The sequence below is a fragment of the Pseudomonas sp. UW4 genome (assembly GCF_000316175.1).
Taxonomy (GTDB): domain Bacteria; phylum Pseudomonadota; class Gammaproteobacteria; order Pseudomonadales; family Pseudomonadaceae; genus Aquipseudomonas; species Aquipseudomonas laurylsulfatiphila.
Genome location: NC_019670.1, coordinates 5741675 through 5798384, shown reverse-complemented (window position 1 = coordinate 5798384; position 56710 = coordinate 5741675). Strand labels below are relative to the sequence as shown.

General features: G+C 60.4%; 51 protein-coding genes (2 of these 51 cut by a window edge). 21 read left to right on the top strand and 30 right to left on the bottom strand.

Annotated features, from left to right (window positions below):
- Both PPUTUW4_RS25780 and PPUTUW4_RS25775 read left to right on the top strand, forming a co-directional pair.
- Positions 1-101, top strand: partial view of a hotdog domain-containing protein gene (locus PPUTUW4_RS25780; RefSeq protein ID WP_008050263.1) — the 3' portion only. 304 nt of this gene lie to the left of the window's left edge; 101 of the gene's 405 nt are visible here — the last part of the coding sequence; its start codon lies beyond the left edge, outside the window; it ends in the stop codon at positions 99-101.
- A gap of 175 nt (positions 102-276) precedes the next feature.
- Positions 277-1173 (top strand): formate/nitrite transporter family protein, encoded by an 897-nt coding sequence (locus tag PPUTUW4_RS25775; RefSeq protein WP_015097176.1) that lies wholly within the window; start codon positions 277-279, stop codon positions 1171-1173.
- Positions 1174-1176: 3 nt separating this feature from the next.
- Here the strand turns inward: PPUTUW4_RS25775 and PPUTUW4_RS25770 are convergent, their stop codons facing one another.
- A complete protein-coding gene (locus PPUTUW4_RS25770) occupies positions 1177-2346 on the bottom strand; it encodes an MFS transporter (RefSeq protein WP_015097175.1) in 1170 nt (389 codons plus the stop codon).
- Between the two features lie 319 nt (positions 2347-2665).
- Here PPUTUW4_RS25770 and PPUTUW4_RS25765 point away from each other — a divergent pair, with 319 nt between their 5' ends.
- Together PPUTUW4_RS25765 and PPUTUW4_RS25760 are read left to right on the top strand one after the other, a co-directional pair.
- Positions 2666-3499 carry an EamA family transporter gene (locus tag PPUTUW4_RS25765; protein ID WP_015097174.1) on the top strand — a complete coding sequence of 278 codons (834 nt, stop codon included), beginning with the start codon at positions 2666-2668 and terminating at the stop codon, positions 3497-3499.
- Between the two features lie 49 nt (positions 3500-3548).
- Positions 3549-3932, top strand: coding sequence for an MAPEG family protein (locus PPUTUW4_RS25760; protein WP_015097173.1), 384 nt, complete (start codon positions 3549-3551; stop codon positions 3930-3932).
- A gap of 142 nt (positions 3933-4074) precedes the next feature.
- Here the strand turns inward: PPUTUW4_RS25760 and PPUTUW4_RS25755 are convergent, their stop codons facing one another.
- On the bottom strand, positions 4075-5259 hold the full coding sequence (locus PPUTUW4_RS25755; protein WP_015097172.1) for an MltA domain-containing protein: 1185 nt from the start codon (positions 5257-5259) through the stop codon (positions 4075-4077).
- Positions 5260-5387: 128 nt separating this feature from the next.
- On the opposite strand from PPUTUW4_RS25755, the gene PPUTUW4_RS25750 reads away from it, so the two are divergent.
- A complete protein-coding gene (locus PPUTUW4_RS25750) occupies positions 5388-5837 on the top strand; it encodes a cytochrome c (RefSeq protein ID WP_015097171.1) in 450 nt (149 codons plus the stop codon).
- 129 nt (positions 5838-5966) lie between these two features.
- Here the strand turns inward: PPUTUW4_RS25750 and PPUTUW4_RS25745 are convergent, their stop codons facing one another.
- The 4 genes from PPUTUW4_RS25745 to PPUTUW4_RS25730 all read right to left on the bottom strand — a co-directional run bounded on the left by PPUTUW4_RS25745 (position 5967) and on the right by PPUTUW4_RS25730 (position 10612).
- Positions 5967-6362: a DUF1090 domain-containing protein gene (locus PPUTUW4_RS25745; protein WP_015097170.1), complete on the bottom strand. Its 396-nt coding sequence runs from the start codon at positions 6360-6362 to the stop codon at positions 5967-5969.
- 96 nt (positions 6363-6458) lie between these two features.
- Positions 6459-8138 (bottom strand): NAD-dependent DNA ligase LigB, encoded by a 1680-nt coding sequence (gene ligB / locus PPUTUW4_RS25740; protein ID WP_015097169.1) that lies wholly within the window; start codon positions 8136-8138, stop codon positions 6459-6461.
- Positions 8139-8407: 269 nt separating this feature from the next.
- Complete coding sequence (metK, locus tag PPUTUW4_RS25735) at positions 8408-9598, bottom strand: methionine adenosyltransferase (RefSeq protein WP_008050251.1); 1191 nt, start codon at positions 9596-9598, stop codon at positions 8408-8410.
- An 18-nt stretch (positions 9599-9616) separates the two neighbouring features.
- Entirely contained in the window at positions 9617-10612 is a 996-nt protein-coding gene (locus PPUTUW4_RS25730; RefSeq protein WP_015097168.1) for a metalloregulator ArsR/SmtB family transcription factor, read from the bottom strand.
- A 262-nt stretch (positions 10613-10874) separates the two neighbouring features.
- Here PPUTUW4_RS25730 and tkt point away from each other — a divergent pair, with 262 nt between their 5' ends.
- The 6 genes from tkt to fba all read left to right on the top strand — a co-directional run bounded on the left by tkt (position 10875) and on the right by fba (position 17236).
- The gene (tkt, locus tag PPUTUW4_RS25725) at positions 10875-12872 is read left to right on the top strand and encodes a transketolase (protein WP_015097167.1); all 1998 of its coding nucleotides are present in this window, start codon (positions 10875-10877) and stop codon (positions 12870-12872) included.
- A 151-nt stretch (positions 12873-13023) separates the two neighbouring features.
- Complete coding sequence (epd, locus tag PPUTUW4_RS25720) at positions 13024-14076, top strand: erythrose-4-phosphate dehydrogenase (protein ID WP_015097166.1); 1053 nt, start codon at positions 13024-13026, stop codon at positions 14074-14076.
- Between the two features lie 12 nt (positions 14077-14088).
- Positions 14089-15252, top strand: coding sequence for a phosphoglycerate kinase (locus PPUTUW4_RS25715; RefSeq protein ID WP_007975464.1), 1164 nt, complete (start codon positions 14089-14091; stop codon positions 15250-15252).
- Positions 15253-15287: 35 nt separating this feature from the next.
- Positions 15288-15509 carry a hypothetical protein gene (locus PPUTUW4_RS25710; protein ID WP_015097165.1) on the top strand — a complete coding sequence of 74 codons (222 nt, stop codon included), beginning with the start codon at positions 15288-15290 and terminating at the stop codon, positions 15507-15509.
- Positions 15510-15565: 56 nt separating this feature from the next.
- Entirely contained in the window at positions 15566-15907 is a 342-nt protein-coding gene (locus tag PPUTUW4_RS25705; RefSeq protein WP_015097164.1) for an MliC family protein, read from the top strand.
- Between the two features lie 264 nt (positions 15908-16171).
- Positions 16172-17236 carry a class II fructose-bisphosphate aldolase gene (gene fba, locus PPUTUW4_RS25700; protein ID WP_007981624.1) on the top strand — a complete coding sequence of 355 codons (1065 nt, stop codon included), beginning with the start codon at positions 16172-16174 and terminating at the stop codon, positions 17234-17236.
- Positions 17237-17429: 193 nt separating this feature from the next.
- Here the strand turns inward: fba and PPUTUW4_RS25695 are convergent, their stop codons facing one another.
- Entirely contained in the window at positions 17430-18098 is a 669-nt protein-coding gene (locus tag PPUTUW4_RS25695) for a polysaccharide lyase family 7 protein (RefSeq protein WP_015097163.1), read from the bottom strand.
- A gap of 322 nt (positions 18099-18420) precedes the next feature.
- On the opposite strand from PPUTUW4_RS25695, the gene PPUTUW4_RS25690 reads away from it, so the two are divergent.
- Genes PPUTUW4_RS25690 through PPUTUW4_RS25680 form a run of 3 tightly spaced genes read left to right on the top strand, consistent with a single transcriptional unit; the run spans position 18421 to position 21412 of the window.
- A complete protein-coding gene (locus tag PPUTUW4_RS25690; RefSeq protein ID WP_015097162.1) occupies positions 18421-20544 on the top strand; it encodes an EAL domain-containing protein in 2124 nt (707 codons plus the stop codon).
- A 45-nt stretch (positions 20545-20589) separates the two neighbouring features.
- Positions 20590-21105 (top strand): M48 family metallopeptidase, encoded by a 516-nt coding sequence (locus tag PPUTUW4_RS25685; protein WP_015097161.1) that lies wholly within the window; start codon positions 20590-20592, stop codon positions 21103-21105.
- A 10-nt stretch (positions 21106-21115) separates the two neighbouring features.
- Positions 21116-21412, top strand: a complete 297-nt coding sequence (locus PPUTUW4_RS25680) for a winged helix-turn-helix domain-containing protein (RefSeq protein ID WP_007894945.1) — start codon at positions 21116-21118, stop codon at positions 21410-21412.
- 97 nt (positions 21413-21509) lie between these two features.
- Here PPUTUW4_RS25680 and PPUTUW4_RS25675 read toward each other — a convergent pair whose 3' ends face one another.
- A complete protein-coding gene (locus PPUTUW4_RS25675; protein WP_015097160.1) occupies positions 21510-21962 on the bottom strand; it encodes a GNAT family N-acetyltransferase in 453 nt (150 codons plus the stop codon).
- 258 nt (positions 21963-22220) lie between these two features.
- Between PPUTUW4_RS25675 and PPUTUW4_RS25670 the strand changes: the two genes are divergently transcribed.
- Complete coding sequence (locus PPUTUW4_RS25670) at positions 22221-22958, top strand: transporter substrate-binding domain-containing protein (protein ID WP_015097159.1); 738 nt, start codon at positions 22221-22223, stop codon at positions 22956-22958.
- A gap of 138 nt (positions 22959-23096) precedes the next feature.
- On the opposite strand, the gene yccS is transcribed toward PPUTUW4_RS25670, so the two are convergent.
- The 9 genes from yccS to betI all read right to left on the bottom strand — a co-directional run bounded on the left by yccS (position 23097) and on the right by betI (position 36870).
- Positions 23097-25280 (bottom strand): YccS family putative transporter, encoded by a 2184-nt coding sequence (gene yccS / locus PPUTUW4_RS25665; RefSeq protein ID WP_007975474.1) that lies wholly within the window; start codon positions 25278-25280, stop codon positions 23097-23099.
- 221 nt (positions 25281-25501) lie between these two features.
- On the bottom strand, positions 25502-26680 hold the full coding sequence (locus PPUTUW4_RS25660; RefSeq protein WP_015097158.1) for an NAD(P)/FAD-dependent oxidoreductase: 1179 nt from the start codon (positions 26678-26680) through the stop codon (positions 25502-25504).
- Between the two features lie 152 nt (positions 26681-26832).
- Positions 26833-28218, bottom strand: coding sequence for an ATP-dependent RNA helicase DbpA (gene dbpA / locus PPUTUW4_RS25655; protein WP_007975477.1), 1386 nt, complete (start codon positions 28216-28218; stop codon positions 26833-26835).
- Positions 28219-28275: 57 nt separating this feature from the next.
- Positions 28276-29703 (bottom strand): multidrug transporter subunit MdtD, encoded by a 1428-nt coding sequence (gene mdtD / locus PPUTUW4_RS25650; protein WP_015097157.1) that lies wholly within the window; start codon positions 29701-29703, stop codon positions 28276-28278.
- A 111-nt stretch (positions 29704-29814) separates the two neighbouring features.
- Entirely contained in the window at positions 29815-31152 is a 1338-nt protein-coding gene (locus PPUTUW4_RS25645; protein WP_015097156.1) for a TldD/PmbA family protein, read from the bottom strand.
- Positions 31152-32594, bottom strand: coding sequence for a TldD/PmbA family protein (locus PPUTUW4_RS25640; protein ID WP_015097155.1), 1443 nt, complete (start codon positions 32592-32594; stop codon positions 31152-31154). Before PPUTUW4_RS25640 ends, PPUTUW4_RS25645 begins: the two co-directional genes overlap by 1 nt.
- A gap of 268 nt (positions 32595-32862) precedes the next feature.
- Complete coding sequence (betA, locus tag PPUTUW4_RS25635) at positions 32863-34563, bottom strand: choline dehydrogenase (protein ID WP_015097154.1); 1701 nt, start codon at positions 34561-34563, stop codon at positions 32863-32865.
- Between the two features lie 180 nt (positions 34564-34743).
- Positions 34744-36216, bottom strand: coding sequence for a betaine-aldehyde dehydrogenase (betB, locus tag PPUTUW4_RS25630; protein ID WP_015097153.1), 1473 nt, complete (start codon positions 36214-36216; stop codon positions 34744-34746).
- 60 nt (positions 36217-36276) lie between these two features.
- On the bottom strand, positions 36277-36870 hold the full coding sequence (gene betI, locus PPUTUW4_RS25625) for a transcriptional regulator BetI (protein ID WP_007975486.1): 594 nt from the start codon (positions 36868-36870) through the stop codon (positions 36277-36279).
- Positions 36871-37251: 381 nt separating this feature from the next.
- Between betI and PPUTUW4_RS25620 the strand changes: the two genes are divergently transcribed.
- On the top strand, positions 37252-39192 hold the full coding sequence (locus tag PPUTUW4_RS25620) for a BCCT family transporter (RefSeq protein WP_227698144.1): 1941 nt from the start codon (positions 37252-37254) through the stop codon (positions 39190-39192).
- Positions 39193-39447: 255 nt separating this feature from the next.
- On the opposite strand, the gene choV is transcribed toward PPUTUW4_RS25620, so the two are convergent.
- From choV to PPUTUW4_RS25605, 3 genes are all read right to left on the bottom strand, one after another.
- Positions 39448-40626, bottom strand: a complete 1179-nt coding sequence (gene choV, locus PPUTUW4_RS25615) for a choline ABC transporter ATP-binding protein (RefSeq protein ID WP_015097151.1) — start codon at positions 40624-40626, stop codon at positions 39448-39450.
- Complete coding sequence (gene choW, locus PPUTUW4_RS25610) at positions 40623-41468, bottom strand: choline ABC transporter permease subunit (RefSeq protein ID WP_041474967.1); 846 nt, start codon at positions 41466-41468, stop codon at positions 40623-40625. The genes choV and choW overlap by 4 nt, the downstream gene beginning before the upstream one ends.
- A 77-nt stretch (positions 41469-41545) precedes the next feature.
- Positions 41546-42493, bottom strand: coding sequence for a choline ABC transporter substrate-binding protein (locus tag PPUTUW4_RS25605; RefSeq protein WP_015097149.1), 948 nt, complete (start codon positions 42491-42493; stop codon positions 41546-41548).
- 435 nt (positions 42494-42928) lie between these two features.
- Here PPUTUW4_RS25605 and PPUTUW4_RS25600 point away from each other — a divergent pair, with 435 nt between their 5' ends.
- The 3 genes from PPUTUW4_RS25600 (at position 42929) to PPUTUW4_RS25590 (ending at position 47108) form a co-directional block, all read left to right on the top strand.
- Positions 42929-44305, top strand: coding sequence for an L-serine ammonia-lyase (locus PPUTUW4_RS25600; protein WP_007995657.1), 1377 nt, complete (start codon positions 42929-42931; stop codon positions 44303-44305).
- 148 nt (positions 44306-44453) lie between these two features.
- A complete protein-coding gene (locus tag PPUTUW4_RS25595) occupies positions 44454-45509 on the top strand; it encodes a hypothetical protein (protein WP_144443143.1) in 1056 nt (351 codons plus the stop codon).
- 495 nt (positions 45510-46004) lie between these two features.
- On the top strand, positions 46005-47108 hold the full coding sequence (locus tag PPUTUW4_RS25590) for a GlxA family transcriptional regulator (protein ID WP_007975492.1): 1104 nt from the start codon (positions 46005-46007) through the stop codon (positions 47106-47108).
- A gap of 112 nt (positions 47109-47220) precedes the next feature.
- Here PPUTUW4_RS25590 and PPUTUW4_RS25585 read toward each other — a convergent pair whose 3' ends face one another.
- From PPUTUW4_RS25585 to choX, 6 genes are all read right to left on the bottom strand, one after another.
- Complete coding sequence (locus tag PPUTUW4_RS25585) at positions 47221-47487, bottom strand: hypothetical protein (protein WP_007995656.1); 267 nt, start codon at positions 47485-47487, stop codon at positions 47221-47223.
- 385 nt (positions 47488-47872) lie between these two features.
- The gene (locus PPUTUW4_RS25580) at positions 47873-49036 is read right to left on the bottom strand and encodes a gamma-butyrobetaine dioxygenase (protein ID WP_015097147.1); all 1164 of its coding nucleotides are present in this window, start codon (positions 49034-49036) and stop codon (positions 47873-47875) included.
- A 13-nt stretch (positions 49037-49049) separates the two neighbouring features.
- Positions 49050-49526 (bottom strand): thioesterase family protein, encoded by a 477-nt coding sequence (locus PPUTUW4_RS25575; RefSeq protein ID WP_015097146.1) that lies wholly within the window; start codon positions 49524-49526, stop codon positions 49050-49052.
- A 164-nt stretch (positions 49527-49690) separates the two neighbouring features.
- The gene (locus tag PPUTUW4_RS25570) at positions 49691-50656 is read right to left on the bottom strand and encodes an L-carnitine dehydrogenase (protein ID WP_015097145.1); all 966 of its coding nucleotides are present in this window, start codon (positions 50654-50656) and stop codon (positions 49691-49693) included.
- A gap of 142 nt (positions 50657-50798) precedes the next feature.
- Positions 50799-51686, bottom strand: a complete 888-nt coding sequence (locus tag PPUTUW4_RS25565) for a 3-keto-5-aminohexanoate cleavage protein (protein ID WP_007985953.1) — start codon at positions 51684-51686, stop codon at positions 50799-50801.
- Between the two features lie 95 nt (positions 51687-51781).
- Positions 51782-52726 (bottom strand): choline ABC transporter substrate-binding protein, encoded by a 945-nt coding sequence (choX, locus tag PPUTUW4_RS25560; RefSeq protein ID WP_015097144.1) that lies wholly within the window; start codon positions 52724-52726, stop codon positions 51782-51784.
- Between the two features lie 225 nt (positions 52727-52951).
- Here choX and PPUTUW4_RS25555 point away from each other — a divergent pair, with 225 nt between their 5' ends.
- Positions 52952-53896 (top strand): GlxA family transcriptional regulator, encoded by a 945-nt coding sequence (locus tag PPUTUW4_RS25555; protein WP_015097143.1) that lies wholly within the window; start codon positions 52952-52954, stop codon positions 53894-53896.
- A gap of 131 nt (positions 53897-54027) precedes the next feature.
- Here PPUTUW4_RS25555 and PPUTUW4_RS25550 read toward each other — a convergent pair whose 3' ends face one another.
- The 4 genes from PPUTUW4_RS25550 to PPUTUW4_RS25535 all read right to left on the bottom strand — a co-directional run bounded on the left by PPUTUW4_RS25550 (position 54028) and on the right by PPUTUW4_RS25535 (position 55653).
- On the bottom strand, positions 54028-54444 hold the full coding sequence (locus PPUTUW4_RS25550; protein ID WP_015097142.1) for a DUF3010 family protein: 417 nt from the start codon (positions 54442-54444) through the stop codon (positions 54028-54030).
- A gap of 32 nt (positions 54445-54476) precedes the next feature.
- Positions 54477-54800 (bottom strand): helix-turn-helix transcriptional regulator, encoded by a 324-nt coding sequence (locus PPUTUW4_RS25545; RefSeq protein WP_015097141.1) that lies wholly within the window; start codon positions 54798-54800, stop codon positions 54477-54479.
- Positions 54784-55038, bottom strand: a complete 255-nt coding sequence (locus PPUTUW4_RS25540; protein WP_015097140.1) for a type II toxin-antitoxin system RelE/ParE family toxin — start codon at positions 55036-55038, stop codon at positions 54784-54786. Before PPUTUW4_RS25540 ends, PPUTUW4_RS25545 begins: the two co-directional genes overlap by 17 nt.
- Before the next feature lie 213 nt (positions 55039-55251).
- A complete protein-coding gene (locus tag PPUTUW4_RS25535; protein WP_015097139.1) occupies positions 55252-55653 on the bottom strand; it encodes a lysozyme inhibitor LprI family protein in 402 nt (133 codons plus the stop codon).
- Positions 55654-55877: 224 nt separating this feature from the next.
- Between PPUTUW4_RS25535 and PPUTUW4_RS25530 the strand changes: the two genes are divergently transcribed.
- Positions 55878-56710: the 5' portion of a dipeptidase gene (locus tag PPUTUW4_RS25530; protein WP_015097138.1), read on the top strand. The gene runs 145 nt beyond the window's last position; the window shows 833 of its 978 coding nt (coding positions 1-833); the start codon lies at positions 55878-55880; its stop codon lies beyond the right edge, outside the window.

Genomic DNA, 56710 nt, shown 5'->3' with positions numbered 1-56710 from the left:
TCTTCGTCAACCTCGGTGAAGACGGCTTGCCGGCGCCCCACGGCCGAACCGAGATCAAGTACGTCAAAGACCAGTTCCAGGACGATGACGCCGGTCAGTGAGATCGGTGGTGTCCCCATCGCGAGCAGGCTCGCTCCCACATGGGCGGCGCTTTACCTGTGGGAGCGAGCCTGCTCGCGAAAGCGGTCTTGCATGCACCGAAGATTTGTCTGAGTACTGAACAGCCGTGAACCCCGCGTGTCGTAGCTAAATAGCCCGCCACTGGTTGCGCACATCATGAACTCGGCACAAGACGGCAAGACCCCGAACCTTTCGGCGCAAGAAGAGCACGAAGTCGAAAAGAGCCAACCGCCCCGCGCCGCAGTGTTGCACGAGATCATCCGCACCCAGGGCGATCAGGAGCTCGAGCGCAGCATTGCCGCTTTGTGGTGGTCGGCGCTGGCGGCGGGGTTGACCATGGGCCTGTCGCTGATGGGCATGGGCCTGCTCAATTCGCGCCTGCCGGACGGCGAGGGATTCAAGGTGATCGCCAGTTTCGGTTATTGCGCCGGTTTTCTCGCGGTGATCCTCGCTCGTCAGCAACTGTTCACCGAAAACACCCTGACCGCCGTGCTGCCGGTGATGACCAAGCCGACCCTGGCCAACTTCGGCCGTCTGTTGCGGCTGTGGACGGTGGTGCTGATCGGTAACCTCTGCGGCACCTTGCTGGTGGCGTACGTGATGCTGGAGCTGCCGATTTTCGACAGCAAGACCGACGTCGCCTTCCTCGATATCGGTCGCAAGGTCATGGAAAACCACGCCAGCCAGATGTTCGCCAAGGGCATCGTTTCCGGCTGGATGATCGCGACCATGGTCTGGATGATTCCGTCCATGGAGAGCGCCAAGATGTGGATCATCATCCTCATCACCTACCTCATGGCGCTGGGAGACTTCACCCACATCGTCGTCGGCTCGCTGGAGGTTTCGTATCTGGTGTTTGCCGGCGAGTTGCCGTGGAAGGACTTCTGGCTGGTGTTCGCCGGGCCGACGCTGGTGGGGAACATCATAGGTGGCAGCTTTATTTTCGCGCTGATCAGTCATGCGCAGATTCGCAGCGAAAGCGGGCCGCCGAAAGCATCAGCGGATCAGAGCGAAGCTGCTGATCCGCAGAAGATCAAAAAACCATCAAGGTGATGCTCAGCCCGCTACATTCAGCGCAGCCGCACCGCGACGCTGGCGATAGATGAAGAACAGTGCGGTCAGCACGGTCAAGCCACTGACCAGTGCGCCGGTCCACGGCAAGTCCGCCAGGTCCGCGCCGCTGGCCACTACCAGGCCGCCAATCCATGCGCCGGCGGCGTTGCCGAGGTTGAAGGCACTCTGGTTCAGCGTTGAGCCGAGGTTCGGTGCTTCATGGGCCTGATCGATGATCAGCAGTTGCAGGATCGGGCACAGCGCGAAGGCGAATGTCCCCCACAGCACCAGTGTGATTGCCGCCGGGATCACCGATTGGCTGGTTTGTGTGAATGCCGCCAGCACCACCAGCACCGCCAATGCCATGCCTACCAGCGATGGCAGCAAGCGGCTGTCCGCCAGACGACCGCCGAGCATGCTGCCGGCGGTCAAGCCAACGCCGAACAGCAGCAACATGATGGTGACGCCGTGGGGGCTGACGCCAGTGATGTCCTGCAGGATCGGCGCGATGTAAGTGAACACACTGAACAGGCTGGTCGAGGCCAGTACGCTCATGCCCAGGGCCAGCAGCACGTTGGCCTTGCCCAGCACCTTGAACTCGCTGGCCAGGTTGGCTTTATCCATCGCGATGTTTTTCGGCAGCCAGACCCATTGCGCAATCGCGGCCAGCACACCGATCACCGACACCGCCCAGAACGTCGAGCGCCAACCCGCGTATTGCCCGAGCGCGGTACCCAATGGCACGCCGAGCACGTTGGCCAGGGTCAGGCCGGTGAACATCATGGCAATCGCCTGGGCCCGTTTGTTGGGGGCAACCAGTCCTGCAGCCACCACCGAACCGATGCCGAAAAATGCGCCGTGGCAGAGTGCCGTGATCACCCGCGCGGCCATCAGCGTGGCGTAATTCGGTGCCAGCGCGCAGAGCATATTGCCGAGGATGAACATCAGCGTCATGCCCAGCAGGGTGGCTTTGCGCGGCATGTTGGCGGTGCCGACGGCGAGGATCGGTGCACCGAACACCACGCCCAGGGCGTAACCGGTGATCAGCAATCCGGCATCGGGAATGCTGACGCCGAGATCGCGGGCGACGTCGGGCAATAGGCCCATGATGACAAATTCGGTGGTGCCGATGCCGAAGGCGGCAACAGCGAGGGCAAGCAAAGCGAGTGGCATGCGCAAGGTCTCTGTCGGTAGTCTTGACGCTGTGATCAGGCATACGCAGGCCGACGACCGTTCTCGACGAGAGCGGGCGGGGCAGAATTTTTATTGGAATTGGTCTATGCGCAACTGAGTGCGGCGTGGTCGTTTGCAGTATAAACAGCTGCTGACATATGGCGAATCAATTCTCTACCCGGATTCTCTGTAGGAGCGAGCTTGCTCGCGATGGACGTCAAGGCGACGCGTTTATCCAGACAGCACGCGTTATCGTTAACGTCCATCGCGAGCAAGCTCGCTCCTACAGGGATCGTGTAGACAACAAAAGGAGTGGGCCGTGCTTGCGACGGCGTTGGTGTTGGTGGCGGCGCTGTTGCACGCGGCGTGGAATACCCTGATCAAGTTCAGTGCGGAGCGGCTGTTGGTGGTGGCCTGCATGGACAGCGTGGCGTTGCTATTCGTCGCGCTGATGGTGCCGTTCCTGAGCGTGCCGCCGCTGGAGATCTGGCCATGGATCCTGGCATCAGCGGCGTTCGAGTTGCTCTACCGCTACTTGCTGATCCAGGCCTATCGGGTCGGCGACCTCGGGCTGGTTTATCCGCTGATGCGCGGCCTGTCACCGTTGGTGGTGCTGGCGCTGACGCTGATTTTTGCCGGGGAGGTGCTGACCCATCAGCAGATTTTCGGAATCCTGCTGATCCCGGTCGGCATGCTGTGCCTGCTCTGGCAGGGTGGTGGCGGTGCGCGTTTGCCGTGGTCGATGCTGCCGGTGGTGGCGTTGATCGGCCTGTGCATCGGTTGCTACACCTACATCGATGGTCAGGCCTTGCGGCGCTGGTCCCATCCACTGGATTACCTGGTCTGGGTCACCTTGCTCAGTGCCTGGCCGTTTCCATTGTTGGCATTGGTGCGCAAGCGCCCCGCGTTCATGCTGTTCTGGCGCGAACAGTGGCGCCTGGGCCTGGCGGTCGGGTTTTGCGTGTTGTTCAGCTACGCTCTGGTGCTGTGGGCGATGCAATTGGGCTCGATTGCAGAGGCGGCGGCGCTGCGCGAGATCAGCGTCATTCTGGTGGTGCTGTTTGGCATGCGTTACCTCAAAGAACCTTTTGGCGGGCCACGCCTCTTAGCCTGTGGGCTGGTGCTGATCGGCATACTGGTGATGAAGTTTTGATCGCCGTTGATGGATTCGATTTTCTACAACTTGAAGAAGGGACTGCGTAATGACGGTTGCTCTGTGGTGCATTTTGATTGCGATCTTCCTGCCGTATCTGTGCACGGGTGTCGCGAAGGTCAGTGGCGGGTTCCGACTCAAAGACAATCATGATCCACGAGGGTTTCTCGATTCCCTGGAGGGTTTGGGCAAGCGGGCAAATGCGGCGCAGCTGAACAGTTTTGAGGTGACGCCGGCGTTTGCAGCCGCGGTGATCGTGGCGCACCTGGCGGGCAACGCCGAATTGGTGACCATCAATGTGTTGTCGGTGTTGTTCATCACCAGCCGTCTGCTTTTCATCATTTTCTATCTGGCGGACCTGGCGATGCTGCGGTCGTTGATGTGGTTCGTGGGGATGGGGCTGATCGTGAGTTTCTTTGTGGTGTCGGTCTAAGTTTCGGGCGCTAATCAAGGCCTCTTCGCGAGCAAGCCCGCTCCCACATTTGATCCTCAGTAGACACAGATTCTGTGTACGACAGTGATCCGGTGTGGGAGCGGGCTTGCTCGCGAAAGCTATCTGTCAGGCGATGCGAGACTCAAGGATTGGTTTTAACCGCATCGGCCACCTGCGGCACTTGCGGCAACGCCGCACCTTTGGGCCAGAGCATCCAGATCTGCCCCTGCTGCTTCATGTCCCCGGCCAGTTGCCCGGCTGCATCGCCGGTGCCCCAGAACAGATCCGCCCGGACTTCACCGGCAATCGCGCCGCCTGTGTCCTGCGCTGCTACGGGGCGAACCAGGGCTGTGCCGTCCGGCCTGGTGGTGGACAGCCACAGCAGGCTGCCCAGTGGAATCACCTTGCGATCCACGGCTGCGCTGTAGCCGGCGGTCAAGGGTACGTTCAACGAGCCGCGCGGCCCTTCGTTACTGTCCGGGTTACGGGTGAAGAACACATAGCTGGGGTTGCTGCCGAGCAATTCGGGAATCCGCGACGGATTGGCCTTGGCCCAGGTGCTGATGGCGCCCATGGTCACGTCTTCTTTTTTCAACTCGCCCTGTTCCACCAGCCAGCGGCCGATCGGTCGATACGGATGGCCGTTCTGGTCGGCATAGGCGATGCGCAACTGGCGGCCGTTATCGAGCTGGATGCGACCCGAACCCTGGATTTGCAGGAACTGCAGGTTCATCGGATCGGTCAGCCAGGCCACGACCGGTGCCTTGACTCCTTTGCTCTCGATGGTGGCCGCATCGTCGTACGGCTTGAGCACGCGACCTTCAAGTCGACCGCGCAGGCGTTTGCCCTTGAGTTCCGGGTAAATACTGTCGAGGGCGACAATGATCATGTCTTCTGGGACGCCATAGACCGGGACATTGGCCGTGCCGGTCTGGGTCAGGCTGCCCGGATAGACCGGCTCGTAGTAGCCGGTGATCAAGCCGTTGGGGTTGTCATTGGCGGCGCGCAGGCCATACACATCGAGATTCTGTTTGAGAAAGCCGCGAATGTCGCTGGCGGTTTGCGGCACGTTGGCCGCCGCCGCGCAGGTGCCACCCCAGACCGGGTCGGCCTTGAGTCGGGTGCAGGCGCTGCGCCAGGAGCCGAAACCGGCGACCAGGTCGGTGTCGGACACCGCCGGCAGCGCTTCCCATGTAGCGCTGGAGTAAGTGGCCAGGGCATGGGTTTTCGGTTGTTGCTTGTCGCCACCGGTGCAGCCTGCGAGCAGGGCCATCATTGGCAGGGTCCAGGCCAGGCTGTGACGCCATGCCTTGTAACGGCTGTTCATGGAGTGATTCCTTTGCCGGTTGCCTGATCGCTCCATGCGCTCAAGCAACCCTTATTGATAATAGGGCTATTGGTCTTTGCCGATGACGCGAGGATACTGGCCGCCGTTTCCCGTGACCTGAAGCCACCATGACTCTTAAAAGACTTTCTGTTGTATTGCTGGCCTGCCTGACATTGTCCGCTTGTGGCGGTGTTGATCCCAACTCGCCGCTCGGTCAGCGCAAGGCCATTTTCAAGCAGATGCTCAAGACCGGCGAAGACCTGGGCGGCATGTTGCGCGGGCGTATCCCGTTCGATGGCCCGAAATTCGCCGAGGGCGCGGTGAAGCTCGATGGGTTGTCCCGTGAGCCGTGGCAGCATTTTCCGCAGGCGCGCGAGGAGGATCACACCAGCGCCAAGAGCGATGTCTGGGAGCAGCAGGCACGCTTTCAGGGCATGGCCCGCGATCTTGAATCCGCCACCGGTGAATTGGTGATCGCCAGTCAGATTCAACCCTACAAGGCCAGCAACCTGGGGCCGGCGGTGCAGAAAGTCGAAGATGCTTGCAGTGCGTGTCATAAGGCGTTTCGGGATCATTGAGTGGCGTTGTTCGGTCTGACGTCTTCGCGAGCAGGCTCGCTCCCACAGGTGGTCTCATAACCCTGTGGGAGCGAGCCTGCTCGCGAAGACTGCTTTGGCAACACCGAAATCTTTGTTCCTTATCTGTACTTACTTATCCAGCTCATCCAAAGCGTCCTGCAATTCCTTGCGGGCATCGGCGAGTTTGTCTTTGCGCGTGTTGATCTTGTCGGGGTCGCCTTTGCTCATGGCCTTGTCGAGGTCTGCCTGACGCTTGCTGACTTCGTGCCTGGCGTCGAGCACCTTGTTTTCCCGCTCCTTCTTCAGCGAGGCGTCGGTGCAGTTGGCTTCGACTTCGCTCAGGGCCTTTTCCAGGCCGGCCTGCTGGTCGGCGTTGCCGTGGACCTTGGCCAATTCGATCTGGTTGACGATACCTTGCTTCTTGGCGGCGCAACCGGACAGCCCCGGGGCTTCCTCGTCCGCCATCAACGGGGTTGCCAGCATGCCGCACAGGGCCAGGAGGGCGAGCGGTGAAAGAAATTTCATAAAAGCTCCATGTAAGAAGGCCAGCGGGCCGGTGTGGCAATGGCTTGTTGGAGCCCAGCGGTCCCCAGGGGTTCCCGGTGGGCACAGGGCCGGCAGCTAAAAGCCGTCAATCCCCGTTTCACGTAACGTTTCACTCAAGGCCAGGACCTGCGGATTGCGGAAAAAAGCGTTTAGTTGCGCCGCGCGTCCCGGCCCGATACCGGCCTCGGCCTGCCATTGCTCGATGTCTCGCTGCGCCAGCGTCTGCCATGAATCGCCGAGAGGCACCGGACCTGTCGGCGGCAATCCCAGGGCTTTCAGCCAGTGCGCGAACGGGCGTTGCCGGGCCCGGTTGAAGCTGTCTGCAAGGCGAGTCGCACCGCGTTCGCCGAAACCGTCAATGGTAGCAAGCTCTTGGGCATCAAGGGTCAACCAATCCAGCAGACCGTTCAGGCGACCTGTTGCAAGAAGTTTTTCCCAAGTGCCCGGACCGACATAGGGCAGCGCCAGACCCTGTTTGCCGCTGAGCCAGGTCAGGCGTGCGAGAAACTGGCCCTCACAACCCGGAGTTGGCTGCCAGCAACTCAATGAATGAAAGTCCGCTGCCTTCGGCACATTCAATTCGGCGCGCTCGCTGCTGCGCAACACGACGCTATCGAGCCTGGGAATGGTCAGCCCGGCCAGGCTGATGGCGACCTGATCACCCGGACGTATGTCCAGCGCCCGCCAGCGTTGCAACGAGCCGACGCTGACGCGGTTGATCTGCCGGTCATCGAGCATCACCGGGGTCAGTTCAAGTACCGGAGTGATCCGCCCGGTCCGGCCGATTTTGAAATGAACCTGGCGGACTTCGGCCAGTGCCTGGGCGAAGGGATATTTCCAGGCGATGGCCCAGTAGGGTGGCCGGGCTTGCCAGCGTTCGGCGGCCGGGCGCTGGTTCTGGCGCAGGACGATGCCGTCGCTGGCAAAGGGCAGGGAGGTGCGATACCAGTGTTCGCGCCAGCGTTCGGCATCGCTGACGGAGGCGATTGGCTGGCTGTAGGCTGTGGTATCCGGGAAGCCCAGCTCCGTCAGTGCTTCTGCCCGGGCGGGAGTGCTTGTCGGCCCTTGGGGCCAGTCCCAGACAAACAGGTCGATGCCGGCGGCCTGTTCAGTGCTCAAGACCTTGCGCGCCATCAGTCCCGCCACCGTGGCGCGGGCGTTGAGGCTGCCGGCGCGGGCCTGCACATGATCGGTCAGGCGCCAATACAGTTCGCCTTGCACGAGTAAATCCCGAGGCCGGGATAGCTGCTGCGGGATGGCCGGAATCTGTAGTGCCGGAGCCGTCCAGTCCTGACCGCTCTCGCCGTCGCCGCGGCTGATGGCCTGGGTCAACTGACCATTACGGTAAACCAGGGTCACCGCCACCCCGTCGATTTTAGGCTGGGCCCAGACGTCCACCCGGTCACGCAGCCATTTTTCGACGGCGGGCCGATCATGCAGTTTGCCCAGGCCTGTGTGGGCGATGGGGTGGGGCAGCGCGCCGCGCGCAGTGCGCAAGGGGTCTGCGGGCGGGTTCAGGTTGAAGCAGTGGCGCCATTGGGTGAGTCGCGCGCGGGACTGGTCGTAGAGTTCATCGGCGACCAGTGAATGTCCCTGGCGGTGATAGCTGTCGTCCCATGAGTCGATCTGCTGTTGCAGTGTGCCGACTTCCTTCAGAGCGCGTTCGGATGGCCAGTCCGGGCACTCGGTGGCGCTGGCATTCAGGCAGGCAAGGGTCAGCAGGGCGGCGAAAAACAGGCGCGGGTCGGGAAGCATCTTGAGCGTCCTTGCTCGGTGAGGTGCGTGAAGGCTAGGTCAGTATCTGTTGGTGCGGCGAGGGGGTGTTTTGCCGGGTATTTCCGGTGTCTGTGTTGGCCTCTTCGCGAGCAGGCTCGCTCCCACTGTGGACGGTGGTGTTCTGACTAACTCATAACCCTGTGGGAGCGAGCCTGCTCGCGAAGGCGGTCACGCGGTCTCAAGCGCAAGCCAATAAAAAGCCCCGCAAGGCGTGAACCGTGCGGGGCTTGGGGTGTTGCGGGGAAGTCTTACAGGCCGGCAGCAGAACGCAGGGCGTCGGCGCGGTCGGTTTTTTCCCAAGTGAACGTGGTGAAGGTGTCGTCACCAACGGTCTTGGTTGCCGGGGTGCGACCGAAGTGGCCGTACGCAGCGGTTTCCTGGTACATCGGGTGCAGCAGGTCGAGCATGGTGGTGATCGCGTATGGACGCAGGTCGAACACTTCGCGAACCAGTTTGACGATCTTGTCGTCGCTGATCTTGCCGGTGCCGAAGGTGTTCAACGAGATCGAAGTCGGTTGGGCAACACCGATCGCGTAGGAAACCTGGATCTCGCAACGCTCGGCCAGGCCGGCGGCAACGATGTTCTTGGCCACGTAACGACCGGCGTAGGCCGCCGAACGGTCAACCTTCGATGGATCTTTACCGGAGAACGCGCCACCGCCGTGACGGGCCATGCCGCCGTAGCTGTCGACGATGATCTTGCGTCCGGTCAGGCCGCAGTCACCCACCGGGCCACCAATGATGAACTGGCCGGTCGGGTTGATGTGGAACTGGGTGTCCTTGCTCAGCAGTTCGGCAGGCAGCACGTGCTTGACGATCAACTCCATCACGCCTTCGCGCAGGTCGTTGTACGACACTTCCGGGTTGTGCTGGGTCGACAGGACGACCGCGTCGATACCGACAACCTTGCCGTTTTCGTAGCGGCAGGTCACTTGCGACTTGGCATCCGGACGCAGCCAAGGCAGCAGGCCGGATTTGCGGGCTTCGGCCTGGCGCTGCACCAGCTGGTGCGAGAAGGTGATAGGCGCAGGCATCAGCACGTCGGTTTCGTTGCTGGCGTAGCCGAACATCAGGCCCTGGTCGCCGGCACCCTGATCTTCAGGCTTGGCACGGTCGACACCCTGGTTGATGTCAGGGGACTGCTTGCCGATGATGTTCATCACGCCACAGGTGGCGCCGTCGAAGCCGACGTCGGAGCTGGTGTAGCCGATGTTGGTGATCACGTCACGAACGATCTGCTCCAGGTCAACCCAGGCCGAAGTGGTGACTTCGCCGGCGATGATGGCCACGCCCGTTTTCACCAGAGTCTCGCACGCCACACGGGCGAACTTGTCTTCAGCAATGATGGCGTCCAGCACCGCATCAGAAATCTGGTCGGCGATTTTGTCCGGATGCCCTTCAGACACGGACTCGGAGGTGAAAAGGGAGTATTCGCTCATCTCGATGTTTTCCTGAAATTACCGATGGTGAGTGTCGCCAGCCGGTCGCTGAAAGTGGCGGACCTGGATCTGGAAACCATTACGTAAGCCTACATAGAGGCTTTCCCCGGGAACGAGTCCCGCAGCGGTGGCCCAACGGGCCAGATCGTCCTGTTCAAACCCCAGCCAGAGATCACCGCAGGCCTCCTTGGCCCAACTCTGGTTGTGGCTGCATAACTCTGTCACTAACAGGCTACCGCCTGGTTGCAGCAAATTGGCCATGTGCCTGAGCGCATCGGCCGGCGCGGCAAAATGGTGCAGCACCATGTTCAGTACCACGCAATCGGCCTTGAGGCTGACGCCGTTCAATGCATCGGCCAGTTGCAGGCTAACGTTAGTCAGCTTGTCGCGTTCGCAGACCTGGCGTGCCAGTTCGAGCATCGCGGTGCTGTTGTCCAGCGCCGTGACCTGCGAGAAGCGGCGCGCCAGTTCCGGCAGGAATGCGCCATCGCCGGGGCCGACTTCAATGGCCGTGGCGTCTTTGTCCAGGCTCAACTTGTCGAGCAGGGCCACCACGCTTTCGCGGTACTGCGGCAGGCCGGCGATCAAGTCTTGCTGGGCGCGAAACTTCTCCGCTACCCGTGAGAAAAAGTCCTGGCTGGCGGCTGCCCGTTGCCCGTGGACCTGGGCGATGCGCGCCTGCACATCGGCTGGCAGCGTCAGGTTGTCCACTTCTTCGAGCAGGGCAGCGTGCAATTTGCCGCCCAGCAGTTCGGTATGGGGCAGGGCGCGACGGTAAAAAATCGCATTGCCTTCGCGGCGCGTTGCCACCAGGCCGGCCTGGGCCAGGACCTTGAGGTGGTGGCTCATGCCTGACTGGCCGATGCCGAAGATCTGCGCCAGTTCCAGCACGCCAAACGAATCGTTGGCCAGTGCGCGCAAAACATTCAACCGCAGGGGATCGCCGCCAGCCTTGCACAAGGCCGCCAGCTCATCGCAATCGTCATGTTGAATGGAGGGCACGCGTAAATTCATAAGGCCGGCAGTCTAGTCACGGGTCGAAGGCATCGCAAGAGCAATATCAAAAAGTTTTGATATTGCTCGATAGATGGCACTTCTTGACGTTAGCTTCAGTCAACAAACCGATGGCGGAAAGGTTTCATCAGGCGAATACGTCGTTATCCATTGGAAAAACGCCTTCAGATGACTATCTGTCATTGCCCCGAGGCGTCCGGGTGAGGGAAAATGCTCGCCTTTTTTCCGTTTCGTTTTATTCAAGTCCCCCAGGAGAACAGCGATGCCTAGCCGTCGTGAGCGTGCCAACGCCATTCGTGCCCTCAGCATGGATGCCGTGCAAAAAGCCAACAGCGGCCATCCCGGTGCCCCAATGGGTATGGCGGATATCGCCGAGGTACTTTGGCGCGACTACCTCAAGCACAACCCGAGCAATCCATCGTTCGCCGACCGTGACCGCTTCGTGCTGTCCAACGGCCACGGCTCGATGCTGATCTACTCGCTGCTGCACCTGACCGGCTACGACCTGTCGATCGATGACCTCAAGCAGTTCCGTCAACTGCACAGCCGCACCCCGGGCCACCCGGAACTTGGCTACACCCCGGGCGTTGAAACCACCACCGGTCCACTGGGCCAGGGCCTGGCCAACGCCGTGGGTTTTGCCCTGGCTGAAAAAGTCATGGCGGCGCAGTTCAACCGTCCTGGCCACAACATCATCGACCACCACACCTATGTGTTCCTGGGTGATGGCTGCATGATGGAAGGCATTTCCCACGAAGTCGCTTCCCTGGCCGGTACCCTGGGCCTGGGCAAGCTGATCGCCTTCTACGACGACAACGGTATCTCCATCGACGGCGAAGTCGAAGGCTGGTTCACCGATGACACGCCGAAGCGTTTCGAATCCTACAACTGGCAAGTGATCCGCAACGTTGACGGTCACGATCCGGAAGAGATCAAGACCGCGATCGACACTGCGCGCAAAAGCACGCAGCCAACCCTGATCTGCTGCAAGACCACCATCGGCTTCGGTTCGCCGAACAAGCAAGGCAAGGAAGACTGCCACGGCGCCCCGCTGGGTGACGCGGAAATCGCCCTGACCCGTGCGGCGCTGAAGTGGAACCACGGCCCGTTCGAAATCCCGGCCGACATCTACGCCGAGTGGGACGCCAAGGAAGCAGGTAAGGCTGTCGAAGCCGAGTGGGACCAGCGTTTCGCTGCTTACTCCGCTGCCTTCCCGACTGAAGCCAACGAACTGATTCGTCGCCTGAGCGGTGAACTGCCAGCTGACTTCAGCGAAAAAGCCGCGGCCTACATCGCCGAAGTGGCTGCCAAGGGCGAAACCATCGCCAGCCGTAAAGCCAGCCAGAATGCACTGAACGCATTTGGCCCGCTGCTGCCCGAGTTCCTCGGCGGTTCGGCTGACCTGGCCGGTTCCAACCTGACCCTGTGGAAAGGTTGCAAAGGCGTTACCGCCGAAGACGCCAGCGGCAACTACATGTACTACGGCGTGCGCGAGTTCGGCATGACCGCGATCATGAACGGCGTTGCCCTGCACGGCGGCCTGGTGCCTTACGGCGCGACCTTCCTGATGTTCATGGAGTACGCCCGCAACGCAGTGCGCATGTCGGCCCTGATGAAGCAGCGCGTGATCCACGTCTACACCCACGACTCCATCGGTCTGGGCGAAGACGGCCCGACTCACCAGCCAATCGAGCAACTGGCCAGCCTGCGCTGCACCCCGAACCTCGACACCTGGCGTCCAGCCGACGCCGTTGAATCGGCGGTGTGCTGGAAGTATGCGCTGGAGCGCAAGGACGGCCCTTCGGCCCTGATCTTCTCGCGTCAGAACCTGCAGCACCAAACCCGCAATGCGATTCAGATCGAAGAGATCGCGCGTGGCGGTTACGTGTTGAAGGACTGCGCGGGCGAGCCTGAGCTGATCCTGATCGCTACCGGTTCGGAAGTCGGCCTGGCTGTTCAGGCCTTCGACAAACTGACCGAGCAGGGCCGTAAGGTTCGCGTGGTTTCCATGCCGTGCACCAGCGTGTTCGATGCCCAGGACGCCGGCTACAAGCAATCGGTCCTGCCGTTGCAGGTCAGCGCACGTATCGCCATCGAGGCCGCTCACGCGGACTACTGGTACAAGTACGTGGGCCTGGAAGGCCGTGTGATCGGCATGACCACCTACGGCGAGTCGGCGCCTGCGTCGGCCCTGTTCGAAGAGTTCGGCTTCACCCTGGAAAACATCCTGGGTCAGGCTGAAGAGCTGCTGGAAGACTAAATCCGGAAATCGGGTTGTCTGAACTGACGCTATCGCGAGCAAGCTCGCTCCCACATGGACGGTGTATACCCTGTGGGAGCGAGCTTGCTCGCGATGACAATGGAACATTCAACGCTGCACTAACGGATTCACCACGGTAATCGAGAACCCCATGCCTCAACCGCGTCCCTACAAAGTTGCACTCAACGGCTACGGCCGGATTGGTCGTTGCGTCTTGCGTGCGTTGTTCGAGCGAGGCTCGACGGCTGGGTTCGAGATTGTCGCGATCAACGATCTGGCGGACATGGCCAGCATCGAATACCTGACACGCTTCGACTCCACCCATGGCCGGTTCCCCGGCGAAGTGAAAGTCGACGGCGATTGTCTGCATATTAATGGCGACTGCGTGAAGGTCCTGCGCAGTGCCACCCCCGAAGGCATCGATTGGGCATCTTTGGGCATTGATCTGGTGCTGGAGTGCTCCGGCGCTTACCACACTCGCGAGGACGGCCAGCGTTTCCTCGACGCCGGCGCCCCGCGTGTGCTGTTTTCCCAGCCGATGGCCAGCGAGACGGATGTCGACGCGACCATCGTCTACGGCGTGAACCAGGATTGCCTGACCGGCGATGAACTGCTCGTGTCCAACGCGTCCTGCACCACCAACTGTGGCGTGCCGCTGTTGCGCCTGCTGAATCAGGCCATTGGCCTGGATTACGTGTCGATCACCACCATTCACTCGGCGATGAACGATCAGCCGGTCATCGATGCCTATCACCACGAAGACCTGCGCCGCACCCGTTCGGCGTTCCAGTCGGTGATTCCGGTGTCCACCGGTCTGGCGCGCGGTATCGAACGCCTGTTGCCGGAACTTGCCGGACGAATTCAGGCCAAAGCCGTGCGGGTGCCGACGGTCAACGTGTCCTGCCTCGACATCACGATGCAGACTGCCACCGCGACCGACGCCACCGAGGTCAACCGGATCCTGCGCGAAGCCGCCACCAGCGGCCCGCTCAAAGGCCTGCTGGCTTACACCGAGTTACCCCACGCAAGCTGTGATTTCAACCATGACCCACATTCGGCGATCGTCGATGCCAGTCAGACCCGCGTTTCCGGCCCACGGCTGGTGAACATCCTGGCCTGGTTCGACAACGAATGGGGTTTTGCCAACCGAATGCTGGACGTTGCAGAACACTATCTGCAAACAGCAACTTCAAAAAAACCGTAGGAAGTGCGACCCATGACCGTGTTGAAGATGTCCGACCTCGATCTGCAAGGTAAGCGCGTATTGATCCGCGAAGACCTCAACGTCCCAGTCAAGGACGGTGTTGTCACCAGCGATGCGCGTATCCTGGCCTCGCTGCCGACCATCAAGCTGGCCCTGGAAAAAGGCGCGGCCGTGATGGTCTGCTCGCACCTTGGCCGTCCGACCGAAGGCGAGTTCTCGGCCGAGAACAGCCTCAAGCCGGTTGCCGACTACCTGAGCCGTGCCCTGGGCCGTGAAGTGCCGCTGGTGGCCGATTACCTGGGCGGTGTTGACGTCAAGGCCGGCGACATCGTGCTGTTCGAAAACGTGCGCTTCAACAAAGGCGAGAAAAAGAACGCCGACGAACTGGCCCAGCAATATGCCGCCCTGTGCGACGTGTTCGTTATGGACGCCTTCGGCACCGCTCACCGTGCCGAGGGTTCGACCCACGGCGTGGCCAAGTTCGCCAAAGTCGCCGCTGCCGGCCCGCTGCTGGCCGCTGAACTGGACGCACTGGGCAAGGCCCTGGGCGCCCCGGCCCAGCCGATGGCGGCCATCGTCGCCGGTTCCAAGGTGTCGACCAAGCTCGACGTACTGAACAGCCTGAGCCAGATCTGCGATCAGTTGATCGTCGGCGGCGGCATTGCCAACACCTTCCTGGCCGCTGCCGGTCACCCGGTCGGCAAGTCGCTGTACGAGCCGGACCTGCTCGACACTGCTCGCGCCATCGCCGCCAAAGTCAGCGTGCCGCTGCCAGTGGACGTGGTGGTTGCCAAGGAATTCGCTGAAAGCGCCGCTGCAACCGTCAAGCTGATCGCTGACGTCGCTGCCGACGACATGATCCTGGACATCGGCCCGCAGACCGCCGCGAACTTCGCCGAACTGCTGAAATCGTCAAAGACCATCCTGTGGAATGGTCCGGTCGGCGTGTTCGAGTTCGACCAGTTCGGCAATGGCACCAAAGTGCTGGCCCAGGCCATCGCAGACAGCGCGGCGTTCTCCATTGCCGGCGGTGGCGACACCCTGGCAGCCATCGACAAATATGGCGTGGCCGAGCAGATCTCCTACATTTCTACCGGTGGTGGCGCGTTCCTCGAGTTCGTCGAAGGCAAGGTGCTGCCAGCCGTTGAAGTCCTGGAAAGCCGGGCCAAGGCCTGAGGGTCGCCCGTTTGACCAGGCAAGGGAGTGTTGACATGGTCAAGACGTTAGCGCTGTTGATCGTCGCAGGTTCGCTGGTGGCGTGCGGGAGTAACCCGAAGGCCACTGCGGAACCGGCGCCGTCCGAGTTGGACAAGGGCTGCTACCAGGCTGACTGGCAGGCCGAAACCAACCCGGTGCTCAACAAGCGTTCCGGGCCCGAAGGCCTGGACAAATACGAGACCCGGACGCCCGCCAAGGAACATGGCTGCCCTTGACGGGTCTGACTCATTACTCAGGGCTGGCAGCGTGCGCCGCCAGTCGAGGGACACGGATGAAAGGTTTTATCGCCGTTACGGCGCTGGCGCTGTTGGCCGGTTGTGCTCAGATGGATCAGTTGAACCCGTTCCAGTCGTCCGCGCCTGTGGATAACTGGACCACCTGGACCTGCGACAGCCAGGCCAAAGTGCTGTGGCGCTACACCGACGACAGCCGCAACGAAGTCGATGTGCGCCTTGGCGGTGCCGATCAGGTCTACCGCTTGAAGCAGGAACCGGGTGCATCGGGCTCGCTGTACAGCAATGACATGCTGGCGTTTCACATAAAAGGTGAGGAAGGCCTGGTTTACTGGGTCGCCACCAATGATTTGATCGGCCGTGGCTGTAAGGCTGATTAACACGATTGATTTGACGTACAGAGATCCAAATGTGGGAGCGGGCTTGCTCGCGAAAGCGGTGGATCAGCTTGCATAGATGTTGAATGTTGAGCCGCATTCGCGAGCAAGCCCGCTCCCACAAGGGTTCTATGCAGTTCTTGAGATTTTGGCATCACCCGAATTCGCAGCCCGGGCTCAACCCCCGATCTGCAATAACTTGAATAGCCGCCGCCGCTACGGCAGGCTGGCACGATTAACGACCCTCAACCGGGAGAGACACACACAATGGCACTTATCAGTATGCGCCAGATGCTGGACCACGCAGCCGAGTTCGGCTACGGCGTTCCAGCCTTCAACGTCAACAACCTTGAGCAGATGCGCGCCATCATGGAAGCCGCTGACAAGACTGACTCCCCGGTGATCGTCCAGGCTTCGGCCGGTGCTCGCAAATACGCCGGTGCACCGTTCCTGCGTCACCTGATCCTGGCGGCAATCGAAGAATTCCCGCACATCCCGGTGTGCATGCACCAGGACCACGGCACCAGCCCTGACGTCTGCCAGCGCTCCATCCAGCTGGGCTTCAGCTCGGTGATGATGGACGGTTCCCTGGGCGAAGACGGCAAGACCCCGACCGACTACGACTACAACGTGCGCGTCACCCAGCAGACCGTGGCCATGGCCCACGCCTGCGGTGTTTCGGTAGAAGGCGAACTGGGCTGCCTGGGTTCGCTGGAAACCGGCATGGCCGGTGAAGAAGACGGCATCGGCGCCGAAGGCGTTCTGGATCACAGCCAGATGCTGACCGACCCGGAAGAAGCCGCTGACTTCGTAAAACGCACTCAGGTTGATGCCTTGGCCATTGCCATCGGCACCAGCCACGGCGCTTACAAGTTCACCAAGCCGCCTACCGGCGACGTGCTGGCGATCGACCGCATCAAGGAAATCCACAAGCGCATTCCGAACACTCACCTGGTGATGCACGGTTCGTCTTCGGTTCCGCAAGAGTGGCTGGCGATCATCAACCAGTACGGCGGCGACATCAAGGAAACCTACGGCGTACCGGTTGAAGAAATCGTCGAAGGCATCAAGCACGGCGTGCGCAAGGTCAACATCGACACCGACCTGCGCCTGGCATCCACTGGCGCCATGCGTCGCCTGATGGCCACCAACCCGAGCGAGTTCGACCCACGTAAATTCTTCGGCGCCACCGTCACCGCCATGCGCGACGTGTGCATCGCTCGCTACGAAGCCTTCGGCACTGCCGGCAACGCTTCGAAGATCAAGGCGATCTCCCTGGAAGGCATGTATCAGCGTTACCTGAAAGGTGAGTTGAACGCCAAGGTCAACTAAGACCGGGCGTTAAGCTGCACAAACGAAGAACCCGCCGCGAGGCGGGTTTTTTGTGGGCGATGATCCATGGTCGACGCGGTCAGTGTGGGAGCGGGCTTGCTCGCGAAAGCGTTGTGTCATTCAACATCAATGTCGCCTGATGTTACGCCTTCGCGAGCAAGCCCGCTCCCACAGGGTCAACGGTGCCCCGACATCATTGATTGTGATCGATATCCAGCTTGCTGAAGGTCACTTTCCCGCCTTCGGTGGTGTACCCGGTGTTGTCCTGCACATAGACCCCGGCCTTGAAGTACAGCGGCTTGTTGCGCCAGGTTGTGCTGATTTGCGTATCCCACTGATAACCTGCCGCGCTGATGCCCAAGGCCCCGCCGGGGCTGAGGTGGATGAGGTAGTTGAACTCCTGGTCGAGTTTCACCCCCGTCGCAACAATGATCACCCGGCCTGTATCGTCATCGGGATGCATCCGGACCTTGGCGACGATATTGCCGGTGGCCGTACTGGTTTTGTATTGGTACTCGACCTTCACCAGAGGTTTCTGGCTTTGATAGGCATGGATCTGGCCGATGACGATTTTCCCGGAGCTCGGCACCTGGTTCACTGCCAGCGTGGCATACAACAAATTGTCGGCCTGCGGGTAATACCAGTTTTTCAACGTGCCGTTGCTGTAGGTTTCACGTAATTCGGTGCGCGGATAAATCGCGTTTTCGGTACGGGAGCCGGTCACGGGCGTCCAGAAAAACAATGTGCCGGTGTCGGAATGGAAGTATTGATCCTTGAAGCCATCCACCAGTTTGGCGGTTTCGACGGTGTACGGCGGGCTGCCAACGGGAACGCTGAGGTTCCAGGTTGCGAGATCGATCATGTCGGTTCTTCCACTGGGTTCATGCTGCACGGGCGTGCCAGAAGCTCTAGACCGCACCTTTGAGGCGGCCTTTATAATCGTAGCGGGGTATTTTGTTAACGCTCGTCTGACGGGTGGTTGACGTCAACATCCTGTCGAAATGCCATCTTTCCCGGATTTATGGGGCTGAGCCATCGACCGTTAGTCGGCAAAAAGTCACAATGGTGAATGCTGGCTCACTGATACCTTCTGCTTTTGCAGAACCGGGTCTAGAGTCAAGGCACAGTATTTGTCCGGTTTTCACGAGAAACCGGCCTGACGCCCCCGCAATTAGAGAAGCAGCATGGAATGCGCGCAACCCACGCCAGTAGAAGGCGGCTCAACCCTTTTAGTCGTAGACGATTACCCTGAAAACCTGATCAGCATGCGCGCGTTGTTACAGCGCCAGGGCTGGCGGGTCATTACTGCCACCTCGGGATTCGACGCCCTCGGCTTGTTACTTGAACACGATATCGACCTGGTGTTGCTGGACGTGCAGATGCCGGGCATGGACGGTTATGAAGTGGCGCGCCTGATGCGCGGTAGCCAGCGGACCCGCCTCACGCCGATCATTTTCCTGACCGCCAATGAACAGTCCCAGGACGCGGTCATCAAGGGCTATGCCAGCGGTGCGGTGGATTACCTGTTCAAGCCGTTCGACCCGCAGATTTTCACGCCCAAGGTCCAGGCGTTGCTCGAACACCAGCGCAACCGCCGGGCCTTGCAGCGCTTGAGTCATGATCTGGAGTCCGCCCGGGCCTTTAATGCATCGGTGCTGGATAACGCGGCCGAAGGCATTCTGGTGTTGGGTGAGGACGGCCTGATCCGTTTTGCCAATCCGGCGATGTCGCGGCTGCTCAATGCCCCGGTGCAGGAACTGCAAGGCAAGGAGTTTCTCGACTATCTGCAAAAGCCCCATGTCCCGGTCTGGGCCGACTCCGAGTTTTTCACGGGCTACAAACGTGGCGAAACCTTGCGCCTGCACGATGCTCTGCTGCGTACGACGCGTGGCCAGCAGGTGCCGGTGGCCTTGTCTTGTGCGCCATTGCCTGTCGAGCAACATGCAATGGTCGTGACCGTACTGGACATGTCGGTGGTGCGCCATCTGCATCAGCAACTGGAGTTTCAGGCGGTCACCGATCCGCTGAGCGGATTGCTCAACCGCCGCGGTTTCTACCAGACCGTAGAGAACCTGCTGTTGCGCGGTGAGCGTTCCGACAGTTCCTGGGTCTTGATGTATCTGGACCTCGACGGCTTCAAGCGCGTCAATGATTCGCTCGGGCACGATGCCGGCGATCGGGTGCTGCGCTGGGTCTCCGAACAATTGAAGGCTTGCTTGCGGCCCTTCGACATTCTGGCGCGGATGGGTGGCGATGAATTCACCGCGCTGCTGGATCTGGAGTTTCCCGAGCAAGCGGCGAAGATTGCCGAAAAGCTCATCGAGCGCGTGTCGATCTGTCAGCAGGTCGACGGCCTCGATATCGCCCTGGGTGCCAGTATCGGCATTGCTACGTTCCCCGAATGTGGTGCCAATCTCGACGGGATGCTGCGGGCGGCCGACATCGCCATGTACGAAGCCAAGCGTGCCGGTCGTCAGCAATATCGCTTCTACGATCACGAAATGAACGGCCGGGCGCGCTCGCGGCTGATGCTCGAAGAAAGTGTGCGCACGGCCATCGAGAACCGGGATTTCAACCTGGTGTATCAGCCTCAGGTTGCGATTGCGGACGGGCGGATTCGTGGCTTCGAGGCCTTGCTGCGCTGGCAGCATCCGAGCGTAGGCGACGTGCCGCCGGGGCTGTTTTTGCCATTGCTGGAAGAGGCGCGGCTGATCAGTCGTCTGGGCAGCTGGATCTACCACCGCAGCGCGGGGCAGCGCAAAGCCTGGGAAACCCTGTTCACCGATGATCTGGTGCTCGGCGTCAGCTTGAGCAGCACGCAGTTCGGCATGCCCAACCTGGTCACCGAACTGCGCCAGGTGCTGGAGCGCCATGGCTTGCAGCCGCGTCATCTGGAGGTCGAGATCACGGAAGAGGCCTTGATGCATCACCCCGAGGAAACCCGCAAGCAGTTACGCCTGTTGCACAATCTGGGCGTACGAGTGGCATTGGATGACTTCGGGGTCGGCCCGTGCTCCCTGTCGCACCTGCGCGACCTGGAGCTGGACACCCTCAAGCTCGACCGCCATTTGATAGCCCGCTTGCCGGACTCGGTACGGGATGCGGCGCTGGTGCGCAGTGTGATCGACCTGTGCAAACAGTTCGGGGTGCTGGTGATTGCCGAAGGGGTGGAGACCGTCGCGCAGTATGAATGGCTGCGGGCCAACGGCTGCGAATATGTGCAAGGCTTTCTGGTGGCCCGACCGATGATGGCCGAGGATGCCGGGGTCTTTGTCCAGCCGTTTGACTGGAGCGCGCTGCCCCGCTGAATTCGCTACACTGGCGACCTTTCAGTGACCTGTATTGCCGCCCCGATGACCGTGTTGAAATATCTCCAGGCCTATCCCGCCACCTTGCAGGATCAAGTGCGCCAGCTGATCGCCGACGGTCGGCTGGGCGATTACCTGAGCCAGCGTTACCCGCAAAAGCACGGTGTACAGAGCGACAAGGCGCTGTACACCTATGCCCTGGACCTCAAGCAGGAATACCTGCGTAATGCTCCGGCCATCGACAAGGTGCTGTTCGACAACCGCCTGGACCTCACTCACCGTGCCCTTGGCCTGCACACCACGATCTCCCGGGTGCAAGGCGGCAAGCTCAAGGCCAAGAAGGAAATCCGCATCGCTTCGCTGTTCAAGGAAGCGCCTTGCGAGTTCCTGAAAATGATCGTGGTGCATGAGCTGGCGCACTTCAAGGAATCGGAGCACAACAAGGCTTTCTACAAATTGTGCGAGCACATGCTGCCGGGGTATCACCAGGTGGAGTTCGATGTGCGGGTGTACCTGACGTGGCGGGATCTGCAGGCGCTGCCTCAGGCTGCGATCTTTTAAGGAGCAATGGATGGACGTGAGCAAGACCAAGAGCAGCTTCTATCGCCGTTTGTATGTGGCGTACCTGATCGACAGCGGACTGGCCAGCAGCGTCCCGGCGCTCACCGAAGTGACCGGCATGCCCCGGCGCACGGCGCAGGACACCATCGCGGCGTTGGCGGATCTGGATATCGTCTGTGAATTCGAGCAGGAAGAGGGCGCGCGCAACCATGCGGGGCGCTATCGGATTCGCGAGTGGGGTGCGATTGATCGAGGGTGGATCGAGCGTAATCTGCGGCAGATCAAGGCGGTGTTGGAGTATCCCTGAAATCTTTCAGTGGTTTGACTGACGCCTTCGCGAGCAAGCCCGCTCCCACACTGGAATGCGGTCCCCTGTGGGAGCGGGCTTGCTCGCGAAGAGGCCCTTACGGACGACGCATGCCAATGTGTGGAATGCCATCTTCCACATATTCCTCACCCGCCACGACAAAGCCATAGCGCCCGTAATACCCCTGCAAATGCGCCTGGGCCGAGAGGTAGACCGGCAGGCCTGGCCAGTACTTCTCGATCTGTTTCAGCGCCTGATCCATCAGTTCATGCCCCAGGCCCACGCCGCGTGCCTGCGGGGCAATGATCACCCGCCCGATCACCACGTCGCCGCCCTGCGATTGCGGGTCAAGCAACCGCAGGTAGGCCACCAGTTGGTTACCGTCCCAGGCCATCACGTGGCAGGTGTCGCCCTCCAGGTCCTGGCCATCGATATCCTGGTAAACGCATTTCTGCTCGACGACGAACACTTCTGCGCGCAGCTGCAAAATGGCGTACAGCTGCTCCTTGCCCAGGTCGCTGTGATGTTTGCAGATCCAATCGACTGTCATGTTTTGATTCCCTGAAAACGTCGTTCCGATACTAAGCGCACTCACGCCAGAAGTCTTTATGGCAGGAGAATCTGTGACAAAGGCCAAAATGCCATCATTCATTTCTCGCGTGGATGTCTTCTTTGTGTAATCTGGATCGAAGCGCTGTGCTGTGGCTTCGCTGAGCTAATGTTGAGTGCCCGGGTATTGCCGGATCAGGGGCCTTGGGTTTTTGGCTGAAAACACGTCGGGCAATCGCCCGCTAAGGATTTTTCTAGCATGCCGCGATTGCATCGAGCTTTTGCCTTGATTGGATTGCTGTTGCTGGTTCAGGGGGCAGCGGCAGAAAAACTGCGGTTGGTCGCTGATGCCTGGCCACCCTTTACCGATGCCACGCTCATCAATGGTGGTCTGGCGACGGACATTGTCAGTACCGCGCTCGCCAGGGCCGGCTATGCCAGTGAGTTTGAACAAGTGCCCTGGGCGCGGGCCTTGATGGGGTTGGGTGAGGGTCGATATGACGTGCTGGTCAACGCCTGGTACACCGAGGAGCGGACAAGACTCGGCCAGTTTTCCGGCGAATACCTGCTCAACCGCGTACGTTTTCTCAAGCGTAAAGACGCGCCCATCGAATTCAATAACCTGCAGCAATTGCACACTTATCCGATTGCCATCGTGCGCGGTTACGCCTATTCGCCCGGGTTCGACAACGATGACTCGTTGCAGAAAGTCCCCGTGCACAGCTTCGCCATGGCCGTGCGTATGGTCGCTGCCGACCGGGTCAAACTGACGCTGGAAGATGAGTACGTCGCCCGCTATTACCTGGCCCGCGAGTCACCCAAGGTACGAAACGCCGTGGAATTCCTGCCCAAGGCCCTGAGCGAGAACAGCCTGCATATTCTGGTCAGCCTGAAGAACCCGCAGCATGAGCAGATCGTTGCCGGGTTCGACCGGGAGATTGCGGCGATGAAGGCGGATGGCAGTTATGAAAAGTTGATGAAGCAGCATGGGATGTGAGTAGGCGGGCCAGAGTCTGTGGTGTTTTTGCTGGCCTCTTCGCGAGCAAGCCCGCTCCCACACTGGATTTACGTCGCTCACAGAACCCCTGTGGGAGCGGGCTTGCCCGCGAAGGGGCCGGTACAGCCAGCCTGAATCTCAATCCTCACTGGTGTCCTTGATGAGATGCGCCGCCAGTGTCCGCAACGGCCCGAGTTGCCGGCAGATCAATGCCAACTGCGTCTGCACCAGCCGCTGGCCTTCGTCGATTTCATCCGGCATCTGTTCCAGCTCATTGGCCAGTGCTTCTTCTTCATCGCTCTGGATCGCAATCGAAGCCTTGCTCGCCAGCCCCTGGGCGATCTCGTCGATGCTGGCAGCCAGTTTCACCCCGGCCCCCTCGATCAACTGTTCACGCACGTCTGCCGGCAGTTGGGTTTCCCGGTGCGCTCCCAGGCCTGACAGGTAACTGAGCAGCGTGTGCGACAGCACCAGGAAGCGGAAGCCCACGTCCGCTTCTTTTCGGAAATGCCCCGGCTCCATCAGCATATTGGCCAGCGTGGTCGACAGCGCCGCGTCGGCGTTGTGCGCGTTGCGGCGGGCCAGGCGGTAGGCCAGGTCGTCGCTTTTGCCCGCTGCGTACTGCTGCATGATCTGGCGCAGGTAAATGCTGTTGCAGGCCAGGGTGTTGGCCAGCACTTTGTTCAGGCGCCGGCCCTGCCAGTCCGGCAGGAACAGGAACACCGCCAGCCCGGCGATCAGGCTGCCGAGCAAGGTATCGAACAACCGTGGCAGGAACAATCCGTAACCGTCACCCACCTGGTTGAAGCAGAACAGCACCATCAGGGTGATTGCCGCCGTCGCCAGGGTGTAGCGAGTGGTGCGGTTGGTAAAGAACACCACCCCGGCGGCAATGGCGAAGCACGATTGGATCAGCGGGTTCGGGAACAGGTCGAACAGCGCCCAGGCCAACGTCAGGCCGATGGCGGTGCCAATGATCCGTTGACCGAGTTTGCGGCGGGTGGCGCCGTAGTTCGGTTGGCAGACGAACAGCGTCGTGAGGATGATCCAGTAGCCCTGGGACGGGTGGATCAAATGCACCATGGCGTAGCCGATACTCAACGCCAGGGGCAATCGCAGGGCATGACGGAACAGCAACGAGGTCGGCGTCAGCTGCGTGCGCAGGCGAACCCACACGTCCTTGAGGTTGCGGGGCGAACGGTCGAGCAAGCTGCTGTCGGTGGCGTCGGCCAGGGCGTCGGGGTTGCTGGCATCGCTGAGCAAGCGGTCGAGGGTACCTAGGTTCGCTGCCAGTGCGCGCAGCGAACGCAGCAGGCCGCGCCAGGCCGGGTTGCTCTGGATGCGCAGGTGTTCGAGAGAGGCATCCAGATCGCTGAGAGCCTCGGTGAAACTGGCGTCATAGGTGAACGGTTGACGCATCTGGATCGATTCGGCCAGGGCACGGCAGGCTTTGCCTTGCTGACGCAACAGGCGTTGGCAGCGGAACATGACGTCACTGTGGAAAAACGCTTCTGCGAGTGCGTTATACGGATAGTGTGAAGAGCTGGCGCGTTCGTGGATGTCCTGGGCGAGGAAGTACAGTTTCAGGTAGCGGCTGACCTTCGACCCCGGGCGCCCGTTGCCGACCCGGTGCAGGATGATTTCCTTGGCGGCATTCAGTGCCGCCACTACCCGGCCGTTCTGCTGGGCCAGTTCCAGCCGCCGGGCTTCCACGTCCATCTGCCGGATCGGCTCGAACAGCGAGGATTTCAGCTTCAGGTAAAAGCCCAGTTCGCGGAACAACCGCGCCAGGCTCTGCTGCACCGGTTGATTGGAAAACAATGCCTGCCACAACACCGACAGCAGGCCATACCAGGCGGCACCGGCCACCAGCAGCACCGGCTCGTGCCAGACGTCGGTCACCGCGCCGCCACGCTGGTCCACGCCGATCATGGTGTAGACCGACAGGATCAAGGTTGCCGAAGCAATCGCGCCATAGCGCTCGCCGAGAGCGCCGAGCATGGTCAGGCAGAACGCGGCCAGGGCGAAAGCGATGATAAACAGCGAGGGGTAGGGGAAGAGCAGTTCGACGGACAGGGCGGCAACCGCGAAACACACCAGCGTCACCGCCAGCGCGTTGAGACGGCCCTGCCAGCTGTCGTCGGTCTCGGCCAGGGCACTGGCGATAATCCCCAGGAACAACGGGATCAGCAGGCCCATTTCGTCCTGATACCAACACAGCGCCATGGTGCCGGTCAGGGCGATGAATACCCGCACGCTGTAGCTGAATTTATCCAGCGCCCAAAGGCGCCGCAGAGACTGGCGGAACGAAGTCGATGACATGAAGTGCGAAGGCCTTCCGAGGCAATGACGCTAAATTGAGCCACTAATGACGCCGACGCAATGGCGCCGATCACATCAGACAGCAAAATCTGTTCCTTGTCAGGCACTACAAACCACTGTGGGAGCGAGCCTGCTCGCGAATGCAATCTACCAGTTAGCCTTTAAGTTGACTGATACACCGCTTTCGCGAGCAGGCTCGCTCCCACAGGTATTGCGTTGGATCAGACGTACTGCGCCGCGGCGTAACCGGAGGCCCACGCCCACTGGAAGTTGAATCCGCCAAGATGCCCGGTGACATCCAGCACTTCACCAACGAAATACAGGCCCGGGCTTTTCAGCGATTCCATGGTCTTGGACGACACTTCATTGGTGTTGACGCCGCCCAGGGTCACCTCGGCGGTGCGATAACCTTCGGTGCCCGCCGGCACGACTTTCCAGCTCGCCAGTTTCTCGGCGATGTCAGCCAGTTCCGCGTGGGTGTACTGCTTCATCGGTTTGGAGACGAACCAGTTGTCCGCCAGCAGGTTGGCCATCTTCTTGGTGAAGATTTCACCGAGCAGGGTTTTCAGCTCGCTGTTGGGGCGTTCGGCCTGTTGCTGTTGCAGCCAGCCCGGCACGTCGTGATCCGGCATCAGGTTGATCTCGACGGTATCGCCGGACTCCCAGAACGACGAGATCTGCAAAATCGCCGGGCCGCTGAGGCCGCGGTGGGTAAACAGGATGTTCTCGCGGAAGCTCTGGTCGTTGCAGCTCACCAGACAATCCACCGATGTACCGGACAACTCGGTGCACAACACCTTGAGCTGATCGGTGATGGTGAATGGCACCAGACCGGCGCGGGTCGGCAGCAGCTCGTGGCCGAACTGCCTGGCCACCTGGTAACCAAAACCGGTGGCGCCCAGCGTCGGGATCGACAGGCCGCCGGTGGCGATCACCAGGGATTCGCAGGTTATCTGATCGAGCGTCGTGTCCAGCAAATAGCCTTTCTCAAGCTTCTCGATGGTCTGGATAGAGGTGTCCAGGTGCAGGCTGACGCCGACCTGGTCGCACTCGTTCAGCAGCATTTCGAGGATGTCGCTGGATTTGTTATCGCAGAACAACTGGCCGAGTTTTTTCTCGTGGTACGGCACACCGTGCTTGGCCACCATGCCGATGAAATCCCATTGGGTATAGCGGGCCAGGGCGGATTTGCAGAAATGGGCATTCTGCGAGAGAAAATTGCCTGGTTCTGTGTACATGTTGGTGAAATTGCAGCGACCACCGCCAGACATCAGGATTTTCTTGCCGGCCTTGTTGGCATGGTCGAGCAACAGCACTTTGCGCCCGCGCCCGGCGGCGGTTAGTGCACACATCAACCCTGCGGCGCCAGCGCCAATGATCACGACTTCGGTAGAGCGCAAAACGGTGTCCTCTTGATGACTCACCACAAAACAAACCTGTAGGAGCGAGCCTGCTCGCGATGGACGTCAACGATAACGCGGGGTGTCTGATACCCAGCGGTGTTCTGTCGTCCATCGCGAGCAGGCTCGCTCCTACAGGGGGCGATGCGTTCTTACAGGATGCGCACGCGCAACGAACGGCCCTTGATCTTGCCGTCGTTCAAACGCTGCAAGGCCTGCTTGGCGACGCCGCGCTCCACGGCCACATAGGCCTGGAAGTCGAAAATCGCGATCTTGCCGACCTGGGCGCCGGGGATGCCGGCGTCACCGGTCAGTGCGCCAAGAATGTCGCCCGGACGGACCTTGTCCTTGCGGCCGCCAGCGATGCACAGGGTGCTCATCTGCGGCAGCAGCGGACCACCGCCCTTGGAGGTGAGGTTGTCCACCTGATCCCAGGTCAGCGGTGTTTTCTGCAATTGCTCGATGGCTTGTGCACGCTGCGCTTCGGACGGTGCCACCAGGCTGATCGCCAGGCCTTTCTCACCGGCGCGGCCTGTGCGGCCGACGCGGTGGATGTGGATTTCCGAATCACGGGCCAGCTCGACGTTGATCACCATGTCCAGCGAATCGATGTCCAGGCCACGGGCAGCGACGTCGGTGGCGACCAGTACCGAAGTACTGCGGTTGGCGAACATCGCCAGTACCTGGTCGCGGTCGCGCTGTTCCAGATCGCCGTGCAGGCCAACGGCGGAGATGCCTTTGGCGGTCAGGTGATCGACGGTTTCCTGAACCTGCTGCTTGGTGAAGCAGAAGGCTACGCAGGACGCCGGGCGGAAGTGGCCAAGTACCTTGGTCACCGCACTCATGCGGTCATCCGGGGAGATCTCGTAGAAGCGCTGCTCGATCTGCGTGTCGTCGTGGAACGCTTCGGCCTTCACTTGCTGCGGGTTGCGCATGAACTTCGAGGCCAGCTGCTTGATGCCTACCGGGTAGGTCGCGGAGAACAACAGGGTCTGGCGACGCTCCGGGGCCTGCATGATGATTTCTTCGATGGAGTCGTAGAAACCCATGTCGAGCATGCGGTCGGCTTCGTCGAGGATCAGGGTGTTGAGGCCGTGAAGGACCAGCGAGCCCTTGCGCAGGTGCTGCTGGATGCGCCCCGGAGTGCCGACGATGATATGCGCGCCGTGTTCCAGCGAAGCGATCTGCGGGCCGAGGGACACGCCGCCGCACAGGGTCAGGACCTTGATGTTGTCTTCGGCACGGGCCAGGCGACGGATTTCCTTGGCGACCTGGTCGGCCAGCTCGCGGGTCGGGCACAGGATCAGTGCCTGGCAACCGAAGTAACGCGGATTGATCGGGTTCAGCAGGCCGATGCCGAAGGCAGCAGTCTTGCCACTGCCGGTCTTGGCCTGGGCGATCAGGTCCATCCCTTTGAGGATCACCGGCAAGCTTTGCGCCTGGATCGGCGTCATCTGGGCATAACCGAGGGATTCGAGGTTAGCCAGCATGGCGGCAGACAGCGGCAAAGTATTAAATTCGGTGGCGATGGTGGTCACGGGACTGGCCTGCAAAACAAAATGTCGCGCAGTGTACCAGTCCGATGGCCATTCGCCCTAAGGCTCTATGTGTTCTTCCGGACGTTTAACTCGCCGTCCGTCATTTTTTGACAGTTGCGAGAAGATTGTCGCGGCCAGCATTGCCATGATCCCGACAGTCACAAACGTCAGCTGGAATGCCCCCAGGACCGTGTCCACGCCATCATTACCAATCTCCGCCGTAAAGCCGCCGAGCAATGCACCAGCGCAGGCAACGCCCAGGCTCAGGGACAATTGCGCGACCACCGACAGCAGGCTGTTGCCGCTGCTGGCGCTGGCGTCGTCGAGGTCGATCAGGGTCACGGTGTTCATCGCGGTGAACTGCAGGGAGTTGATCGCGCCAAGGATCGCCAGCAGGCACAGCAGCAGCCAATACGGCGTCTGCTCGCTGACCAGGCCCATGCTCGCCAGCATGATGCCCAGTGCCAGGGTGTTGCCGGTGAGCACGATGCGATAACCCAGCCGCTCGATCAGTGGCCGGGCCACCCACTTGGCGATCATCGCCGCAGCGGCTAGCGGCAGCATGCTCATCCCGGCCTGGGACGGCGAATAGCCCAGCGCCACTTGCAGCAGCAACGGCACGAGAAAGGGCAGGGCGCCGCTGCCGAGGCGGGCGAACAGGTTGCCGAGAATGCCCACGGCAAAGGTTCGGGTCTTGAACAGCGACGGAGCGAACAACGGGTTCTCGATGTGTCCGGCGCGCAACCAGTACGCTGCCAGGCACGCCATGCCGCCGAACAGCAGCAACATCACCCGCAGGTGAGGCAGGTGCAATTCGCCCAGGCCTTCCATGGCGATGGTGATCAGAATCATCGCCGCGCCGAACAGCACGAAGCCCAGGCTATCGAAACGGGTGCGTTCCGAGCCGCGCAGGTCCGGGATGAATTTCCATACGGCGTAGCAACCGACCAGTCCCACCGGCAGGTTGATCAGGAAGATCCAGTGCCAGGTCAGGTATTGCACCATCCAGCCGCCCATGGTCGGGCCGATCAAGGGGCCGAGCAGCCCGGGAATGGTGATGAAGCCCATGATCCGCACCAGTTCCGAACGCGGGTAGGCGCGCAGCACCACCAGCCGCCCTACCGGCAGCATCAACGCCCCGCCCAGGCCCTGGATCACCCGGGCGCCGATCAGCAGGCTCAGGCTGCTCGACAATGCGCAGAGCAATGAGCCGAGACTGAACAGCAGGATTGCGCTGAAGAAGATCTTCCTGGTGCCAAAACGGTCGGCGATCCAGCCCGAAGCCGGGATCAGCAAGGCGACCGTGAGCATGTAGGCGATGATCACCCCTTGCATGCGCAATGGGTCTTCGGCCAAGTCGCGGGCCATGGCCGGCAGGGCGGTGTTGAGGATCGTCCCGTCGAGGGACTGCATGAAGAAGGCAATGGCGACGACCCAGGGTATCCAGCGGGCGGTGACAGCGTCGAGAGGCGGGCGGTTGGGCATGGGACCTCTTGTCAGTGTGAATCAGGGAGTCCGTAGTGACTTCTTCGCGAGCAGGCTCGCTCCCACATGGGTGGTGAACATCCTGTGGGAGCGAGCCTGCTCGCGAAGCTTTTAAAGGGTCAGGGTCAATCGGCTGACCAACGCCCCCGGCAACAACGCCGAAGCCGTCGCCCGCTGGCTGTACGTACTCGCCGACAACAACAACTCCCGTTCCGCAGTCAACGCCTCCAGCCGCGAACCGAGCAGGCTGAAGGCGCTGTCATCAAAGCGCATGGTGTTGACCGGTGCTTGAATCTCGCCGTTCTCGACCCAGAAAGTGGCGAAGCGGGTCATGCCGGTCAGGCGCGCGGCCGGTTGATCCGAAAAGTTCAGGTACCACAGATTGCTGATGTACAGCCCCGTACCCAACTGCTTGAGGATGTCCGCGTCAGGCAATGCCCCGGCTTTCATGTTCAGCGCGCTCGGGGATTCACCGCCACTGGCGCCGTTGGCGGTCAAACCGTATTCCGCGGCGCTGCGCGAACTGACCAGTTGTGCCCCGGCCTTGCCGTTGACGATCAACCCCAGGTCACTGCGCGGATAACCCTCATCGGAAAACGCCGGGCTCAGTGAGCCGCTGACTTTTTCGTCCAGCGAGACCAGCGGGCTGAATGCGCTGTCGCCACCGTAGAGCCTTTGCAGCGGGCTACTTTTGCTGGCAATCGACTGTGCCGAGAAACCACCCCAGCACAGCATGCCCATGATTTCTTCCAGCGCCGCCGGTGCCAGATAAGCGCGGTACTGGCCGGGCGCCAAAGTGCGTAGCGGCCGTCCCAGAAACTCAAGTTGCTCGCGGGCTTGCTCGAAGCGTTTGGCAAAGCCTTCGCTGTTCCAGTCCTGCCCGGCATAGCTTGCCTTTACCGCCTGGCCGTTCTCGTGGAACAGGCTGAAGTCGAAATTGAAACTGTTGGCCTGATGCCAGCCGAAGGCGCCCGAAGAACTGGCAAAACCACGACTGATCGGTCCGGCAGCGTAGAAGCCGACAAGATCCAGGCCTTCGGCGGCCTGGGTGATTTGCGCGACCACCTGTTCGGTGTCCGGCAGCGGTTGGGCCTGCACGTTGTTGCTCTGCCAGCCATTGTGGTTGAGCAGCAGATACGGGTCCGGAGGTAGCAGCGGCAAGGTGTCGCGCAGCTGTTGCAGGCCTTCGTTCAAACGTTGCAGGTCAATCTGGGGATCGCCGGCCAGAGTGATCTGCAGGTCGGCATGGCGGCCTTCGTTGATCAGTTTCAGGCCGATGCTCGCCTGCTGCACCTGACCGGCCTGACGCACCTTGGCGTGGTTGAAACGTATGAAGGCCGAGGATTCGGCGGCGTAGCTGAGGGTGAACTGTTCGGGCTCGTGAAGCGCTGCACGCAGGCTGTTGACCAGCGCCTTGAACGATGCGGACTGGCTGATTGACGGATGCATCAGGCGTCTCCTCCGAATACATCAACGTTACTGAACACGCAGGCCGGTGACGCGTGGCCGACGCGGATCACCTGGTTCGGCTCGCCCTTGCCGCAATTCGGTGTGCCGAGGACCTTGAAGGTACTGGCATCGCCGACAGCGCTGAGGCTTTTCCAGAACTGCGCGGAGATGCCCCTGTAATTGGGATTTTTTACCACGCCTTTGAGTTCGCCGTTTTCGATCAGTTGGCCCCATTCGCAGCCGAACTGGAATTTATTGCGGGCATCGTCGATCGACCAGGAACGGTTGGTCGACATCAGCACGCCGTGTTCGATACCGCCGATCAGCTGCTCGATGGACTGATCGCCCGGCTCGATGTTGAGGTTGGCCATGCGATCGATCGGCGGGCGATTCCAGCCGCAGGCGCGGCTGTTGGCGACGCCGTCCATGCCAGCACGGAATTGCGACAACGCACCACCCAGCGGGCGCAGCAACAGGCCTTCGCGGATCAGGAACTGTTTGCTGGCGGGCGTGCCGTCGTCGTCATGGCCGTAGCTGGCGAGCTCCTCGGGAATGTCCGGGTCGAAGGTCACGTTGAGCAGGCCGGAGCCGTATTGCAGCCTGCCGAAATCTTCGGCTTTGACGAAACTGGTGCCGGCGTAATTGCGCTCGTCACCCAGAATGCGGTCCAGCTCCAGCGGGTGGCCGATGGATTCGTGGATTTGCAGCATCATCTGGTCGGGCATCAGCAGCAGGTCGCGCTTGCCTTGCGGTGTGTTCGGCGCCAGCAGCAGTTGCAGCGCCTGATCAGCCACCTGGGCACCGGCACCGATCAGGCCGCAGCGGCTGATGACGTCCGCCGCGCCTTGCTGGCCGAAGTTCTCGCGACCCAGGCTGCGGGTCTGGCTGTCTTTGCCGTCGTAGGCCGTGACGTCCAGGCCAGGGTACACAAAGCGTTGGGCCTGGCGCAGTTCGGCACCGGCGCTGTTGAGGTAAATCTGCTCGACGTGAGTGATGCCGAGGCTGACCTGCCAGTTCACCAGGCGCTCGTCTCTGGGCACGGCGGCCGACTCGGCGCCGAGCAGTTGGTAGCAGTCGCTCAGGGACGGGAAGGGCTGGTCGAGGTTCGGCGAAAAGTAATCGGCGCGGTCGCTGGAAACAGCCTGTTCACGCAGGTCCAGCAAGGCATGGGGCTTGAGTCGACGGGCCTGGAGTTCGGCGCGCTCGAGGGCGGCCTGCAGGCCTTGTTGCGACAGATCGTTGGTCGCCGCATAGGCCTCGACGCCATTGACCCGCACGGTCAGCATCGCCCCTTCGTCACGGCTCAGGCTCGGCGGTTCGGCGATGTTCTTGCGCACCGACAGGTACTGCCCGGATTCGCGCACATAACGCAGGGAAAAGAATTCAGCACCCGTGCGCAAGGCAGCGAAGCGCTGCTTGAGCTGAGGGTAGAAATCGAACATTCGTGAACCTCCTGGTTATGGAGTGGCGATGGCGCGGTGCTGCGAGGGGAAGGGGTGAAACGATTGCGTGGCGCTAGATTAGGCCTGCGAGGGGGGAGGATCAAGGGTGGTGCGGTGTTGGGAGGGATTACCGGGGTGGACCGGGAGATATGTGTTGCTTGGTAAGGCCTCTTCGCGAGCAGGCTCGCTCCCACAAAGGATCTGAGTCGTTCACAGATCAAATGTGGGAGCGAGCCTGCTCGCGAATAGCCGTACCGCGGTGTAACCCTTAAGCGATCTGGCTCACTTCCCGCACCGGCTTGCCCTTCACCGGTGCATCACCGGCCACATAGTAAGTGGCTGTGCTGCGCGGCAATGGCTTGCGACCACGGATCTTGTCGGCGATTTTCTCGGCCATCATGATCGTGGGTGCGTTGAGGTTGCCGGTGGTGATGATCGGCATGATCGAGGCATCGACCACGCGCAGGCCTTGCATGCCATGCACACGACCTTCGCCATCGACCACGGCCATGTCGTCGGTGCCCATCTTGCACGAGCAGGACGGGTGGAACGCAGTTTCAGCGTGTTCGCGGATGAACTTGTCCAGTTGCTCGTCGGTTTGCACCTCGATGCCCGGACTGATCTCGCGACCACGGAAAGCGTCCAGCGCCGGCTGTTGCATGATTTCACGGGTCAGGCGGATGCCGTCGCGGAACTCCTGCCAGTCCTGCTCGGTGGCCATGTAGTTGAACAGGATGCTTGGGTGCTGGCGTGGGTCCTTGGACTTGGCCTGGATGCGTCCACGGCTTGGCGAACGCATGGAGCCCATGTGCGCCTGGAAGCCATGCTCTTTCACACCGTTGCTGCCGTTGTAGTTAATCGCTACCGGCAGGAAGTGGTACTGAATGTTCGGCCATTCGAATTCCGGACGGGTGCGGATGAAACCGCCGGCTTCGAACTGGTTGCTGGCGCCGATGCCGGTGCCGTTGAACAGCCACTCGGCACCGATGGCCGGCTGGTTGTGCAAGAGCAGCGATGGGTACAGCGAGACTGGCTGGGTGCAAGCGTATTGCAGGTACAGCTCAAGGTGATCCTGCAGGTTTTCACCGACGCCCGGCAGGTCGTGGACCACCGGAATGTCGAGCTTTTTCAGCAGCTCGGCCGGGCCGACGCCGGAGCGTTGCAGGATCTGCGGCGAAGCGATGGCGCCGGAGCACAGCAGCACTTCCTTGCGTGCTTTGACTTCAACGCGCTCTTCAGCGTCGCCGACCAGGTAACGCACGCCGACCGCACGCTTGCCTTCGAACAGGATCTTGTCGGTCAGGGCGTGGGTGACGATGGTCAGGGTCGAACGCTTCTTGGCCACGTCCAGGTATCCACGGGCGGTGGAGGCACGACGACCTTTCGGTGTCACGGTGCGGTCCATCGGGCCGAAGCCTTCCTGCTGGTAGCCGTTCAAGTCTTCGGTGCGCGGGTAACCGGCCTGCACGCCGGCTTCAACCATGGCGTGGAACAGCGGGTTGTTGCCGGCTTTCGGCGTGGTCACGCTGACCGGGCCTTCGCCACCGTGGTAGTCGTTCGGGCCGATGTCGCGGGTTTCCGCTTTCCGGAAATACGGCAGGCAGTCCAGGTACGACCAGTCTTCCAGGCCTGGCAGTTTCGCCCAGCCGTCGTAGTCCATGGCGTTGCCGCGGATGTAGCACATGCCGTTGATCAGCGAAGAACCGCCCAGGCCCTTGCCGCGACCGCACTCCATGCGACGCCCGTCCATGTGTGGCTCTGGATCGGTTTCGTAGGCCCAGTTGTAGCGACGGCCCTGCAGCGGGAACGCCAGGGCGGCCGGCATTTGTGTGCGGAAGTCGAAACGGTAGTCCGGGCCGCCGGCTTCGAGCAGCAGGACGGTGACGCCTGCGTCTTCGGTCAAGCGGGTCGCCAGGGTGTTACCGGCGGAGCCGGCACCGATGATGATGTAGTCGAATTCTTGGGACATTGAATGCACCCTCTTTGATGGTGGTCAGGTCGGGCCTCGGCGAGTGCTGCGCACTCGATTCGCGAGCAAGCCCGCTCCCACATTTGATCTCTGGTGTACACAGAATCTGTGTCCACTGGTCCCTTGTGGGAGCGGGCTTGCCCGCGAAGAGGCCCTCGCAGGCAATACAAGACTCGGGTCTTAGAACACCGAGACGTAATCGCCCAGCTCGACCTGTACCGACTTGATGCGGGTGAAGTTGTTCAGCGAGCTGATGCCGTTCTCACGGCCGACACCCGACTGCTTGTAGCCGCCAACCGGCATCTTCGCGTCGGACTCGCCCCAGGCGTTGATCCAGCAGATACCGGCTTCCAGTTGATGAATTACGCGGTGCGCGCGGTTCAGGTCACGGGTGACGATACCGGCGGCCAGGCCGAATTCGGTGTCGTTGGCGCGACGGATCACTTCTTCTTCGGTTTCGTAGGTGAGGATCGCCATCACCGGGCCAAAGATTTCTTCACGGACGATGGTCATGTCGTCGGTGCAGTCGGTGAACACGGTCGGGGCCACGAAGGCGCCTTTGGCGAATTCGCCGTCGGTCAGACGCTCGCCGCCGCACAGCAGGCGTGCACCTTCTTCCTTGCCCTTGGCGATGTAGCCCAGCACGCTTTCCATGTGGGCGAAGCTGACCAGAGGGCCGAAGTTGGTGTTTTCATCTTCCGGGTTGCCGACGCGGATGCGCGCAACGCGCTCAACGATCTTGGCTTCGAAAGCGGCTTTCAGGTGGGCCGGTACGAACACGCGGGTGCCGTTGGTGCAGACCTGGCCGGAGCTGTAGAAGTTGGCCATCATCGCGGTGTCGGCGGCGCGATCAAGGTCGGCGTCGTCACAGATGATCAGCGGCGACTTGCCGCCCAGTTCCATGGTCACGTCCTTGAGCGAAGAGCTCGAAGCGCTGGCCATGACTTTCTTGCCGGTGTCGGTGCCGCCGGTGAACGATACCTTCTCGATGCGCGGGTGCTCGGTCAGCCAGGTGCCGACTTCACGGCCGCTGCCGGTCAGGACGTTGAACACGCCGTTTGGCACGCCGGCTTCGGTGTAGATCTCGGCCAGTTTCAGGGTGGTCAGCGAGGTGACTTCGCTTGGCTTGAAGATCATCGCGTTACCGGCCGCCAGGGCTGGCGCGGATTTCCACAGGGCGATCTGGATCGGGTAGTTCCACGCGCCGATACCGGCCACAACGCCCAGCGGCTCGCGACGGGTGTAGACGAACGATGTGGTGCGCAGCGGAATCTGCTCGCCTTCGATGGCCGGAACCAGGCCTGCGTAGTACTCCAGCACATCAGCGCCGGTGACGATGTCGACGTAGCGGGTTTCGGAGTACGACTTGCCGGTGTCCAGGGTTTCCAGGGCGGCCAGTTCGTCGTTGCGCTCACGCAGGATTTCCACGGCGCGACGCAGGATGCGCGAACGCTCCATGGCGGTCATGGCGGCCCAGATTTTCTGGCCCTTTTCGGCGCTGACGACGGCGCGCTCGACGTCATCGAAGGTGGCACGTTGTACTTTTGCGAGGACTTCACCGTTAGCCGGGTTGATGGCTTCGAAAGTGGCGTCGCTGCTGGCGTCAGAGTAAGCGCCATCGATGTAGAGTTTTTGCAATTCGAAACGGGCCATAAAGTCCTCGCAAGTGCATCAGTGATTGGCGCGGTCCGGTGGTTGAGCGTTCTGTGTGCTCTAACTCACCTGCTTGGCCAGTTGGAAATCCATGTATTCGTAAGCGATCTGGTGCGCCTGCCCGGTGTCGAAAGCATCTCCCGACAGCGCGCCGCGCAACCACAAACCGTCAATGAGGGCTGCCAGGCCACGAGCTGCACTGCGCGCATCGTCGAGCGGCAGTACGCGGCGGAACTGGCAGCACAGGTTGGAATACAGACGGTGATCGTTGATCCGCTGCAACCTGTGCAAAGACGGGTGGTGCATGCTGGTGGCCCAGAAGGCCAGCCAGGTTTTCATTGCCGGGCCATTGACCTGGCTGGCGTCGAAGTTGCCTTCGATGATCACCTGCAGATGCGCCCGCGGGCTTGCATCTGTCAGCGCCTGACGGCGCGCGGTGACGTTCTCGCTGAGGACACTCATCAGGTACTGCGCCGTGGCAGCGATCAGGCCGTTCTTGTCCTGAAAGTAATGACTGATGATGCCATTCGAGACACCGGCCAAACGGGCGATCAGCGCAATGCTGGCGTCCCCCATTCCGACCTGATCGACCGCCAGCAATGTGGCTTCGATCAACTGCTGGCGACGGATGGGTTGCATACCGACCTTGGGCATCTTGCACATCTCCTTAGGCCTTCCGGTAGACGTCAAACGACTACCGGCTTGAAGGCCAGTCTATTTTGTTTTGATTGAACGTTCAATCAACAAAGAATAAGATCTGCGACAAATCGTCGCTGCCTACAGATTTTCCCAACATGTAGCGGCGGAAAAAATGACTTCCGAAATTGCTCGAAACCTACGCGCTGTGGCGCTCCAGGGGTTTCGGGCTTTTTTCGGGGTGTCTTTATATCACCCGCCGGTCGGCTGCCCACTAACCGATTGGTCGGGTAACTCGTTTGCCTTGCGTTCTTCTCTCGCACTGCCCGGAGCATCTGTGCCATGAGTTCTGCCTCGCTAATAAAGACCCCACCGCAGAAGGTGTCGGTCAACGGTTGGGTGTTCTACACCTCTACCGCGTTGATTCTGTTGTTGACCGCCATTCTGATCATCGCCCCGCAAGAGGCCGGCAGAATGCTGGGTACGGCGCAAGCCTGGTTGTCCCGCAGCTTCGGCTGGTACTACATGGTGGTGATTGCCGCCTATCTGATTTTCGTCGTCGGCCTGGCGTTTTCGTCCTACGGCAAACTCAAGCTGGGCAGCAAGGACGACACCCCGGACTTCAGCTACGGCGCCTGGGCGGGGATGCTGTTCTCCTCGGGTATCGGCATCTCGTTGTTGTATTTCGGCGCGTCCGAACCGCTGGACCACTACTTCAATCCGCCGGAAGGCGTGGCCGGCAGCAACCTCGCGGCACGTCAGGCAGTACAACTGACGTTCCTGCATTGGGGCTTGCACGGCTGGGCGATTTACGCGCTGGTCGGTTTGGCGGTGGCGTACTTTGCCTACCGCCATAACCAGCCGCTGGCGTTGCGTTCGGCGCTGTATCCGCTGGTGGGTGAGCGTTGGGTCAAGGGCGCGGCCGGTCACGCGGTGGACGGCTTCGGCATGTTCGTGACCCTGCTGGGTCTGGTGACAAACCTGGGGATCGGTTCGCTGCAAGTGTCGTCGGGTCTTGAAAACCTGTTCGGCATGGAGCACAGCAACACCAACCTGCTGATCGTGATCATTGTGATGAGCACCGTGGCGACCATCGCCGCTGTGTCGGGCGTGGAAAACGGCATCCGTCGTCTGTCCAACCTGAACATTGTGCTGTTCAGCGGCCTGCTGATTTTCGTCCTGCTGTTCGGCCCGACCCTGCACCTGCTCAACGGCTTCGTGCAGAACGTCGGCGATTACCTGAACGGCGTGGTGCTGAAGACCTTCGACCTCTATGTGTATGAAGGCGACACCGAGAAGTCCGACCGCTGGTTGGGCCTGTGGACCCTGTTCTACTGGGCCTGGTGGATTTCCTGGGCACCATTCGTGGGCATGTTCATCGCACGTATTTCCCGTGGTCGCACGGTGCGTGAAATGGTGGCCGGCGTACTGCTGATTCCGCTGGGCTTCACCCTGGCGTGGCTGTCGATCTTCGGTAACTCGGCCCTGGACCTGGTGATGAACCATGGGGCGGTGGAGCTTGGAAAGACGGCGCTGGAACAGCCATCCATGGCGATCTACCAGTTGCTTGAGCATTACCCGGCGTCGAAGGTGGTGATCGGCGTATCGATTTTCGTTGGTTTCGTGCTGTTCCTGACCCCGGCGGATTCCGGCGCGGTGATGATGGCCAACCTGTCGTGCAAGGGCGGTACCGTCGATGAAGACGCGCCGCACTGGCTGCGGATCTTCTGGTCGGTGGTGATCACCCTGGTGACCATCGGCCTGCTGTTCGCCGGTAACTTCGAAGCCATGCAAACCATGGTGGTACTGGCTGGTCTGCCGTTCTCGGTGGTGCTGGTGTTCTTCATGTTCGGCTTGCACAAGGCCATGCGCCAGGACGTGCAGATCGAACAGGAGCAAGCGCAGTTGGCGGCACGCGGTCGTCGTGGTTTCAGCGAGCGCTTGACCCAGCTGGACCTGCAGCCGAGCCAGTCGGTGGTGCAGCGCTTCATGGACAAGCAAGTGAGCCCGGCGCTGGAAGATGCGACGGCGCAAATGCGTGCTCAAGGCCTGCAGGTTCAGACGCTGCTGGGCAAGTCCAAGCGTTGCATGGGCGTGCGCGTCGAGATGGAAGAGGGCAACCCGTTTGTCTACGAAGTCAGCCTGGACGGTTACCTGGCCACACCGACTGAATCGGCACAGTCCGATGAGGCGCGTCAGCGTTTCTATCGCGCCGAGGTTTACCTGCATAACGGTAGCCAGGACTACGACTTGATGGGGTTCACTCAAGATCAGATCACCCGTGACGTGCTCGATCAGTTTGAAAGCCATCGGCAGCTGCTTGGCCGGGTTTATAGCTAAAGCTTGGGTCTGCGGTGTGCGGAATGCACCGCAATCCCTGTGGGAGCGAGCTTGCTCGCGATAGCGGAGGGACAGTCAACACTCATGTTGAATGTTAAGCCCTCATCGCGAGCAAGCTCGCTCCCACAGGTTGTTCACCGTACATATGGGAGCGGGGTCGCCCGCGAAGGGGGCATCAGCATCAACGCTGCATTACCCGATACCCCATAAACAAAAACGCCGCGATTCTCTCGCGGCGTTTTTGCATCTGTTGCCTTACCCCAGGTTCTTGCCGAGCAGTGCGTGATACAGCTCGCTGTCGCCCAGAATCCCCACCACCTTGTTGTTGTCATGCAGCACCAGCTTGTTGCCGGTCTGATAACGAATCTGCAGCGCATCGCGCATGCCGATGTTCGAGTCCACCAGGGTTGGTCGACGACCCAGGCCTTCAACGGCCTGACCCGGTATCCAGTTCTGCAAGTCCAGCGCAGACCCGTTCTGGCGAGCGCCCTTGATGGTGTTGCCTTCAGCCAGATCCAGCCAAGAATCACCGCCTGGATCCAGGCACACCGAACCGTTGATGCGTTTGCAGTTGTCCAGGGTACGCATCAGGCTGCGGCCGCACAGTACGTTCAGCGGGTTGGTGTGGGCCACGAAGGTCCGCACGTAGTCGTCCGCCGGGTTGAGGACGATTTCTTCCGGTTTGCTGTACTGGATGATCCGGCCGTCTTTCATGATCGCGATACGGGAGCCCAGTTTCAGGGCTTCGTCGAGGTCGTGACTTACGAACACGATGGTCTTGCTCAGCTTGCGTTGCAGTTCCAGCAGTTCGTCCTGCAGACCCTGGCGGATCAGCGGGTCGAGTGCCGAGAACGGTTCGTCCATCAGCAGGATGTCGGCGTCCATCGCCAGGGCACGGGCCAGGCCCACACGTTGTTGCATACCACCGGACAGCTCGTTGGGTTTCTTGTTACGCCACTGGGTCAGGCCCACCAGCTCAAGCTTGTCGTCCACCAGTTTGCGTCGTTCCTTCTCGGGCCGACCCTGCATTTCCAGGCCGAAGCTGATGTTCTCGCGAACGGTCAGCCAAGGCATCAGGGCAAACTTCTGGAACACCATCGCGATGCGTTTGGTGCGCATCATTTTCAGTTCGGCCGGGCTGCAGGAGGCGATGTCGATCTGCTTGCCTTCGTGTTCGACGAACAACTTGCCGCGGCTGACGGTGTTCAGGCCGTTGATGCAGCGCAGCAGGCTGGACTTGCCGGAGCCGGACAAGCCCATCAGTACACAGATTTCACCTTTTTCGATATCCAGGCTGGCTTTTTCAACACCGACGATCTGCCCGGTCTTTTTCAGGATCTCGTTGCGGGTCATGCCCTGATCCAGCAGCTTGAGCGCCTCGCGTGGATCTTTGGAGAAGATAACGTCAACGTTATCGAAGCGAATAATGCTCATGCGTCACCCCCTACCTTGGCGTCGGGTTGTTTGCAGATACGGTCGAGCATGATCGCCAGCAGTACGATCGCCAGGCCTGCTTCGAAGCCCAGGGCGATATCAGCAGTGTTCAGTGCGTTGACCACCGGTTTGCCCAAACCATCGGCGCCCACCAGTGCCGCGATCACCACCATCGAAAGAGACAGCATGATGCACTGGGTGATGCCTGCCGCGATGCTTGGCATGGCGTGGGGCAGTTCGATTCGCGAGAGCAGCTGACGCCGGGAGCAGCCAAAGGCCTTGCCGGCGTCCATCAGTTCTTCCGGAACATCGCGGATACCCAGGTAGGTCAGGCGGATGGGCGCGGCAATCGCGAACACCACCGTCGAAATCAGGCCCGGGACCACACCCAGACCGAAGAGGGTCAGGGTAGGAATGAGGTACACGAAGGTCGGTACGGTCTGCATCAGATCGAGTACCGGACGCATTACAGTATAGAACATCGGCTTGTGCGCGGCGACGATGCCCAGGGGCACGCCAATGAGCACGCAGACCAGGGTGGCGAACAACACCTGGGCGAGGGTTTCCATGGTTTCCTGCCAGTACCCCAGATTGAGGATCAGCAGAAAGGAGGCAACGACAAACGCGGTCAGGCCCCATTTGCGTTGAATGAAGTGTGCCAGTAGAGCGATCAGGCCGATCAGCGCCAGCGGGTTGAACCAGGTCAGCGCAAATGTCACGCCGTGGATCATCGTTTCCAGTGTCACGGCGATTGCGTCGAAGGTGTTGGCGCCGTGTTGCGTCAACCATTCAACGAAGCCCGAGATGTACTGGCCTAGAGGTATTTTCTGATCAATCAGCATGGTAGTGAACGTCCGCATGCAAGGAAATAAACAGCCCGGACGGCGTGGGCCGTCCGGCATAAGCGATGCTCCCTAATTCAAGGCGTCAGTTTGGCTTTCACGGCCTCCAGGCCCGGTTTACCGTCAATGGTGGTCACGCCAGCGAGCCAGGTATCGAGCACCTGTGGATTCTTTTTCAGCCAGGCCTTGGCGGCCGCGTCAGGCTTCATCTTGTCGTCCAGGATGTTGCCCATCAGTTCGCTTTCCATGTCGACCGTGAACTCCAGGTTTTTCAGCAACTGACCGACGTTGCTGCATTCCTCGGCGTAGCCCTTGCGGGTGTTGGTCGCCACGGTGGCGGCGCCAAAGTCGGGGCCAAAGAAATCGTCGCCGCCGGTCAGGTATTGAATCTTGAAACGCTTGTTCATCGGGTGCGGCGCCCAGCCGAGGAAGACCACGGCGGTGTCGCGTTTCTGCGCGCGGTCGACCTGCGACAGCATGCCGGCTTCGCTGGACTCGACGACCTTGAAACCCGCGTCCTTGAGGCCGAAGGCGTTCTTGTCGATCATCGACTGGATCAGGCGGTTGCCATCGTTGCCAGGCTCGATGCCGTAGATCTTGCCGTCGAGCTCTTTCTTGAATTTGGCGATGTCGGCGAAGTCATGCAGCCCCTTGTCGTACAGCGCTTGAGGGACGGCGAGGGTGTACTTGGCACCCTTGAGGTTGGTACGCACGGTTTCCACGGTGCCGGCATCGCGGTAGGCCTTGATGTCGTTTTCCATGGTCGGCATCCAGTTCCCCAGGAACACGTCCATGTTCTTGCCATCGGCCAGCGACTTGTAGGTCACGGGCACGGAAATCATGGTGGTCTTGGTCTTGTAGCCGAGGGCGTTGAGCACGACGCTGGTCGTCGCGGTTGTCGCGGTGATGTCGGTCCAGCCGACATCGGAGAAGTTTACGGTACTGCACTGCGCCGGTTCTGCGGCTTGCGCCAGAACCGGCAGACTAAGCATGGCGGCCAACAACAACGACGGGGAACCTTTCATGGATGGACTCCTTGGTGTTTTTTTTGGCAGTGTTCCGACTGGACCACCGCACTTATAGGTTGCGGTTGGATGGCGTTCTGGAGACAGCTCTACCACGGCGCCTTGCAATCGAGTCGATACGATCATGTACCAGTGAAAATCTGACGCCTACAGGGTGCGTCGTATCCAGTACAGGGATGGTCGCATCCAGTGTCGGTGACGTCGTTTACAGATTTTTTCAGCTCTTTTTTCCCCTCTGAACCGCAAAAAAACGGCGAAAACACGGCGTAAAAGACACGCGGCGCTGGTGGGCATGAGTGCGTCGGTTAGAGACGTCGAACAACTGGATAAAAGCTTGATGATGCGGCCATCTCGGCGGATTGCAGCTTGAGCGTAGCAGCTCCGTCACCCTGCGCTTTGGCGTGCGCAGTGGGCCCATTCAGGAGTTCGGCAGTCATGGCTATCAGTGTTTTCGACCTGTTCAAAATCGGCATCGGCCCTTCCAGTTCGCACACCGTGGGGCCCATGCGGGCAGCGGCGTTGTTTGTGCAGGGCTTGCGCGAGCGGGGTCTGCTGGAACAGGTGCGGCGTGTCGAAGTCCAGCTGTTTGGCTCGTTGTCGGCCACCGGCATCGGCCACGGCAGCGACAACGCGGTGATCATGGGCCTGATGGGCGAGTGGCCGGATGCGATCGATCCGTCGCAAATCGGCATCCGTATCCAGGCACTGCGCGAAACCCACACGCTGTTGCTCGACGGTCGCCTGTCGGTGCCGTTCGTCTGGGCTCGGGACATGCGCCTGATCGACGAAAACCTGCCGTTCCACCCCAACGCCATGACCCTGATTGTCGAAGGCGATGACGGTGAATTGCATCGCGACACCTACTATTCGGTCGGCGGCGGTTTTGTCGTCGATGAGGCGCAAGCTTCCAGCGGTGTCGTGGATCTGGATCGCACCGTACTTCCTTATGACTTTTCCAGCGCCGCTGAGCTGTTGCAGCTGTGCAAGAAGCACAACCTGCGCGTGGCTGAATTAATGATGGCCAACGAGAAAGTCTGGCGCAGCGAAGAGGAAATCCGCAGCGGTCTGATGAAGCTCTGGCGCGCCATGCAGGATTGCGTCGAACAGGGCCTGAAACACGAAGGCATCCTGCCCGGCGGACTGAACGTGCGCCGCCGCGCGGCGAAGCTGCATCGCAGCCTGCAGGAGCTGAACAAACCCAACGTGATTGGCTCGACCTTGAGCGCCATGGAATGGGTCAACCTGTTCGCCCTGGCGGTCAACGAAGAAAACGCCGCCGGCGGGCGCATGGTCACGGCACCGACCAACGGCGCGGCGGGGATCATTCCGGCCGTGCTGCACTACTTCATGAAGTTCAGTGAGGCTGTGACCGACGCCAATGTCGTCGACTACTTCCTCGGTGCGGCGGCGGTGGGCATCCTGTGCAAGAAGAACGCCTCGATCTCCGGTGCCGAAGTCGGTTGTCAGGGCGAAGTCGGTTCGGCCTGCGCCATGGCGGCCGCCGGGCTGGCGGAAATCCTTGGCGCCACGCCAGAGCAACTGTGCAACGCGGCGGAAATCGGTCTGGAACACAACCTCGGCCTGACCTGCGACCCGGTGGGTGGACTGGTCCAGGTGCCGTGCATCGAGCGCAACGCGATTGCAGCAGTGAAGGCGATCAACGCTGCGCAGATGGCGTTGCGCGGCGATGGCCAGCACTTTATTTCGCTGGATCGGGTAATCCGCACCATGCGCGATACCGGTGCCGACATGCATGACAAATACAAGGAGACATCGCGGGGCGGGTTGGCGGTTAGTGCGGTGGAGTGTTGAGGGTAACGTAAGAATTACTTGGATACAGGTGTAAGTCATTTGCAACAGTAGCGTTCTCTAGAATGCTGGGCTCGATTTCCTGTCTTCGAGGGTTTCTATGCTAACGAAAACACTATCCGGTTCCGCTCCGAATCTTAGTGGTGTCCTGTTGGATCCTGGCTTTCACGCAAAAACGACGTTGGTACACAAACAGTTGGTTTTGGCAGAAAACAATCCGGGTTCGCTTCATCTTGCCAGTAGCAGCAAGTCGGCATGGGTAAAGCACGATTGCTCTCCAGCGGCGTTGATTCATAGCGTTGAAGTGCATGCTAAACGAGGCTTGCTGAACTTGATTGCTTCGAGGGATTTTGCCACTGGGGCGCTCAGCCAAGAGGAGAAGCGTGAGGTTGGGCGTGCTGTGATCTCTACGGTAATGGCTCTGAATCAAATTTTGGCCAGGAAAGACGCAGAATTTCCGTCAATTACAATTCACGAGAATCATTTGATCGGCGATGGATTGATTCATGAGGACCGCAATCTTCCGCGTCAGAGTAACCCTGACGATTATGATCGCTACCATACTCTGGGGGTTCCTTTTGCGGAAAATGGTCGCATGCAGGCCCATTATCATCTTGAGTTCAGGGGTGGGTTAACTGCCGCAGCTGTTGCTGATGTACTGAATAGTCTCAACGATGTAGGGATCGTCATTGCCGGGAGGGAGATCATTTCTGCGCAGGATATCGAACTAATCGTTGGCAAGCTGCCAGCGAGTGACACTGCTAAGTCATCATTGCGTATGGAACTCAAGGCTGTCCGCCAGTTGATTCCCAGTGAGCTTGACGCAAACGCCTCTAGAACCCGAACTCGCGATGAGTTGTTCGGTGCATTTACTGCGTTGGGTAGCGCAAGTGTTGAGGCAAGCACGGGGCAGGTGTTTCGGAACGCCCATATGAACGGATTTCGCATTGCAGAGCCCGATTGCCTGGGTAATGGCAATACTCGGCTGAGCGATGATCTTGCTTTAATTGAGTCTTTTTCAGGTGGCGTTTCGGTCTCTTCTTTGACTATCCAGCATTTGTTGGACATTCACCTTTCTTTTCGAAAAGCGATGGCTGATCTACCAGATGCGGATGCGGATGCGGTTGGGGTGAAGGAGCTCCAAGCTTTTAAAGAACGGTTGGAGGCGGCCTCAGATCAGGTAGCAAGAATGTTGAGACGTTCCTGATCGTCGCAGTAGCGGTTGCGAAGTTAAATAAAACGCTTCGGTGCAGGGGGGGGGCGTTTGTTATCAAGACCAGTCAAAACTGCGCGCTAAGTGAACACCCGATGTAAAACGCGCCACCTTTTGGCGCGTCGCTAACAGATAATCCGTGTCACCGGCGGTCGGGTCTTATCCAGAGCTCTGACCACCCGTCACCCGTGCCTGCGGTGACACTCTTTTACAGCGGCTCGCAGCCCTGTTCCCACAAGTGCTACCGAATTGCTCACCGCTCGTGAGCCGGGGCGCTTGCCAGTCCTGATGGCCATTTAAATCCCCACGTCTTGCAAGACATATATAGACACATTCCGACGTCGTTTTTAGGAGTTATTGAACGCGCATTCAAATTTAGGCATGGCAATTGCTCTGTCATTACAAAGCCCGTCTCCCACGCGAGAACGCCGGCAATAAAAAGAGCCTCCGCCTGAGGCCATCACCCGCTTTGTGTGAGGAGATACCGCGATGACGACGTTCAACTCCGGGGCCCAACCCCAGAACCGTGCGCCTCAATCCATCGGCTTTCTGCTGCTGGACAATTTCACGCTGATTTCCCTGGCCTCCGCAGTGGAACCCCTGCGCATGGCCAACCAGTTGTCCGGTCGCGAGCTGTATCGGTGGACGACCCTCACCGTCGATGGCGGCCAGGTCTGGGCCAGTGACGGCCTGCAGATCACCCCCGACGCCTCCATGCACAAAGCCCCGCCAATGGACACCGTCATCGTGTGCGGCGGTATCGGCATCCAGCGCACTGTGACCCGTGAGCACGTGTCCTGGCTGCAAAGCCAGGCCCGCCAGTCCCGTCGCCTCGGCGCGGTGTGCACCGGCAGCTGGGCCCTGGCCTGCGCCGGCCTGCTCGATGGCTTCGATTGCAGTGTGCACTGGGAATGCCTGGCAGCCATGCAGGAAGCTTTCCCGCGGGTGGCCATGAGCACCCGCCTGTTCACCCTCGACCGTAACCGTTTCACCAGCTCCGGCGGCACCGCGCCGCTGGACATGATGCTGCACCTGATCAGCCGCGATCACGGCCGTGAACTGTCGGCGGCCATTTCGGAAATGTTCGTCTACGAGCGCATCCGCAACGAGCAGGATCACCAGCGTGTGCCGCTCAAGCACATGCTCGGCACGAATCAGCCAAAACTGCAGGAAATCGTTGCGCTGATGGAGGCCAACCTCGAAGAGCCAATCGATCTCGACGAACTGGCCGTCTATGTCGCGGTATCCCGTCGTCAGCTCGAGCGCCTGTTCCAGAAATACCTGCACTGCTCGCCGTCGCGTTACTACCTGAAGCTGCGCCTGATCCGCGCCCGGCAACTGCTCAAGCAAACGCCGATGTCGATCATCGAAGTGGCGTCGGTGTGCGGTTTCGTGTCCACGCCGCACTTCTCCAAGTGCTACCGCGAGTACTTCGGCATTCCGCCGCGTGACGAGCGCGTAGGCTCCAACACTACCCAGCAAGTGGCGATGATGCCGTTGCCGCAAGCCTTGGTGCTGTCGCCGTTGTCCGGGCCGTTGTCGGCGTTGAGCCAGGCGCGTAATGAGTCGACGTTTGCCAGTGTAAGGCTTTAAACCGAGGCGCCTTCATTCGCGGGCAAGCCCGCTCCCACAGGTTTTGTGTCAGAGCATTAACTTTGTGCTCGACACAAAGCCCTGTGGGAGCGGGCTTGCCCGCGAAGTCTTTTTATCGGCCTGTGTGGCTCTGCTGATACTCCGCCAATGCCGGCAACAACTGCTTGTCGATCGCCTGGCGTACCGCCGGCAGGATGGTCGCGCTGCTGGTGTACATCTGCTTGACCATGGTCCGCAGTGTCATCGCCCGTACATCGTTCAAACCCCGTACCGCACACTCACAGGCCTGCTCGGCGGTGGCGCCGGTGGGCACCTCGAATCCCAACGACTTGAGCTGGCCCAACAGGTCTTCCTGGTCTATCAAATCGGCGTGCATCATGACGCAATCCTTCTTCAGGGAACGGTGTCGTGGCTCGATTCTGGTAGGGCCACGCAGTAGCGGCAAGGGCGAATTGTCGCAATGGCCGCAATGGCTATGAACAGGTCGTTTTCGACTAACTTGCCGTTCGGAGGAGTGGGCACACTGGGCTCAGCTCGCTTCACGAAGGTTTGGTCACCCTCGCACGGCAGCTCCTCAACAGTACCCTCTGCCTCGATCCTGTCACGGCTTGATCGGGGCTTTTTTTGTCTGTGAATCAGTGGGTTTTGTGTCGATTAATAGACCGCTTTCGCGAGCAAGCCCGCTCCCACAGTTGACCGAGTCCCATCAGGGGAATGCGGTCGAATGTGGGAGCGGGCTTGCTCGCGAAGAACGATGACGCGGTCTAGCGTTGCAACACCAGAATCCGCGACAACAACTCATCCCGGTCGACATAGCAGCCCTGGAAGTGCCGCGCCCCGGTGGCGGGGTCGAAGGCGTTGCGGGCGTGCAGGGTGCGGCGGTTGTCGAAGCACCACAGCTCACCGGGATTGAGCCGCTGCATCAAGCGAAACCGGGGTTCGCGTGTCATCGCGATAAAGCGCCGGTAGGCGTGATAGAGCTTGGGCATCTGTTCCACCGAAGTGTCGAACGGGCCGCGCAGAAAGTTCGCCATGCGGATTTCCGATACCTGCCCCAACGTGTCCAGGGCAATGATCGGCGCGAGGCAGCGGTAGTCGCTGTGGCGGTCTTTGTTGCGAAACTCTACGGGGATTTCGCAAAGGCTTTTGAATGACTCCGGGTCTTCGCGACGCAGCGCATCGGCGATGGCAAACCCGTCGACAAAAATACTTTCGCCACCCTCGGCGTCATTGACCAGGCAATGCAGGAATTGCAGCCCCGGTTGCAGCTCTCGGGTCGGCAAATCACTGTGCAGCGGCAGGTTGAAAGCGGTGTAGGCGTTGCTGTCGGCGTCGGCTTTGGATTGCACGTTGAACAGCACGCCGAAATTGCTCTCGCGGATGAAGGAAATCCGTTGCGCGATCAGCTTCAGAGAGCCGGTCTCGGTGGGCACGCCACGAACCTGGGTCAGGCCGACATCGCGAACCGCCAGCAGCCATTGCAGCAACGCCTGCGGGTCGTTCATCAGTGCTTGATAGTCGAACACCGGCAACTGCAAATCGCTGTGCCAGAGCCTGGCTTTGGGCTTGTGTGCCAGGCGTTCGGCGCGGGATTCATCGTCATAGGCGTGGGCGCGCAACCAGCCGGGATCGAAGCGGCTGGCGTGGCCATCCTGCCAATCCACCGACAGGCAACCTTCGCTGTCAATGTGTACGGCGTCAGGCATCAGGTCTTGAGCCACATCGACGATTTCCAGCACTTGCTCGCGGGTCACGGTGTAGACGCACTGCGGGCACGGGCAGTTATCCCGCAGCCATTGATGGTGGAAAGGGCTGACGCGATCGTCGGCCCACTTCACCAGAACCCGGTCCGCCAGTGTCTGCACGCCAGTCAGCGCGCTGATCAACGGATAGGTACGAAAGTCGGCAAATGCAGCGGCGGTGTTCATGGCGATCTCCTTGTTATTTTTTTGGGGGTAATGCGATCACTCGGCCAATGTACCCGGGCGTTGGCAGGTCCACCTGTTCGGCGACGATGGCTTGCAGCCGATTCAAGGATTGTTCGCTGAACGGGGCCGAACGGGGTCCGGCGAGATCCACGTGCAGCAGCATCTGTTCGTTGCCTGCAAGCTCCTGGGCATCACCGACCAGATGCAGGCTGTGATAGAGGTGCAGGCGTTTGCTGTCGTGGGCAATGATTTGGGTGTGCACTTCGACTTGGGCGTCGAGTTTCACTTCGTGCAGGTAGTTGAGGTGCAGTTCGAGAGTGAATAGCGAGTTGCCGCTGGCTTCCCGGCTGTCGCTGTCCAGGCCCAGGCGATCCATCAGGGCATCGGTGGCGTAGCTGAAAATCAGCAGGTAATAGGCGTCGCGCAGGTGGCCGTTGTAGTCGACCCAGTCGGGGATGATGGTGGTTTGGTAGGTGGTGAGGGTGGGCATGGTTTCTGATCCAATTTGTGTGGTGACTGGACTGCCGCTATCGCGAGCAAGCTCGCTCCCACAGTGATTTGCAGTGTGAATACAATCTATGTCACTCAGCAGATCCCCTGTGGGAGCGAGCTTGCTCGCGATGGGGCCAATGCTGCTGGCCCCACAGCCTGGGCTTACTCGCTGAAGGCCATCCCATGCTTCTCTTTGGTGGTCTTCACCGCCTCGAGCACTGCCAGCAGGCAGTCATCACGATAGCGCTCCAGCGCTGAAATGCTGTGTTTACCCAGTTGATCGCTGGTGCCCTCGACCACGTCGTCGATCAGCTTGTCGGTCAGTTCCGGTGCCGGCAGGTAAGTCCACGGCAACTGCAGCGCCGGGCCGAACTGCGCCATGAAGTGACGCATGCCGGCATCACCACCGGCCAGGGTGTAGGTCAGGAAGGTGCCCATGAACGACCAGCGCAGGCCCGCGCCAAAGCGGATCGCATCGTCGATTTCACCGGTAGTCGCCACGCCGTCGTTGACCAGGTGCAGAGCCTCACGCCACAGCGCTTCGAGCAGGCGGTCGGCGATGAACCCCGGCACTTCCTTGCGCACGTGCAACGGGCGCATCCCCAGGGATTCATAGACTTTCATCGCCGCTTGCACGGCTTCGGGCGCGGTATTTTTACCGCCGACGACTTCGACCAGTGGTAGCAGGTAAACCGGGTTGAACGGGTGACCGACCACGCAGCGCTCCGGGTGCGTGGCACTCTCGTAGAACTCGCTCGGCAACAGACCGGAGGTGCTGGAGCCGATCAAAGCATTGGGCTTGGCTGCCGCGCTGATTTTGCTGTGCAGGTCCAGTTTCAGTTCAAGGCGTTCCGGGGCGCTTTCCTGGATGAAGTCAGCGTCGCGAACGCATTCTTCGATGGTTGCGACAAAGCGCAGGCGATCCTGCGATGCACCCGGCGCCAGGCCTTGTTTCTCCAATGCACCCCAGGCGTTGGCGACGCGTTTGCGCAGGGCTGCTTCAGCGCCTGGTGCCGGGTCCCAGGCCACTACATCGAGGCCATGGGCGAGGGCGCGGGATACCCAACCGCTGCCGATGACACCGCTGCCCAGGGCGGCGAAGGTTTTGATCTCGGTGATGAAGGTCATGGTGACTTCCTGAATTTGGCTCGAAAAAAACTGTGGGAGCGAGCCTGCTCGCGAAGAGGCCGGTACATCCGACAGATCTCTTGCGTCAGTCATGCCGCCTTCGCGAGCAGGCTCGCTCCCACAGGGGGAAAGTTGTTGTGAATTAACCGCGCTTGGTCAGGCCCATTTTTGCCCGGCCTTCAGCCGGGGTGAGCACGCGGGCACCGAGGCGGCTGAGGATTTCCGTGGCGCGTTCGACCAGTTGGCCGTTGGTCGCCAGCACACCCTTGTCCAGCCACAGGTTGTCCTCCAGCCCTACCCGCACGTTGCCGCCGAGCAACACTGCTTGCGCCGCCATCGGCATCTGCATGCGACCGATACCGAAGCCGGCCCAGACCGCGTCGGCCGGCAGATTGTCGACCATGGCTTTCATGGTGGTGGTGTCCGCCGGCGCACCCCACGGGATGCCCAGGCACAGCTGGAACAACGGGTTGTCGAGCAGGCCTTCCTTGATCATCTGCTTGGCGAACCACAGGTGACCGGTGTCGAAGATTTCCAGCTCGGCCTTCACGCCCAGCTCTTGAATGCGTTTGGCGCCAGCGCGCAGCTGGGCCGGGGTAGAAACGTAAATGGTGTCGCCGTCGCCGAAGTTCAGGGTGCCGCAATCGAGGGTGCAGATTTCCGGCAGCAGTTCTTCGACATGGGCCAGACGAGTCAGCGGGCCGACCAGATCGGTGTTCGGGCCGAACTCCATTGGATTTTCGCCGGCACCGATTTCCAGGTCGCCGCCCATGCCGGCAGTGAGGTTGACGATGATGTCCACGTCCGCCTCGCGGATACGCTCCATCACCTCGCGATACAGCGCCACATCACGGCTGAACTTGCCGGTTTGCGGGTCGCGCACATGGCAGTGAACCACGGTGGCACCGGCCTTGGCGGCTTCCACGGCGGCAGCCGCGATCTGTTTTGGGGTGACCGGCACGTGTGGGCTCTTGCTGGTCGTGTCGCCAGCACCGGTGAGTGCGCAGGTGATGATGACGTCGTGGTTCATTTGGCGGTTCCTTACAGGCGAGTTTTTGGTTTTGGCCAGGCGTGGTGATCCCGTTCACAGCCCCTTGGGGCTGCGAGACGGTGGTGGGTTCGGGTTTATTTACTGGTCAGTTGCAGGTTTTCAGCGGCCGGTTTGCCATCGAAGGTGGTGACGCCTTCAAGCCAGCGTTTTTTGTCCTGCGGGTGATCCTTGAGCCATTGTTTGGCCGACTCGAAAGCGTCCTTGTGATCCAGCAGTGGCTGCATCATCCGGCTCTCGTCTTCGGCGGTGAACGTCAGATTGCTCAGCAGGCGACCGATGTTCGGGCATTGCTGGGCGTAGGTCGGTGCGGTGACGGTCCACACGGTGGCCTTGCCTTCGTTCGGGCCGAGGGCGTCTTCGCTGCCGGTGAGGTAGGTCATGTTCACGTTGACGTTCATCGGGTGCGGCGCCCAGCCGAAGAACACCACGGCTTCGTTGCGACGCACGGCGCGATCCACCGCGGCGAGCATGCCGGCTTCGCTGGACTCGACCAGCTGGAACTTGCCGAGGCCGAACTGGTTCTTGGAGATCATCGCCTTGATCTGGGTGTTGGCGCCCGAGCCAGGCTCGATGCCGTAGATCTTGCCGCCCAGTTCTTTTTCGAATTTGGCGATGTCAGCGAAGGTTTTCAGGCCCTTGTCGGCGAGATAGGTCGGCACGGCGAGGGTCGCGCGGGCGTCTTGCAGGCTTGGCGCATCAAGCACCTTGACCTGCTTGGCCTCGACGAACGGGGTGAGGGTCTGGGTCATCAGCGGGTTCCAGTACCCGAGGAACAGATCCAGACGCTGGTCGCGGATCCCGGCGAAGATGATTTGCTGGGAGGCGCTGGTTTGTTTGGTGCTGTAGCCGAGGCCATCGAGCAATACCTGGGCCATGGCACTGGTGGCGATCACGTCGGTCCAGTTCACTACACCCATGCGCACGTTCTGGCACGCGGCGGGTTCGGCGGCCATGGCACTGGCGCTCAGTAACGCGGTACCACTGAGTGCAAGAACACAGCTGCTGATCAGTCGTTTCATTCTCAGGTTCCTCGGCAGTTCGTTTATTGTGAGTTCCGGTGTCTGATGCGCCGGTGATGCCAAGTTACGCAGCAAAGCACCGATGAAAGCGCACTGCGGCGACCAGCTCTTGCACTGCAGCGACCTGTGCTCTTGAAAGCCGCCAGCAACTGGCGTATCAACATCCCTACGCTGCCCGCCCTCTCGTTACCTGGCCTCTTGTTACCTGCTAAGCGAGTGCGCTCCATGTCCCAGGATTTCTATTTCTTGTTGATGCCGGGTTTCTCGGCCATCGGATTTATCTCGGCCATCGAGCCGTTGCGGGTTGCCAATCGCTTTCGTGGCGAGCTCTATCGCTGGCATGTGTTGAGCGCGGACGGCGGGGCAGTGCTGGCCAGCAACGGTATGTCGGTCAACGCCGATGCGGCGCTAGAGCCGCTGAAGAAAGGCGCGACCTTGTTGGTGGTTGCTGGCTTCGAACCTCTGAAATTCGCCACCCCGGCGCTTGAGCATTGGTTGCGCCGACTGGACAACGAAGGCGTGACCCTTGGCGCCATCGACACCGGCAGTTTCATCCTCGCCGAAGCCGGTTTGCTCGACGGCCATCGCCTGACCCTGCACTGGGAAGCCATCGACGCCTTCAAGGAGTCTTATCCACAGCTCAGCGTTACCCAGGAATTGTTCGAGATCGACCGCCGGCGCATCACTTCTGCTGGCGGCACGGCCTCCATCGATTTAATGCTGGATCTGATCGCCCAGGCCCACGGCCCGGAACTGGCGATCCAGGTCAGCGAACAATTCGTGCTCGGCCGCATCCGCCCGCGCAAAGATCACCAACGCATGGAAGTCGCCACGCGCTACGGCATCAGCAACAAAAAGCTGGTGCAGGTGATCGGTGAGATGGAACAACACAGCGAACCGCCGCTGAGTACGCTGGAACTGGCGGAATCGATCAAGGTGACGCGGCGGCAGTTGGAGCGGTTGTTTCGGTTGCACCTGAACGACACGCCGAGCAATTTCTATCTGCGGTTACGGTTGGAAAAAGCGCGGCAGTTGCTGCGGCAGACGGACATGAGTGTGCTGGAGGTGAGCATTGCCTGCGGGTTCGAGTCGCCGTCGTATTTCACCCGTAGTTATCGGGCGAAATATGAGCGTTGTCCGCGGGAGGATCGGCGCACCGCGCAGGCATAAACACCCGAGAAACCTGTGGGAGCGGGCTTGCCCGCGATGAGGCTGGCACTTTCAATATGGATGTTGACAGGTACACCGCTTTCGCGGGCAAGTCCGCTCCCACAGTGTTCGGTTTTGACAGGTAGAAAGCCTTACTTCTTCAACAACGCCGAACACGCCGCCTTGTAAGCCTCATGCTGATATTTGTTCAGCGTATCCGATAGTTCGACATTGAATTTCTTGCACTGCGCCGTAATGGTCTGCGGAGACAGCAGCGTCACCTCGCAATTCTCCAATAACTGGAAAACCCCTTCGATCTTGAACGTGGTCGGCCCTCCAGCGAATTCACCTTTCTTGCTGCGTTTCTTGATCGCGATGCGGTCGATGGAGTTCTCCCGGACAAACGAGGCAACTTGCGCGGCAAACACTTTGACATTGGCGGCTTCATCGTCATCGTCCAGGGCAATTTTCTTGGTGGCGAGCGCGACATGGCTCAGCGCCTGACCGTCCAGCGTGGCCACGGCGATGATCGCTTCGCTGCCTTTGATTTCGATGCCGCAGACTTTCATGTTGAATCCCTTTACTGGCTGAAGCGTGCAGCTTACAGCTCAAGTTGAGTGGCGGTGATACCAAACGCCGCGGCGATCTTTTCGCGGGTGGCCTTGCGAGGCTTGGCGACCGTTTCCTGTTGGGCAAATGCCGGCTGGGATACACCCATTCGTTTGGCCACTTCATCCTGGGTAAGGTTCAAGTGTTCGCGCCAGGCGCGGATTGGGGTAGCGCCATCGACAATGCGGCTCACCACCTCGTGAGGGATCAAATCGGGCTCGATTTTCTGTGCCACGTATTGTGCATAGGGAATGACAACAAAGGCTGGATTGCCTTCGGCGTCGTTGATGATTTGGATGTCAGTAGGTGCGTTCATCGCGTTTTTTGACCTCTTGAATACTGACCACTTTGATCGCGCCATCCCAGTCGAACATAACCCGGTAATTACCGACACGCAGCCGATAAGCGTAGTCATGACCGACCAGTGCTTTGACATTGCCTACATCGGGCATGTCTGCCAGCGCCGTGATGGCATCACGAACCTGAATCTGGTGAACGGAATGCAATCTCAAGAGTTGCTTAACGGCCTTTCGAGTCCAGTGGATGCTGTTCATGGAAGAATATAAGTCTTTTATAAGATTTGCGAATATTTACTTATATTTTTCAGGTGCGCAATCAACAGCAATTGTCAGTATGTTGCGTGAAAAGCCCACAGATTGGGGGCTTCCAGGTAATACGTGTAGGCGGGGTCAGAGCGTGTTGTAGGAAGTAGGGAAAGTGCTGTTGAAAGCTGGACGCAGTTCCAGCTTTCACCGGAATATTCAGGACTATTCCTGCCCAATCGACTCCAAAAACTCCGACCGTTCATCACTCATCCGCGCAATGCAATCGTTCTGGGCAATGGTGAACGCCTTGCTGCCACCGGTGGCCGGGAAGGCTTCGACGGCGCAGTCGGCATCCCGGGTCTTCAGCCATTGCTGTTGGGCGGCCTTGAGCTTGGCGGTGATGTCGGCCAGTTGCGACGGGTTTTTGCCGTATTGCGACTGCATGCGGTCGCTCAGGCCTTGGAGGTTTTCCTTGAGCAGGTCTTCGGCGCTGGTTTTGCTGAAGGCCGAGCACTCGAGGGTCTGGACGTCGTTTTCGACTTTATCGCACGGGTTGTCGTCGGACTCCTGCGCTGCGTGTACGCCGGTCGCAATCAATGCCAAAGCCAGAAGGATGGATTTCATTCAGGTCGCCGCTCTATTTCAGTGATGCGGCGAATTCTGGCCCAAGCCGAGGGCCTTGAACAGGTCGCTGATTGGGCCAGGAGACGACCCTTTGTCGCGGATTGACGCTTTCGGCAAACCCCCTGTCGTTTTTGCACCCGGTCGCCGAGGCACCGAGGCATATGCTGGCCCCAAAGCGCCGGCAGACGATTCGGCGCATGAATCGCTAATAAGGGGACAGCCTGATGAGCCCAGCCGAATTGCACGCCGACAGCATCGTTATCGACGGGCTGATTATTGCCAAGTGGAACCGTGAACTGTTCGAAGACATGCGCAAGGGCGGTTTGACCGCAGCCAACTGCACCGTGTCGGTGTGGGAGGGCTTTCAGGCTACCGTCAACAACATTGCCGCGAGCCAGAAGCTGATCCGCGAGAACAGCGACCTGGTGATGCCGGTGCGTACCACTGCCGACATCCGCAAGGCCAAGGAGCAGGGCAAGACCGGCATCCTCTTCGGCTTCCAGAACGCCCATGCCTATGAAGACCAGATCGGCTATGTCGAGGTGTTCAAGCAGCTCGGCGTCGGCATCGTGCAGATGTGCTACAACACCCAGAACCTGGTGGGCACCGGTTGCTACGAACGTGATGGCGGCCTGTCGGGCTTCGGTCGCGAAATCGTCGCCGAGATGAACCGCGTTGGCGTGATGTGCGACCTGTCCCACGTCGGCTCCAAGACTTCCGAAGAAGTCATCCTCGAGTCGAAAAAGCCGGTCTGCTACTCCCACTGCCTGCCGTCGGGGCTCAAGGAGCACCCGCGCAACAAGTCCGATGAAGAACTCAAGTTCATTGCCGACCACGGCGGCTTTGTCGGCGTCACCATGTTCGCGCCATTCCTCGCCAAGGGTATCGACTCGACCATCGACGACTACGCCGAAGCCATCGAGTACGTGATGAACATAGTCGGCGAAGACGCCATCGGCATCGGTACCGACTTCACCCAGGGCCATGGCCAGGACTTCTTCGAATACCTGACCCACGACAAGGGCTACGCCCGCCGCCTGACCAGCTTCGGCAAGAT

Bases quoted from the DNA above. Each gene is read 5' to 3' on its own strand.
- PPUTUW4_RS25770 (WP_015097175.1), bottom strand. From the start codon at position 2,346: ATGCCACTCGCTTTGCTTGCCCTCGCTGTTGCCGCCTTCGGCATCGGC.
- PPUTUW4_RS25640 (WP_015097155.1), bottom strand. From the start codon at position 32,594: ATGTTCGATTTCTACCCTCAGCTCAAGCAGCGCTTCGCTGCCTTGCGC.
- PPUTUW4_RS25695 (WP_015097163.1), bottom strand. From the start codon at position 18,098: ATGATCGATCTCGCAACCTGGAACCTCAGCGTTCCCGTTGGCAGCCCG.
- PPUTUW4_RS25575 (WP_015097146.1), bottom strand. From the start codon at position 49,526: ATGCCCACCCTCACCACCTACCAAACCACCATCATCCCCGACTGGGTC.
- PPUTUW4_RS25570 (WP_015097145.1), bottom strand. From the start codon at position 50,656: ATGACCTTCATCACCGAGATCAAAACCTTCGCCGCCCTGGGCAGCGGT.
- ligB (WP_015097169.1), bottom strand. From the start codon at position 8,138: ATGCTTCCCGACCCGCGCCTGTTTTTCGCCGCCCTGCTGACCCTTGCC.
- PPUTUW4_RS25565 (WP_007985953.1), bottom strand. From the start codon at position 51,686: ATGAACCACGACGTCATCATCACCTGCGCACTCACCGGTGCTGGCGAC.
- PPUTUW4_RS25705 (WP_015097164.1), top strand. From the start codon at position 15,566: ATGAAAGGTTTTATCGCCGTTACGGCGCTGGCGCTGTTGGCCGGTTGT.
- betI (WP_007975486.1), bottom strand. From the start codon at position 36,870: ATGCCCAAGGTCGGTATGCAACCCATCCGTCGCCAGCAGTTGATCGAA.
- choX (WP_015097144.1), bottom strand. From the start codon at position 52,726: ATGAAACGACTGATCAGCAGCTGTGTTCTTGCACTCAGTGGTACCGCG.
- PPUTUW4_RS25605 (WP_015097149.1), bottom strand. From the start codon at position 42,493: ATGAAAGGTTCCCCGTCGTTGTTGTTGGCCGCCATGCTTAGTCTGCCG.
- yccS (WP_007975474.1), bottom strand. From the start codon at position 25,280: ATGTCATCGACTTCGTTCCGCCAGTCTCTGCGGCGCCTTTGGGCGCTG.
- PPUTUW4_RS25745 (WP_015097170.1), bottom strand. From the start codon at position 6,362: ATGAAATTTCTTTCACCGCTCGCCCTCCTGGCCCTGTGCGGCATGCTG.
- PPUTUW4_RS25545 (WP_015097141.1), bottom strand. From the start codon at position 54,800: ATGAACGCACCTACTGACATCCAAATCATCAACGACGCCGAAGGCAAT.
- PPUTUW4_RS25755 (WP_015097172.1), bottom strand. From the start codon at position 5,259: ATGAACAGCCGTTACAAGGCATGGCGTCACAGCCTGGCCTGGACCCTG.
- PPUTUW4_RS25550 (WP_015097142.1), bottom strand. From the start codon at position 54,444: ATGAAAGTCTGCGGCATCGAAATCAAAGGCAGCGAAGCGATCATCGCC.
- PPUTUW4_RS25730 (WP_015097168.1), bottom strand. From the start codon at position 10,612: ATGAATTTACGCGTGCCCTCCATTCAACATGACGATTGCGATGAGCTG.
- PPUTUW4_RS25775 (WP_015097176.1), top strand. From the start codon at position 277: ATGAACTCGGCACAAGACGGCAAGACCCCGAACCTTTCGGCGCAAGAA.
- PPUTUW4_RS25555 (WP_015097143.1), top strand. From the start codon at position 52,952: ATGTCCCAGGATTTCTATTTCTTGTTGATGCCGGGTTTCTCGGCCATC.
- betA (WP_015097154.1), bottom strand. From the start codon at position 34,563: ATGTCCCAAGAATTCGACTACATCATCATCGGTGCCGGCTCCGCCGGT.
- tkt (WP_015097167.1), top strand. From the start codon at position 10,875: ATGCCTAGCCGTCGTGAGCGTGCCAACGCCATTCGTGCCCTCAGCATG.
- PPUTUW4_RS25645 (WP_015097156.1), bottom strand. From the start codon at position 31,152: ATGCATCCGTCAATCAGCCAGTCCGCATCGTTCAAGGCGCTGGTCAAC.
- epd (WP_015097166.1), top strand. From the start codon at position 13,024: ATGCCTCAACCGCGTCCCTACAAAGTTGCACTCAACGGCTACGGCCGG.
- PPUTUW4_RS25760 (WP_015097173.1), top strand. From the start codon at position 3,549: ATGACGGTTGCTCTGTGGTGCATTTTGATTGCGATCTTCCTGCCGTAT.
- PPUTUW4_RS25670 (WP_015097159.1), top strand. From the start codon at position 22,221: ATGCCGCGATTGCATCGAGCTTTTGCCTTGATTGGATTGCTGTTGCTG.
- betB (WP_015097153.1), bottom strand. From the start codon at position 36,216: ATGGCCCGTTTCGAATTGCAAAAACTCTACATCGATGGCGCTTACTCT.
- PPUTUW4_RS25715 (WP_007975464.1), top strand. From the start codon at position 14,089: ATGACCGTGTTGAAGATGTCCGACCTCGATCTGCAAGGTAAGCGCGTA.
- PPUTUW4_RS25690 (WP_015097162.1), top strand. From the start codon at position 18,421: ATGGAATGCGCGCAACCCACGCCAGTAGAAGGCGGCTCAACCCTTTTA.
- PPUTUW4_RS25680 (WP_007894945.1), top strand. From the start codon at position 21,116: ATGGACGTGAGCAAGACCAAGAGCAGCTTCTATCGCCGTTTGTATGTG.
- fba (WP_007981624.1), top strand. From the start codon at position 16,172: ATGGCACTTATCAGTATGCGCCAGATGCTGGACCACGCAGCCGAGTTC.
- mdtD (WP_015097157.1), bottom strand. From the start codon at position 29,703: ATGCCCAACCGCCCGCCTCTCGACGCTGTCACCGCCCGCTGGATACCC.
- PPUTUW4_RS25600 (WP_007995657.1), top strand. From the start codon at position 42,929: ATGGCTATCAGTGTTTTCGACCTGTTCAAAATCGGCATCGGCCCTTCC.
- choW (WP_041474967.1), bottom strand. From the start codon at position 41,468: ATGCTGATTGATCAGAAAATACCTCTAGGCCAGTACATCTCGGGCTTC.
- PPUTUW4_RS25590 (WP_007975492.1), top strand. From the start codon at position 46,005: ATGACGACGTTCAACTCCGGGGCCCAACCCCAGAACCGTGCGCCTCAA.
- PPUTUW4_RS25580 (WP_015097147.1), bottom strand. From the start codon at position 49,036: ATGAACACCGCCGCTGCATTTGCCGACTTTCGTACCTATCCGTTGATC.
- PPUTUW4_RS25535 (WP_015097139.1), bottom strand. From the start codon at position 55,653: ATGAAATCCATCCTTCTGGCTTTGGCATTGATTGCGACCGGCGTACAC.
- choV (WP_015097151.1), bottom strand. From the start codon at position 40,626: ATGAGCATTATTCGCTTCGATAACGTTGACGTTATCTTCTCCAAAGAT.
- metK (WP_008050251.1), bottom strand. From the start codon at position 9,598: ATGAGCGAATACTCCCTTTTCACCTCCGAGTCCGTGTCTGAAGGGCAT.
- PPUTUW4_RS25585 (WP_007995656.1), bottom strand. From the start codon at position 47,487: ATGATGCACGCCGATTTGATAGACCAGGAAGACCTGTTGGGCCAGCTC.
- PPUTUW4_RS25750 (WP_015097171.1), top strand. From the start codon at position 5,388: ATGACTCTTAAAAGACTTTCTGTTGTATTGCTGGCCTGCCTGACATTG.
- PPUTUW4_RS25710 (WP_015097165.1), top strand. From the start codon at position 15,288: ATGGTCAAGACGTTAGCGCTGTTGATCGTCGCAGGTTCGCTGGTGGCG.
- PPUTUW4_RS25540 (WP_015097140.1), bottom strand. From the start codon at position 55,038: ATGAACAGCATCCACTGGACTCGAAAGGCCGTTAAGCAACTCTTGAGA.
- PPUTUW4_RS25675 (WP_015097160.1), bottom strand. From the start codon at position 21,962: ATGACAGTCGATTGGATCTGCAAACATCACAGCGACCTGGGCAAGGAG.
- PPUTUW4_RS25685 (WP_015097161.1), top strand. From the start codon at position 20,590: ATGACCGTGTTGAAATATCTCCAGGCCTATCCCGCCACCTTGCAGGAT.